Origin of the sequence: Paraburkholderia largidicola (genome assembly GCF_013426895.1) — a bacterium.
GTDB lineage: Bacteria > Pseudomonadota > Gammaproteobacteria > Burkholderiales > Burkholderiaceae > Paraburkholderia > Paraburkholderia largidicola.
Map to the genome: position 1 here is coordinate 229,274 of NZ_AP023177.1, position 55,991 is coordinate 285,264.

53 protein-coding genes and 6 pseudogenes (2 of these 59 running past the window's edge) are annotated in these 55,991 nt (G+C 59.7%); 35 read left to right on the forward strand and 24 right to left on the reverse strand.

Annotated features, from left to right (window positions below; genetic code table 11):
* From PPGU16_RS40250 to PPGU16_RS40270, 5 genes are all read right to left on the reverse strand, one after another.
* Positions 1-708, reverse strand: partial view of a sensor histidine kinase gene (locus tag PPGU16_RS40250; RefSeq protein WP_180727645.1) — the 5' portion only. The gene continues 1,530 nt to the left of window position 1, outside the view; only the first 708 of its 2,238 coding nucleotides appear in the window; it begins with the start codon at positions 706-708; its stop codon lies off the left edge, out of view.
* A 28-nt stretch (positions 709-736) separates the two neighbouring features.
* A complete protein-coding gene (locus PPGU16_RS40255; protein ID WP_180727646.1) occupies positions 737-2,119 on the reverse strand; it encodes a class I SAM-dependent methyltransferase in 1,383 nt (460 codons plus the stop codon).
* On the reverse strand, positions 2,103-2,348 hold the full coding sequence (locus PPGU16_RS40260; RefSeq protein ID WP_180727647.1) for a helix-turn-helix domain-containing protein: 246 nt from the start codon (positions 2,346-2,348) through the stop codon (positions 2,103-2,105). Before PPGU16_RS40260 ends, PPGU16_RS40255 begins: the two co-directional genes overlap by 17 nt.
* A gap of 308 nt (positions 2,349-2,656) precedes the next feature.
* Positions 2,657-2,941: a hypothetical protein gene (locus PPGU16_RS40265; RefSeq protein ID WP_180727243.1), complete on the reverse strand. Its 285-nt coding sequence runs from the start codon at positions 2,939-2,941 to the stop codon at positions 2,657-2,659.
* A 71-nt stretch (positions 2,942-3,012) separates the two neighbouring features.
* Positions 3,013-4,083, reverse strand: a complete 1,071-nt coding sequence (locus tag PPGU16_RS40270) for a DNA-binding protein (protein WP_434064466.1) — start codon at positions 4,081-4,083, stop codon at positions 3,013-3,015.
* Positions 4,084-4,292: 209 nt separating this feature from the next.
* Between PPGU16_RS40270 and PPGU16_RS40275 the strand changes: the two genes are divergently transcribed.
* The 5 genes from PPGU16_RS40275 to PPGU16_RS40295 all read left to right on the forward strand — a co-directional run bounded on the left by PPGU16_RS40275 (position 4,293) and on the right by PPGU16_RS40295 (position 7,186).
* The gene (locus tag PPGU16_RS40275; protein WP_180727648.1) at positions 4,293-5,597 is read left to right on the forward strand and encodes a tyrosine-type recombinase/integrase; all 1,305 of its coding nucleotides are present in this window, start codon (positions 4,293-4,295) and stop codon (positions 5,595-5,597) included.
* A 197-nt stretch (positions 5,598-5,794) separates the two neighbouring features.
* Complete coding sequence (locus tag PPGU16_RS40280) at positions 5,795-6,031, forward strand: type II toxin-antitoxin system ParD family antitoxin (RefSeq protein ID WP_180727649.1); 237 nt, start codon at positions 5,795-5,797, stop codon at positions 6,029-6,031.
* A complete protein-coding gene (locus PPGU16_RS40285; protein ID WP_180727650.1) occupies positions 6,028-6,357 on the forward strand; it encodes a type II toxin-antitoxin system RelE/ParE family toxin in 330 nt (109 codons plus the stop codon). The genes PPGU16_RS40280 and PPGU16_RS40285 overlap by 4 nt, the downstream gene beginning before the upstream one ends.
* 104 nt (positions 6,358-6,461) lie before the next feature.
* Entirely contained in the window at positions 6,462-6,731 is a 270-nt protein-coding gene (locus tag PPGU16_RS40290; RefSeq protein ID WP_180727651.1) for a DUF1488 family protein, read from the forward strand.
* 131 nt (positions 6,732-6,862) lie between these two features.
* A complete protein-coding gene (locus PPGU16_RS40295; RefSeq protein ID WP_180727652.1) occupies positions 6,863-7,186 on the forward strand; it encodes a hypothetical protein in 324 nt (107 codons plus the stop codon).
* Between the two features lie 244 nt (positions 7,187-7,430).
* Here the strand turns inward: PPGU16_RS40295 and PPGU16_RS40300 are convergent, their stop codons facing one another.
* Entirely contained in the window at positions 7,431-7,709 is a 279-nt protein-coding gene (locus tag PPGU16_RS40300) for an HU family DNA-binding protein (protein WP_180727653.1), read from the reverse strand.
* A gap of 294 nt (positions 7,710-8,003) precedes the next feature.
* Here PPGU16_RS40300 and PPGU16_RS40305 point away from each other — a divergent pair, with 294 nt between their 5' ends.
* Entirely contained in the window at positions 8,004-8,447 is a 444-nt protein-coding gene (locus PPGU16_RS40305; protein WP_180727654.1) for an SET domain-containing protein, read from the forward strand.
* A 234-nt stretch (positions 8,448-8,681) separates the two neighbouring features.
* Here PPGU16_RS40305 and PPGU16_RS40310 read toward each other — a convergent pair whose 3' ends face one another.
* Together PPGU16_RS40310 and PPGU16_RS40315 are read right to left on the reverse strand one after the other, a co-directional pair.
* Positions 8,682-10,121 carry an IS1182 family transposase gene (locus PPGU16_RS40310; protein ID WP_180727655.1) on the reverse strand — a complete coding sequence of 480 codons (1,440 nt, stop codon included), beginning with the start codon at positions 10,119-10,121 and terminating at the stop codon, positions 8,682-8,684.
* A 207-nt stretch (positions 10,122-10,328) separates the two neighbouring features.
* Positions 10,329-11,114, reverse strand: coding sequence for an IclR family transcriptional regulator (locus PPGU16_RS40315; RefSeq protein WP_180727726.1), 786 nt, complete (start codon positions 11,112-11,114; stop codon positions 10,329-10,331).
* Between the two features lie 185 nt (positions 11,115-11,299).
* Here PPGU16_RS40315 and PPGU16_RS40320 point away from each other — a divergent pair, with 185 nt between their 5' ends.
* Both PPGU16_RS40320 and PPGU16_RS40325 read left to right on the forward strand, forming a co-directional pair.
* Positions 11,300-12,583, forward strand: a complete 1,284-nt coding sequence (locus tag PPGU16_RS40320) for an MFS transporter (protein WP_180727656.1) — start codon at positions 11,300-11,302, stop codon at positions 12,581-12,583.
* Positions 12,584-12,587: 4 nt separating this feature from the next.
* Complete coding sequence (locus PPGU16_RS40325) at positions 12,588-13,034, forward strand: type II 3-dehydroquinate dehydratase (RefSeq protein ID WP_180727657.1); 447 nt, start codon at positions 12,588-12,590, stop codon at positions 13,032-13,034.
* Between the two features lie 157 nt (positions 13,035-13,191).
* Here the strand turns inward: PPGU16_RS40325 and PPGU16_RS40330 are convergent, their stop codons facing one another.
* Positions 13,192-14,112, reverse strand: coding sequence for a helix-turn-helix transcriptional regulator (locus PPGU16_RS40330; RefSeq protein WP_180727658.1), 921 nt, complete (start codon positions 14,110-14,112; stop codon positions 13,192-13,194).
* Positions 14,113-14,345: 233 nt separating this feature from the next.
* Here PPGU16_RS40330 and PPGU16_RS40335 point away from each other — a divergent pair, with 233 nt between their 5' ends.
* The 10 genes from PPGU16_RS40335 (at position 14,346) to PPGU16_RS40380 (ending at position 24,438) form a co-directional block, all read left to right on the forward strand.
* Positions 14,346-15,500: an ABC transporter substrate-binding protein gene (locus PPGU16_RS40335; protein WP_180727659.1), complete on the forward strand. Its 1,155-nt coding sequence runs from the start codon at positions 14,346-14,348 to the stop codon at positions 15,498-15,500.
* Positions 15,497-17,071 (forward strand): sugar ABC transporter ATP-binding protein, encoded by a 1,575-nt coding sequence (locus PPGU16_RS40340; RefSeq protein WP_180727660.1) that lies wholly within the window; start codon positions 15,497-15,499, stop codon positions 17,069-17,071. Before PPGU16_RS40335 ends, PPGU16_RS40340 begins: the two co-directional genes overlap by 4 nt.
* The gene (locus tag PPGU16_RS40345; protein WP_180727661.1) at positions 17,055-18,008 is read left to right on the forward strand and encodes an ABC transporter permease; all 954 of its coding nucleotides are present in this window, start codon (positions 17,055-17,057) and stop codon (positions 18,006-18,008) included. Before PPGU16_RS40340 ends, PPGU16_RS40345 begins: the two co-directional genes overlap by 17 nt.
* The gene (locus tag PPGU16_RS40350) at positions 18,005-18,976 is read left to right on the forward strand and encodes an ABC transporter permease (RefSeq protein WP_180727662.1); all 972 of its coding nucleotides are present in this window, start codon (positions 18,005-18,007) and stop codon (positions 18,974-18,976) included. The genes PPGU16_RS40345 and PPGU16_RS40350 overlap by 4 nt, the downstream gene beginning before the upstream one ends.
* 56 nt (positions 18,977-19,032) lie before the next feature.
* Positions 19,033-20,103 carry a 2,3-butanediol dehydrogenase gene (locus tag PPGU16_RS40355; RefSeq protein WP_180727663.1) on the forward strand — a complete coding sequence of 357 codons (1,071 nt, stop codon included), beginning with the start codon at positions 19,033-19,035 and terminating at the stop codon, positions 20,101-20,103.
* A 4-nt stretch (positions 20,104-20,107) separates the two neighbouring features.
* On the forward strand, positions 20,108-21,016 hold the full coding sequence (locus tag PPGU16_RS40360) for an NAD(P)-dependent oxidoreductase (protein WP_180727664.1): 909 nt from the start codon (positions 20,108-20,110) through the stop codon (positions 21,014-21,016).
* 30 nt (positions 21,017-21,046) lie between these two features.
* Complete coding sequence (locus tag PPGU16_RS40365; RefSeq protein WP_180727665.1) at positions 21,047-21,331, forward strand: YciI family protein; 285 nt, start codon at positions 21,047-21,049, stop codon at positions 21,329-21,331.
* 21 nt (positions 21,332-21,352) lie between these two features.
* A complete protein-coding gene (locus PPGU16_RS40370; protein WP_180727666.1) occupies positions 21,353-22,216 on the forward strand; it encodes an intradiol ring-cleavage dioxygenase in 864 nt (287 codons plus the stop codon).
* Positions 22,213-23,292 (forward strand): maleylacetate reductase, encoded by a 1,080-nt coding sequence (locus PPGU16_RS40375; RefSeq protein ID WP_180727667.1) that lies wholly within the window; start codon positions 22,213-22,215, stop codon positions 23,290-23,292. Before PPGU16_RS40370 ends, PPGU16_RS40375 begins: the two co-directional genes overlap by 4 nt.
* Positions 23,293-23,367: 75 nt before the next feature.
* Positions 23,368-24,438, forward strand: coding sequence for an SDR family oxidoreductase (locus PPGU16_RS40380; protein ID WP_180727668.1), 1,071 nt, complete (start codon positions 23,368-23,370; stop codon positions 24,436-24,438).
* 1,052 nt (positions 24,439-25,490) lie between these two features.
* Here PPGU16_RS40380 and PPGU16_RS40385 read toward each other — a convergent pair.
* The 3 genes and pseudogenes from PPGU16_RS40385 to PPGU16_RS40395 all read right to left on the reverse strand — a co-directional run bounded on the left by PPGU16_RS40385 (position 25,491) and on the right by PPGU16_RS40395 (position 27,811).
* A pseudogene (locus tag PPGU16_RS40385) lies at positions 25,491-26,155 on the reverse strand (glutathione S-transferase family protein).
* 327 nt (positions 26,156-26,482) lie between these two features.
* A pseudogene (locus tag PPGU16_RS40390) lies at positions 26,483-27,139 on the reverse strand (reverse transcriptase domain-containing protein); the annotation flags it as partial.
* A gap of 57 nt (positions 27,140-27,196) precedes the next feature.
* Entirely contained in the window at positions 27,197-27,811 is a 615-nt protein-coding gene (locus tag PPGU16_RS40395) for a TetR/AcrR family transcriptional regulator (protein WP_180727669.1), read from the reverse strand.
* Positions 27,812-27,935: 124 nt separating this feature from the next.
* On the opposite strand from PPGU16_RS40395, the gene PPGU16_RS40400 reads away from it, so the two are divergent.
* The 3 genes and pseudogenes from PPGU16_RS40400 (at position 27,936) to PPGU16_RS40410 (ending at position 30,261) form a co-directional block, all read left to right on the forward strand.
* Positions 27,936-28,910: an SDR family NAD(P)-dependent oxidoreductase gene (locus PPGU16_RS40400; protein ID WP_180727670.1), complete on the forward strand. Its 975-nt coding sequence runs from the start codon at positions 27,936-27,938 to the stop codon at positions 28,908-28,910.
* Between the two features lie 161 nt (positions 28,911-29,071).
* On the forward strand, positions 29,072-29,818 hold the full coding sequence (locus tag PPGU16_RS40405; protein WP_180727671.1) for an SDR family oxidoreductase: 747 nt from the start codon (positions 29,072-29,074) through the stop codon (positions 29,816-29,818).
* A 52-nt stretch (positions 29,819-29,870) separates the two neighbouring features.
* A pseudogene (locus PPGU16_RS40410) lies at positions 29,871-30,261 on the forward strand (RidA family protein).
* A 266-nt stretch (positions 30,262-30,527) separates the two neighbouring features.
* Here the strand turns inward: PPGU16_RS40410 and PPGU16_RS40415 are convergent.
* Positions 30,528-32,588 carry an FAD-dependent oxidoreductase gene (locus PPGU16_RS40415; RefSeq protein WP_243460825.1) on the reverse strand — a complete coding sequence of 687 codons (2,061 nt, stop codon included), beginning with the start codon at positions 32,586-32,588 and terminating at the stop codon, positions 30,528-30,530.
* A 676-nt stretch (positions 32,589-33,264) separates the two neighbouring features.
* On the opposite strand from PPGU16_RS40415, the gene PPGU16_RS40420 reads away from it, so the two are divergent.
* From PPGU16_RS40420 to PPGU16_RS40430, 3 genes are all read left to right on the forward strand, one after another.
* Positions 33,265-33,576, forward strand: a complete 312-nt coding sequence (locus PPGU16_RS40420; RefSeq protein ID WP_028194768.1) for a BufA1 family periplasmic bufferin-type metallophore — start codon at positions 33,265-33,267, stop codon at positions 33,574-33,576.
* 160 nt (positions 33,577-33,736) lie between these two features.
* Entirely contained in the window at positions 33,737-33,919 is a 183-nt protein-coding gene (locus tag PPGU16_RS43315) for a multinuclear nonheme iron-dependent oxidase (protein WP_350341211.1), read from the forward strand.
* Between the two features lie 202 nt (positions 33,920-34,121).
* Complete coding sequence (locus tag PPGU16_RS40430; protein ID WP_180727672.1) at positions 34,122-34,625, forward strand: DoxX family protein; 504 nt, start codon at positions 34,122-34,124, stop codon at positions 34,623-34,625.
* A gap of 93 nt (positions 34,626-34,718) precedes the next feature.
* Here the strand turns inward: PPGU16_RS40430 and PPGU16_RS40435 are convergent, their stop codons facing one another.
* From PPGU16_RS40435 to PPGU16_RS40450, 4 genes are all read right to left on the reverse strand, one after another.
* Positions 34,719-35,603, reverse strand: coding sequence for a patatin-like phospholipase family protein (locus tag PPGU16_RS40435; RefSeq protein WP_180727673.1), 885 nt, complete (start codon positions 35,601-35,603; stop codon positions 34,719-34,721).
* Between the two features lie 476 nt (positions 35,604-36,079).
* Positions 36,080-36,319 (reverse strand): DUF4148 domain-containing protein, encoded by a 240-nt coding sequence (locus PPGU16_RS40440; RefSeq protein WP_207795237.1) that lies wholly within the window; start codon positions 36,317-36,319, stop codon positions 36,080-36,082.
* A 276-nt stretch (positions 36,320-36,595) separates the two neighbouring features.
* Entirely contained in the window at positions 36,596-37,237 is a 642-nt protein-coding gene (locus PPGU16_RS40445) for a DUF1109 domain-containing protein (RefSeq protein WP_180727675.1), read from the reverse strand.
* Positions 37,234-37,806: a sigma-70 family RNA polymerase sigma factor gene (locus PPGU16_RS40450; protein ID WP_180727676.1), complete on the reverse strand. Its 573-nt coding sequence runs from the start codon at positions 37,804-37,806 to the stop codon at positions 37,234-37,236. Before PPGU16_RS40450 ends, PPGU16_RS40445 begins: the two co-directional genes overlap by 4 nt.
* A 130-nt stretch (positions 37,807-37,936) precedes the next feature.
* Here PPGU16_RS40450 and PPGU16_RS40455 point away from each other — a divergent pair, with 130 nt between their 5' ends.
* Entirely contained in the window at positions 37,937-38,878 is a 942-nt protein-coding gene (locus tag PPGU16_RS40455; RefSeq protein ID WP_180727677.1) for an IS5 family transposase, read from the forward strand.
* Between the two features lie 210 nt (positions 38,879-39,088).
* Here the strand turns inward: PPGU16_RS40455 and PPGU16_RS40460 are convergent, their stop codons facing one another.
* Positions 39,089-39,769, reverse strand: coding sequence for a peroxiredoxin-like family protein (locus tag PPGU16_RS40460; protein WP_180727678.1), 681 nt, complete (start codon positions 39,767-39,769; stop codon positions 39,089-39,091).
* Positions 39,770-40,216: 447 nt separating this feature from the next.
* Between PPGU16_RS40460 and PPGU16_RS40465 the strand changes: the two genes are divergently transcribed.
* The 3 genes from PPGU16_RS40465 (at position 40,217) to PPGU16_RS40475 (ending at position 44,211) form a co-directional block, all read left to right on the forward strand.
* The gene (locus PPGU16_RS40465; RefSeq protein WP_180727679.1) at positions 40,217-40,909 is read left to right on the forward strand and encodes a DUF1223 domain-containing protein; all 693 of its coding nucleotides are present in this window, start codon (positions 40,217-40,219) and stop codon (positions 40,907-40,909) included.
* Positions 40,910-40,986: 77 nt separating this feature from the next.
* Positions 40,987-43,089: a protein-disulfide reductase DsbD family protein gene (locus PPGU16_RS40470; protein WP_180727680.1), complete on the forward strand. Its 2,103-nt coding sequence runs from the start codon at positions 40,987-40,989 to the stop codon at positions 43,087-43,089.
* A gap of 117 nt (positions 43,090-43,206) precedes the next feature.
* Positions 43,207-44,211, forward strand: coding sequence for an HD-GYP domain-containing protein (locus PPGU16_RS40475; protein WP_243460826.1), 1,005 nt, complete (start codon positions 43,207-43,209; stop codon positions 44,209-44,211).
* An 85-nt stretch (positions 44,212-44,296) separates the two neighbouring features.
* On the opposite strand, the gene PPGU16_RS40480 is transcribed toward PPGU16_RS40475, so the two are convergent.
* Complete coding sequence (locus PPGU16_RS40480; RefSeq protein ID WP_180727681.1) at positions 44,297-45,025, reverse strand: cytochrome c biogenesis CcdA family protein; 729 nt, start codon at positions 45,023-45,025, stop codon at positions 44,297-44,299.
* Positions 45,025-45,414 carry a thioredoxin family protein gene (locus tag PPGU16_RS40485; RefSeq protein WP_180727682.1) on the reverse strand — a complete coding sequence of 130 codons (390 nt, stop codon included), beginning with the start codon at positions 45,412-45,414 and terminating at the stop codon, positions 45,025-45,027. The genes PPGU16_RS40480 and PPGU16_RS40485 overlap by 1 nt, the downstream gene beginning before the upstream one ends.
* 287 nt (positions 45,415-45,701) lie before the next feature.
* Here PPGU16_RS40485 and PPGU16_RS40490 point away from each other — a divergent pair, with 287 nt between their 5' ends.
* Positions 45,702-46,475, forward strand: a complete 774-nt coding sequence (locus PPGU16_RS40490; protein ID WP_180727683.1) for a YkgJ family cysteine cluster protein — start codon at positions 45,702-45,704, stop codon at positions 46,473-46,475.
* Between the two features lie 60 nt (positions 46,476-46,535).
* A pseudogene (locus PPGU16_RS40495) lies at positions 46,536-46,785 on the forward strand (ATP-binding protein); the annotation flags it as partial.
* A 458-nt stretch (positions 46,786-47,243) separates the two neighbouring features.
* On the opposite strand, the gene PPGU16_RS40500 reads toward PPGU16_RS40495, so the two are convergent.
* Together PPGU16_RS40500 and PPGU16_RS40505 are read right to left on the reverse strand one after the other, a co-directional pair.
* Positions 47,244-48,332, reverse strand: coding sequence for an alkene reductase (locus PPGU16_RS40500; protein ID WP_180727684.1), 1,089 nt, complete (start codon positions 48,330-48,332; stop codon positions 47,244-47,246).
* Between the two features lie 59 nt (positions 48,333-48,391).
* Positions 48,392-48,949, reverse strand: coding sequence for a carboxymuconolactone decarboxylase family protein (locus PPGU16_RS40505; protein ID WP_180727685.1), 558 nt, complete (start codon positions 48,947-48,949; stop codon positions 48,392-48,394).
* A gap of 112 nt (positions 48,950-49,061) precedes the next feature.
* Here PPGU16_RS40505 and PPGU16_RS40510 point away from each other — a divergent pair, with 112 nt between their 5' ends.
* On the forward strand, positions 49,062-49,700 hold the full coding sequence (locus tag PPGU16_RS40510; protein WP_180727686.1) for a TetR/AcrR family transcriptional regulator: 639 nt from the start codon (positions 49,062-49,064) through the stop codon (positions 49,698-49,700).
* A gap of 261 nt (positions 49,701-49,961) precedes the next feature.
* Here PPGU16_RS40510 and PPGU16_RS43320 read toward each other — a convergent pair.
* A pseudogene (locus PPGU16_RS43320) lies at positions 49,962-50,084 on the reverse strand (transposase domain-containing protein); the annotation flags it as partial.
* 725 nt (positions 50,085-50,809) lie between these two features.
* Between PPGU16_RS43320 and PPGU16_RS40520 the strand changes: the two are divergent.
* On the forward strand, positions 50,810-51,736 hold the full coding sequence (locus PPGU16_RS40520) for a LysR family transcriptional regulator (protein ID WP_345961206.1): 927 nt from the start codon (positions 50,810-50,812) through the stop codon (positions 51,734-51,736).
* A 780-nt stretch (positions 51,737-52,516) separates the two neighbouring features.
* Positions 52,517-53,500: a lactonase family protein gene (locus tag PPGU16_RS40525; RefSeq protein WP_180727688.1), complete on the forward strand. Its 984-nt coding sequence runs from the start codon at positions 52,517-52,519 to the stop codon at positions 53,498-53,500.
* A 265-nt stretch (positions 53,501-53,765) separates the two neighbouring features.
* On the opposite strand, the gene PPGU16_RS40530 is transcribed toward PPGU16_RS40525, so the two are convergent.
* Positions 53,766-54,359, reverse strand: coding sequence for a TetR/AcrR family transcriptional regulator (locus PPGU16_RS40530; protein ID WP_180727689.1), 594 nt, complete (start codon positions 54,357-54,359; stop codon positions 53,766-53,768).
* Positions 54,360-54,536: 177 nt separating this feature from the next.
* Here PPGU16_RS40530 and PPGU16_RS40535 point away from each other — a divergent pair.
* Both PPGU16_RS40535 and PPGU16_RS40540 read left to right on the forward strand, forming a co-directional pair.
* Positions 54,537-55,246: pseudogene (locus PPGU16_RS40535) on the forward strand (glutathione S-transferase N-terminal domain-containing protein).
* A 58-nt stretch (positions 55,247-55,304) separates the two neighbouring features.
* A protein-coding gene (locus PPGU16_RS40540; RefSeq protein ID WP_180727690.1) for an SDR family NAD(P)-dependent oxidoreductase crosses the window boundary here: on the forward strand, positions 55,305-55,991 show its 5' portion. Its footprint extends 120 nt past the window's final position; the window shows 687 of its 807 coding nt (coding positions 1-687); it begins with the start codon at positions 55,305-55,307; its stop codon lies beyond the right edge, outside the window.

Consider the following 55,991-nt stretch of genomic DNA (forward strand, 5'->3'; position numbering starts at 1 on the left):
TGTCGACGAGTCGTCTTCGCCGGGAAGTGCTACTCGAAAACCAGGGTCTCGATCTGCCCTGCTTTTGGCACGTTTGAACCGCCCTCGGTCAAGCCCCGAGATTGGACTGACAATCTTCAAAACCCCAGACCGAAAGCTTGGGCCAGACGCAAACTCCCCGCCCCTCCGAAGACCAGATATACGCAAGGTGGTCCCTTCTTTATCGTCAGGGCCGGCCTTAAACAATCGATAGGGCACTTCGGTGTCTACCAAAGAGTCATTTTCATCGATTTTCTGCCAGTCAAAATCCGCCACGAGCTTAGTCAGGCAGCCCCGCTTAGCGTCTTCAGCCACGGAGATGACTTGCAGCGAAGTCCCCAAGAAACGAACGGCAAACCGACCGATGCCCTTTTGTCCAGTGAGGTCTCGTTGATATTTTCTGGATGTGCGATCAATCGCTTTTTTCGAAGTGGCTATCGTCATCCAACGACTTTCGAACTCCTCCTTCGTCATTCCGTGACCATCATCACACACACAGAGAGCCTTTTGATCAGCCGAAAAGGCCACACGGCATTCCGTTGCATCCGCGTCGTAGGAATTTTTGATCAACTCGACCAGCGCGACCTCCGGCTGCGCCACCAAACGCTCGCCAAGTTCTTGTAATAAACGCGCTTCGGCACGGAACGCCAGCTGTCCCTTGTCCAATTCTTTTTCTTTGGCTGTGGCCACGGCTCTGTCCTGTTATTGGAGTTCCATACTACTCAATCGTTCTCTGAATGAACGCATTCATCTGGTTGACTTCGATCTTCATGAATCCCTTAGAAACCGCGACTATTTCCGATTTCAATGAGGCCGTTCTGATCTCCCTTTCGATTCTGCGCGAAACGGCATCAGATGACGCGTAAATGCCACAAACTGAACCGACGCTGATTGCCGAGACTGAATTCACGAACACCTTCGGCCGATGTCCACGAAATCCCGATGAGTAAAGCAATCGAGGGGCATCTGGCAACGAAAATTTCCACCAGATATCGCGCGCGTTACAAGTAAAGTTATCGCGCTCATCATGCGGCACGGCGTCCAGATAGTATTTCAATTGTCGACTTAGCGGTTCTACTGGACGAATAAGCCAGCAACGCTTTCCGGCGCTTACGTATTCTTGTTGAAACACTTGCTCTGTTAGTACGGCGACCGTTTGAGGAACGTGCCTTGTGGAAGTTATGCAACGTACTACGTCGACGTCTACCTTCAAACCGTAATGCGCGCGCTCCGCTTCGGTTAGCACGAACACCTTCTGCCCACCAGGGCTGAGGCCGCGCTGTGCGTAAGCCGTCTCAAGTCGCCTTTTATATGTCAACGACTGTCTATTGCTTCGTGTCGGACTACGCAGCGACCGAGTGTTTCCGTCTCCGTCAATGCCGAAGTGTCGAATTCGACCGGATTGTTGCTTCTTGTCGATGACCGTCACTGACGCTGTGGTCAGCACGCGTGGAAACGGCTCCCTATCAAACTGATAGACGTCAACTGACCACCCTTGCGAAGCGATGTATCGTCGTAGGCTCTCTGCGGCTGGACGAACAATCCATTCGAAAGGAACAACGAGCACTACTAGTCCGTCGTCGCTTGTGGAGATGAAACTTAGCCACAAAAAGTAGAGGTACGCGTTTGACAATCCATGTGGTCTTATTCCCGTGATCAGCTCAATCCAGTTCGAGATTTGAGTCCGCCATTCATCGCTTAGGTCGTGATGCCGTACATACGGAGGATTACCAATGCTAAGGTCATAACGTTCACTCGTGGCGTCAGAAAACGCACATGCCCGAACAATTTGAGCTTTTGCGGGAAGGTCTGGAATTTGACGACGCCGAACATCAATCTCGTAACCGACATACCTGTCGTAGTTACCGGACGTCGAAAACCTTCCGTCCCCCGCGCCTGCGTCGAGCACAGTTTGGAAGTGCGTTCGGTACTTATGCGCAATTCCCCAAACTACCGAAACGATATCTTGGGGCGTGTCTACCTGACATCGCATGAGGTATTCGGAATTGTCGACTAGTCCATATCCGTCAATGCTGCGATGATCTTGGTTAGTTGATTTATTTTTGGGCTTGCGCCTGTTTGTATTATTTTTCTGCTGCATCGTCTCGGTATTCTCTAACTAGACGAACGATCTCTCGATCAGAAAGCCCATTGAGCAGTCGCAGCAGTGCTTTCATACCAAGCGGGCAATTGGTTCCAGTCTGATATTCGCTGTATGCGCGCGAGCTCACCCCGATCCGGGCCGCCATTTCTTTTTGAGTGATTCTGCGCCCTTGCTCCTGAGCCTCGGCCAACCGATGCGCGGTACGAATGAGATCCGTGAGATTCATCTCCGCCCCCGTAAAAGTGCGGCCAATATACATAAATACGCCAGAATATTCAAGAAGATGCGCGTTCCGTAAGTAAGTTGTTTAAAATTGCCACGCTAGAGTGCCAATTCTTTGAGCATTGCAGCGCTGCTTCTTATCTTGGTGCAGACCGACCTCTTCTCCTTCGCAGTAATCGGCGCGGTGCCACGGCGAAAACTGCCGAATCGGCTATTAGGATTATGCCCTGACCGCCTTCGAGCCGGCATTTCCGAATCACTGATTCGGGAATCTGGCCTGGTAGGAACGCGCTGAAACCCCCGTCCCAATTTCTAAATACTTGGGGCCAGTTCCTCCAAGGCCGCTTGCTCGGCTGCTCCATCGCGGCGGTGCAACTGATCGAGCACACCGTTGGGCAGCACCACGTCGCGGCTGTCGGCGATATCGAGCTGCTGCATGATCGGCTGCGTCGTTTTCCTGATCAGAAGAGTTGATCGCGAAAAACGCTCAGTCCATTTCATCGTGCTGCGAAAGGCGCGGCCGTCCTCATTAACTGACTCGATGATCACGTGCACGACCCGCTCGCCATAGCGCGCCAGCCGCCGACCGGGGGGCATGCCGGCGCCTTGCGCCCGCCGATTCGCCTGGCGTTCTCTTTCCGCACGCGAGGCTTTGATTCCATCACAACCTAGCCCCGCTTCTTCCGGCGCGCCATCGTCTTGCTGGATGACGCGGAGGCTACCGGGACCTTGCGTGCTGGGCCCGGTGCCCGCGCTGGACGCGTCGCAGTCGGGCGAGCCGCAACAGCCTTCGCACGGGCCGGCCGGCCGGCTTTGTCATCCACGTCACGCCGTGCCGCCAGCTGTTGCTGCAGTGTCACGTTCGTCGCCTGCACGGCATCGAGCCGTCCCTGCAGCACGCCCGCCTGATGGCGCGCATCACCGAGCTGTGTCTGCAGCGAGTCGACCGCACGGTGATGCTCCGCCTCGCGCCTGTCGGCCCGTTTCGTGGTCTCGTCGACTTCCTTCTGCAGTTTGGCGACGGCACCGCGCTCGCGGTCGATTTCGAGCAGCGCGCGCTTTTCGGTCGCCCGCAGGCGCTCCTCGGCCCGCTCCGCGGTCTCACGCAGTTTCTCGAGATCGCGTGAGAAGCCTTCCCGCACCTGGGCGAGTTCGCGATCGCGCGCCGCCGCCTCGTTTCGCAAACGTGGTATTTCGGCGTCGAGCGCCTGCCGCGCGGCCTGCCCCTCGGCCTGCGCCTTCTCGAGTTCACGGACCTCGATCTGCGCGGCAAGCAGCGCCGCAGTGCGCTGCTCCAGTGCCGTTTCGGTGCGGCCCAGCTCGCCCCGCGCGGCGGCGACGCGCTGCTCCGCTTCCATACGCTGCGCCTCCACTTCCGCGCGCAGTGCCTCGAGTTCCGCCTGCGCGGACGCGGTCGCGCGTGTCCACAGCGTCGCAACCAGCTCGCCCGCCGCAGCCCCGAGATCGGCCGGCAGGTCCGGGTGCTCGATGCGCACGCGGCTCTTTTCCCGGAGTTCCGCCCAGAACTCGCCGAGCACCGCCGCGGGCGTGCCCATGCTGCCGCGCCTCACCAGCTGGTAAAGCCGGTTCGCGGTCGGCGTCAGGCCGAAGCGGAAGAACAGCAGCGCGCAGACCTCGCGGTACAGCTCGCGCGTTTTCGGGAAGGCGGCCTTCAGCCGCTCGATCTCGGCCGCGAGCCGGGCATCATCGGACGGAATATCGGACAGATCACCGGACATGGAGATGGGAAGACGTTTTGATGCATCAATAATACAACGTAAAACGCATTATATCCAATCACATGACAATAGTAATTTGACATTAACCCCATAATGTCGAAAATATAGAGATAATCATGCAGCAGCCTGTTGCACTATTTATATAGGGGCATATCAATACCCGACTGGCTCCCGCAAACGCTCACCTTTCCCGGAAAAGCTCACCCTCCATGCCCGCGCCACCGTCAGCCGCCCTCGTCCTGGTGCACCCCGCCCCGCTGGAAAGGCTCGTAATTCCGGCTGCACTCGACGGCCATGCCGGGAGCAACCGCGCCACGGGCGGCGTCGCGCAGCTCGCCGCCGCGAACGATCTCGATGCGATCCGCGCGTGGCTTGCACGGTTCACCGACAAACAGACGACGTTCGACAGCTACCGGAAAGAGGCCGAACGGCTGCTGCTGTGGTCGCTCGTGCAACTGGGCAAGCCGCTCTCGTCACTCACCCACGAGGACTGCCTGCGCTACCAGCGCTTCCTGGCCGATCCGCAGCCGGCCGCCACATGGATCGCCAACGCCGGCGCGGGAGGCGGTCGCAAGCATCCGCGTGGCGACGCCCGCTGGCGGCCCTTTCACGGCCCGCTGTCGGCCACCAGCATCCGCCAGGCGATGGTGATCCTCAATGTGCTGTTTTCGTGGCTGGTGCAGGCCGGGTATCTCGCCGGCAACCCGCTCGCGCTCTCGCGCCAGCGCACCCCGAAAGCCGCCCCGCGCATCACCCGCTATCTGGAGCCTGGCCTGTGGCAGGAGGTCAAGAACTTCATCGCGTCGATGCCGCAGGAGACCGCCCGGGATCGCGCGCACTATTACCGCGTGCGATGGCTCTTTACACTGCTCTATCTGGGCGGGCTGCGCATCGCCGAGGTCGGGGGCAACACGATGGGGCAGTTTTTCGTGCGACGCGATCGCGACGGCACGATGCGTTGGTGGCTGACGGTACAGGGTAAGGGCGACAGGGAGCGGCTGGTGCCGGTGACGCGCGAGCTGATGACGGAACTGTCGCGCTACCGGCAGTCCCTCGGCATGACAGCCCTGCCCTCACCCAACGAGGCCACGCCACTCGTCCTGCCAATCGGTAGCACTGCGGGCAGTACCGCGGGTAGCACAGCGGATGGGACTGCCGCAAAGACGGCAGGACGCGCAAACGGTTCGACGCGGGACACAACGTTCGCCCCCGCGAGCCGGCCGCTCACGCGCGCCGCCGTGCACACGATCGTCAAGGATGTCTTCGCCCGCGCGGCTGAACGGTTACGTGAACAGGGGGATGAACAGGCGGCGCGCGCCGACCTGCTGAAACAAGCGTCGGCGCACTGGCTGCGGCACACGGCCGGCTCGCACATGGCCGACCATCACGTCGATCTGCGGCACGTGCGGGACAACTTCGGGCATGCCTCGCTGACGACGACGAGCATCTACCTGCACGTGGACGAAGATCGCCGGCACCAGGAAACCGACGAGAAACACCGGATTGACTGGTGACGCCAGTGCCGGCGGCCCGGGAGACGGATGACGGGGCAACGGGACTGCGTAGCAGCCGCTGCTCCGATGGATGCGTCATTTCGGTTTCGCGTTTGCGCTCTGATCACCGATGCGACGCCGGCGAAAACCGTAGCGCCATCCCCCGCTCATAACGACCCCGCTTTGGCAAAATTTGGCAAAACTGCTATGCTGACCATATGACGACGATGAATATTTCCTTGCCGGACGCGCTGAAAAGCTTCGTCGACGAACAGGTCAGCGAACGGGGCTACGGCACAAGCAGCGAATATGTCCGCGAACTGATCCGCCGCGACCAGCAGCGGCAGCATTTGCGTGCTCTTCTCGTGGAAGGCGCTGCATCGGGCCCAACAGAGCCCGTTGATGCACAGTATTTCGAATCACTGCGCGCTCGCGTGCGTCGCGCGCAGAAATGAAGTCGCAACCTGTCGTCCCGACCCGACAGGCGCAGCAGGATCTGGAAACCGGGATTGACTATTACCTGTTCGAGGAAGGTTCGGAGACCGCTGCGCTGGGGTTTATCGCTGCTGTCGAAGAGGCATTCCAGCGCCTGGGGAAAAATCCCGTGATGGGATCACCACGCTACGCCTACGAACTCGATCTGCCCGGCCTTCGGTCATGGCCACTCAAACGCTACCCACATCTTGTCTTTTATGTGGAGCGCGACGATTACGTCGAGATCTGGCGCGTGATCAATGGCGTGCGGGATATTCCGGTGTGGCTGCTCAACGAAAATGGGTAAATGTCGGCAATGCTGACGCCTGAAACGTTGCAACCTCAATAATCAAGCCGTATCGCCTGTTCAACAATCGTTCACGCATTTTTTCGTATCGCTTGCAGACTGCCATGGATACCCTTGAATTCCAACCTCAGGTGCTTGCCGGTCGCTGCGGTGTATCGTTCAGTCTTGCCCGTCCAAAAGGCACCGTCGAATGTGTCATCACGATCAAGGCACTGCAGGAGTATTTCTGGCTTGAGCCCAACGCCGATGATATTCGGATCCTGCGCGCCTTCCGGCATGGATACAGCCGTATCCGGGCAATCGCCGAGCGCAAGGCGCTTGCTCATCCAGCGACCCATCTGGAGCTGACGGCCGCCGATTTTGCGCGCCCGTGAGGCCGTCGCTATGTCATTTATTTTCGATGACGAAGCACGCGCGGAAATGCTGTGTTACCCGGTGGTCAGTGAACTCGTGGCCATGGCACTAGATAGCGTCAAGCAGCATGGCCGGTTTACCGACAAATGGAATGAACGCCCCCACCTACCAGGTGGGGGCGTTCATTCCATTTGTCGCCGCGCAGGCACGTACCGGCGACTGGCTCAGGACCGATCATCTGGTCGAACTCTCTTTGCTCTGGATGCGCGCCAACGGCGCGCATCCAGAGTGGCGGCACCGTATCAGCATCGTCCGCATGGCGGTCGACCTCGCACCCGACGTCCTTGTGACGTTCGGACTCGGAACTGAGAAAGCAGTGGCATCGCTCTTCACGGACGGCGGGCGGCTCGATTATCGCGTGCCACTCGTCGGCCAGATCCACGACCAATGCGCTGCGAGGCTGCAGCGCGCATAAACCTGTTTCGCAACCCGCTATCCGTTACAGGCACTGCCTGAAAAATTCTCGCCACGAAAAAATACCCACCGCCAAATGAGGTCGGTGGGCATCAACACGCACCAAAAGTCAAGGGTAACCTACAAGTTCCGGATGCGTCGACATTACATATAGTCCAGCAACGGAGCAAGCCATACCATTGAAAACGACCGGGCGATTCGCTTTCTCGCGCGTCAGTCGTTCAAACCGTCACATCCAGCCGATGTCAGGCGGCATTCACTGCGTCCTTGAATCCCTTACCTGCGGTGAACTTGACGGTCTTCGCCGCGGGGATGGTGATTGTCTCGCCGGTAGAAGGGTTGCGCCCCGCGCGCTCGGCGCGCGCACCCGTCGAAAACGAGCCGAATCCGATCAGCTGGACCGTTTCGCCGCGCGTGACCGCCGCCGTCACGGCCTCGAGAATGGCATCAATGGCTTCGCCCGTGCTGGCCTTGCTTTCGCCTGTGGTAGATGCAACAGCATCAATCAGTTCGTGTTTGTTCATCTTTCAGTCTCCCTTGAGCAATAAAATCCCCGATGCAGCGGGACGGACGCCACCCTACCGCACGTGCGTCGGTCCGACAACCCGCGAGTTCGCTGACGAGGCACCGCTTCGCCCCGAAGGGCCCCTTTCCTGTCGGCAGGTCTTCTGGCGGAGCTGATCCGTATGTTTGCTTAGCAGACAGTTAGTTGCGCAATACCAGTATGCAAGGGTTGAGTTCGTAGAGGAAGTAGCGATAAGCTTCGCGACTGATTTTTGAACCGCGATGCTTAGATAGACACCCACCGGACTTCACGCATGCAACAGCGACGCATAACCGCACGACGCTCGTCGGTGCATGGCAAAGGACTCTTCGCGCTGCGGCCGATCGCGGCAGGCGAGCGGCTTATTGAGTACAGGGGTGAACGGACCACCTGGCGGCAGGCGGCCGCGCGGCAGCGCGCGGATGCTGGCCACACCTTCGTGTTCGGACTCTCGGACGGACGGGTAATTGATGGCAGTCGCGGTGGCAACAGTGCCCGCTTCCTGAATCACGCATGCGCACCGAACTGCGAAGCGATTGAGTCGGGTAATCGTGTCTTCATCCACGCGCTCGCCGACATTGCGCCCGGCTGCAAACTGTTTATTGACTATGCGCTGGTCATCGACGGCGAACCCACCGATGAGATCAGGCAACAGTACGCATGCCGCTGTAACTCGCCCGGGTGCCGGCGAACCATGCTCAGCGCGTCAGATGGTTGACGTCGGCCGATGCGAGTGACTGTTACCGGCGTTGCTGGATGCCCCTTCGCGACCCAGGTTGTGTAAAAACGCGGCGCGGGCGCTCTGACGACTTTTCACACGAGCAGTTGCGCCCGTCGACGGCCTTGTTAAGCCCGTCTTACGTTCATCGGTTCTTTGATCACGTTGTGAGAAGAAGAAGTGCCTGGGCGCCTTAATGCGCGCGAGCGCGGCCGGCCTGCTGCAAGTCTGTCCTCAGGCTCGCATCTTTTGCATCATCGACCCAGTGCCAAGGATCGCCATGACGCGCCTGAGGTTATACGCGAGCACATGGAGGCTCATTTCGGTGCTGACATGCTCACGTGTCTTCATCAGGAAGTGCGCCGCGCCCATCCAGAATTTCAGCGTACCGAATGGGTGTTCAACGGTCTGACGGCGTATGCGCATCATGTCCGGCTTCTGGTCGAGCCGTTTCTGCATCGCCTCGACGACGGCCTCATGTTCCCAGCGCTTTATCCGGCGAGCCTGTTTGCCCGATGTGCATTGTTTCCTGATTGCACAGGTAGAACAGGCTGAACTCGAATAGCAATGTAGCGTCATGCCATGCTCGATGTTCGTGAAACGCCAGTTGAGCCGCTGCTGGGCGGGGCAAAGATATTCGTCGTCTTTGGCTATGTAAATAAAATCCTGCTTGCCGAAGTAGCCGTCAGCGTTCTTGCCCGAAGTCAGCGGTTTAGGAACGAAGGTCGTAATACCCGCTTCATGGCATTGCAGGACTTCCTCGCTTTTGAAGTAGCCTCGGTCGGCAACCACAGTCAGTTCCTCGATGCCTGTAGCCGCGCGCGCCTGCCCCGCCATGTTCGTCAACTGGCCGCGGTCGTTGCCTATGTTGGTGACCTCGTGCGTCACGCTCAGATGATGCGTGTCATCAACCGCCGTCTGAACGTTGTAGCCAACCATTCCCGTTCCCCGACCGCTGGTAGCCATTGAGCGCGAGTCCGGATCAGTCAACGATACCTGTCCATCTGGTGACTCTCGCAATCGCTGTTCCATCGCCTTGAGATCCTGCATTTGCTGTTTGAGCTTGCTGATCTTGTCGCTAATGCGACTCGTCTTCGCCTCAGCAACATCGGATTGAGTCCGGTCTGCCGTCTCCAACGCGGAAAGATATCGCGCGATGCTCTCATCAATTTGTTGCAGGCGCGCCTTGACCTTCGCGCTAGTAAAATTCCGATCGCGATTATTGACGGCTTTGAACTTGCTGCCGTCGATGGCCACTATCGATTTTGAGAAGAGGTCAAGATTTCGGCATAGCACGATGAACTGACTGCAGACATTGCGGATTGCCTTGCCATTGTTGCGTCGGAAATCGGCGATGGTTTTGAAGTCGGGCGATAGGCGGCCTGTCAGCCACATAAGCTCGATGTTGCGCTGGGTCTCACGCTTCAGACGCCGGCTCGACTGAATGCGATTCAGATAGCCGTAGATATAAATCTTGAGCAGCACGGATGGATGATACGAGGGCCGTCCCGTTTCTGCGGGAGCAGTTCCGTCAAAGCCGAGATCACGAAGATCAAGCTCATTGACGAAGACATCGACTACGCGTACTGGATTGTCGTCGGACACATAGTCCTCAAGGTACTCAGGCAGCAAAACAGCTTGCTTACGGTCTGCGCCTTCGACGAATCGCTTCATGTACCCGCCCGACCTGGATGCGTTACTTCAGTTTAGGCGATCAGCGTACGTTTTCACACAAGCTGGACCCGAACCGGCCGTTCGTCGGGTCGGCAAACAAGGGGCCGCTAACAGAGACGTTCGGTCATCCACGCCGCAGTATCGGAAACCGCAGTACGATCGAAGTGCGCCTACCTCGCCGGCCGCACGGCGTTGGTTCAGTTTCTATCATCCTTTGCCCAGCGGCGGTCGGCTGGGGAACCCTGCCATGTTGCTCAACTGGGCCAGTTCATTCGCAGCCTCGCGCAGCAGGACCGAGTACTCGTGGATCTTCTCGGCGGTCAACCGCACCCGTGGCCCAGCCAGACTGATCACTCCGACGCAGCGCGAGCCATTGATGACGGGTGCTGCCACCGCTGACATTCGCGGCGCAAACACCTCGTCGATCATCGCGTAACCACGCACACGCGCGGCGTGCAGGAACCCCAACAGCGCTTTGACCGTCGTCGGTGCATTGGGTCCAAACTCATTCGGCTGTCCGAAGCCCTGCTTTAGAACGAGCGCGAGCGCCTGTTCGTCTGTCATCGTCATGAGCCACGCATGTCCGGTCGATGTGCATGAGAGTCGTGCCGCCTGGCCCATGTCGGGATCGTAGCGAAAGCCGACGCGCTGCCCATCCGCCTTGCCCACCCAGATAATCGCTTCCCCGTCGACCAGCGACAGCCGCGCCAACTCGCCGGTCCGCGCGGCAACACGTTCGATGATCGGCTGCGCAATATCGGCGATGCCCGTGAGGCTCAGGAATTCGAGTCCGTTAGACGTCATCCGCATTGTCAGAATGTAGCGGCTGTGATCGACCAGTTGCCTGACGTACCCACCCGCAACGAGTTCAGTGAGCAGGCGATGGCACGAACTGCGCGGCAGGGACAAGGCGTCGGCAATGGCCACGAGGCCCGCGCCTTCGCCTTGCGATGCCAGAAAATCGAGAATACGTAGGCCTTGTTTGAGTGACATTTCTTGTCGGTTCCACAATACGAAATGGAGTTCCGCCGCGGAACGGCTCCTCTCTGCAGCGCGAACAATAGCACTTGTTCGGCACCAACAACGAACGTTTCACCACATAGAAATGAGGAGACAACATGTCATCTTTTGCTGACCCAGACCTCGCCGAAGCGAGGCAGTCCGCGCAGGCCCACCTGATGGCGCGCCGCGCGGTGGCCGGTGCAACCGTCGGTACCGCGCTCGAATGGTTCGACTTCGCGTTGTATGGCGTGGTCGCGGCCACGGTCTTTCCGAAGCTCTTTTTCCCGTCGCTCGACCCGACCGCCTCGCTGCTCGCGTCGCTCGCCAGCTTCTGGGCCGGGCTCGCCGCGCGCCCGCTGGGCGCGATCATATGCGGGATGCTCGGCGACCGTTGGGGTCGCCGCAAACTGATGCTGGTCACTGTCTCGGTGATGGGCGCGTCGTCGTTCCTGATGGGCTTGCTGCCCACCTACCAGCAGGTCGGCGTCCTCGCGCCGACGTTGCTGGTTTCGCTGCGGATCATCCAGGGTTTCGCGCTCGGCGGGGAATCAACGGGCGCCCAACTCATGGCGGTGGAGCATGCATCGGCAGCACGACGCGGCTGGTATTCGGGCTTGCTCGGCATCTGTTCGCCGCTAAGCCAGATTCTCGCCAATTTCACGCTGTTTTCACTGGCGGCGGTGCTTTCGTCGGACGACTTTGATTCCTGGGGATGGCGGATCCCGTTTCTCGCCAGCTTTGTTCTTGTGCTGCTAGGCATCTACATCCGCAGTCGTGTATCCGAGACACCGGCCTTCGAGGCGCTCAACAAAAGCGGCGTGCGGGCACGCGCCGCGAATCCGCTCGGCATCGTGCTGAAGTACCACTGGCGCACTGCACTTCGCCTGACGCTGTTCTTTTGCGGGCCCGCTGCCCTGTTTTATCTGATCGTGGTGTTCTCGCTCAGCTACCTGACCAAACACCTTGGCGTGGCAAAGCAGACCGGCTTCATGCTGTTGATGATCGCCAATGTCTGCGCAATCGTGGGCGCACTGGCGGGCGGCTATCTGAGTGACAGGATTGGACGCAAGCGCGCGCTGATGATCGGCTCGTTTTGCACGCTGGTCTGCTGCCTGATCTATTTTCCGATTCTCAATCAGAACTCGATCGCTATGACCATGGCCGTGATGGGCGCATTCCTCGGCTTCACGCAGTTCCAGAGTGGCATCCAGCCGGTGTGGTTCGCCGAGTCCTTTCCGACCGAGGCACGCTACACGGGGTCCGCGCTGTCCTACTCAGGAGCGAACCTGCTCACCGGCGGCCCGATGCCCATCGTCGCTGTCGCGCTGCTGAATGCCTTTCACGGTTCTCCGTGGGCCATCGTCGCCGTGTGTGGCTCATTGAATCTGCTCTCCTTTCTCATGATTGCGGTATCGCGGGAAACCAAAGGCACCGCCCTCGAACGCTCCTCCACACATTGAAACCATGACTCGCAAACTTTATATCCTCAATGGCTCGAACCTGAACATGCTGGGCGTAAGGGAGCCTCACATCTACGGCAGCACCACGCTTGCGGACATCGAACAGAGCTGCCTGACACTCGCTGATGCGCTCAGGTTCGACTGCGTATTCCGTCAGACCAACAGCGAAAGCGAACTGATCGACTGGATCCAGGAAGCGTTCCTTCAGGATGCCGCGCTGATCATCAATCCGGCCGGCTTTTCGTTCGGTCGAATTCCCGTGCTCGATGCAGTCAAGCTCGTCAGGCGGCCGGTAGTGGAATTGCATATCACCAACATCCACGCGCGCTCGGAAGAATATCGTCACTCGACAATCTCGGTCGCGGCCACGGCGGTAATCTGCGGGGCAGGAGCAAACGGATATCTGCTGGCGATCCGCGCGATCGACGATCTGTGGAGCAAGCAGCCCTGAGCCTGCTACTTCATAGAGGACGAGGGCTCCTTGATGGAGCCCGCTGCGACCGATCCGCGCGTCGGGCATCGACTGGTGTGGGAGTTCTACAGCCGTTCGGGTGACCGCAGCGTGGCGCTAGCGAACGGAAGAAAAGGGGAAAGATTTCTTTCGAAGATCATCCGCCGCGCCCTGTTTTCGAAACCCGCGTCTTTCGGAATGTATCGAGTACCGTAGCGGCTTGAACAGGAATTGCAGCCGCATTGCTGGCTTTCATCAGCGCCTCGATGCGCTGTGCGGTATCCGTCGACGGCGCCGGCGTGTAGACCATGATGCGCATGCCCGGCGCATCCGGCACTTCCAGCGACAGCGCATCGAGTTCGAGCACACCCGCAACAGGATGCTCAATGACCTTGCGCCAGTCGCTGCGCTTGAGTACTTCATGCTCCGCCCACCAGCGGCAGAAGTCAGCATCCGTATCGTTCAGTTCTTCGACGAGATCGCGTAAAAACACTTCGCCCGAAGGCCGAAGAATATAGTCGCCGCGAAACTGCGCCAGCACGCATTTTGCGTAGGCGTCCCAGCCCTGGAAGAGCGCACGCGCGCCGTCTTGCTGAAACGTGAACCACAGCAGATTGCAGCGGCCCGCAGGCATCTTGCGGAAGTCGGCAAACACGCGTACGGCTGCTTCGTTCCACGTCACATAGTTCCAGTTGCCGTCGACGACATACGCCGGCATGTTGCCAAGCTGATCGAGCATGCGCCGAACGGTATCCGTCACGTTCTGCGCAATGGGATACGGGCCAGGCGGGGTGTAGTGATTGGCCAGCTCGAACAGATGCGTGCGCTCATGCGGCGAAAGCTTCAGCGCATTGGCAAGGCTCTCGATCGTCTTGAACGACACATTCACTTCCCTGCCCTGTTCGAGCCACGCATACCAGGTGACGCTGATGCCAGCACGCTCGGCCACTTCTTCGCGGCGCAAGCCCGGTGTCTTGCGGCGGGTGCCACTCGGAAAGTCGATGTCCTCAGGCCGAAGACGTGCGCGGCGCGTCTTCAGAAAATCCGCCAGTTCGTTCAGGCGCTGCTGCTTCTCCATGTCTCGCCTCCTTCTCCTTTCCCTGTTACTGCCATTACTAGTAATAGCAATTGCTAGATGCGCTTCGTCAACCATGCCACATTGGCGCCGTCGGGAAGCACGCGGTGTCCAGCATCGGTAACGCCAGATTATAGAACCCGTTACCCGTGCATGTGACGACCAGCCGCGTCGAAGATCAGTGACGACTACGCGTGCGTCTACCGGCAGCTATCAGAACATTTACGGAGACATTCATGCGTCGTTCGACCCGCTTTCACCGTGCGAGCGTAATCGCCGCAGCGGCTTTCATCCTGACGGCATCCTGTGCCGCGCGTGCGGACTACACCGGCGCGCCGCGCACGTTTCTGTTCAACCCCGCCGTGCAGATTCCGTTCTCCGATACGGCGAAATTCAAGAAGAAACCGCCCTATGTGATCGGCTTTTCGAATGCGGGACTCGGCGACAGCTGGCGCGTCGTGATGCAGCACTCGTTGATGAAGGCCGCAGCGGAGCATCCGGACCAGATCAAGCAATTGCTGATCACCAACGGAAACATGGACGACGCCAAACAGGCTGCCGACATTCAGGACCTGATCTCGCGCGGCGTGGACCTGCTGATCGTCAGCGCGAACACGCAAAAGGCGCTCGATCCCGTCGTCACGCGTGCGATGAAACAGGGCATACCTGTCGTTATGGTCGATCGGCGCATTTCCTCAGACAACTTCGTTTCGTTCGTGACAGGGTCCGACGCAATGATGGGCCGCGTGTGGGCGCAATGGATTGTCGAGAAGCTGCACGGCAAGGGCAACGTCATCATGCTGGCAGGCCAGGCGGGTTCCAGCGTCAGCGCCGACCGTGAAGCGGCCGCCCACGAAGTGTTCTCGCAATACCCAGGCATCAAGGTCCTCGACACGGTCTATTCGGACTGGAGCCCCGTGAAGGCCAAGCAGCAAATGCAGGCGATGATCGCGAAGTACGGGCACAACATCAACGCCGTATGGTGCGCGCACGGCTTGCCTGTGGCGGGCTCGATCGAAGCGTTCCTCGCGGCCGGGTTCAAGCCCGGCGAAATTCCGCCGCACACGACAGCCGACCTCAATGGCCCGTTGCAACTCGCGTTGAAGTACAAGATTCCGATGCTCGAGATCGGCTATCCGCCTTCGATGGGCGGCACGTCGCTCGATGTCGCGCTCAAGGTGCTGCAAGGTCAACCGTTGCCGAAGATCTACGAGATCAGTCCGCAGATCGCGCTGACGCGTGGCGATGAAACGGCATCCGTCCCACATCCCGACCAGTACGTCGATCAGGTGGTCGATGCGAAGGGCCCGCCCGACAAGATCATCGACGGCGGCATGGGTGCGGACTACAACCCGTCCACGTTCAAGATCAAGCTGCCAGGTGAGAAATGAACGCGCACCCATCCAGTCCGTCACGCGATAGCCTCGCCGCGCCGTCCGACGTCATCGAAGTCAGCGGCATCACCAAGCAGTTCCCTGGCGTCAAGAGCCTCGACGCCGTGAGCTTCGGCGTGCGCGGCGGCGAAATTCACGCGCTGGTCGGCGAAAACGGCGCGGGCAAATCGACGCTGATGAAAGTGCTCGCGGGCGCCTACGTACCGGACGAAGGCGCATTGCGCTTCGACGGTCAGCCCATCGCGTGGAAGTCTCCCGCCGATGCAAAGGTACACGGCGTTCACATCATCTATCAGGAACTCGTGCTGTTTCCGCAATCGAGCGTGGCGCAGAACATCTTCGCCGGGATCGAGCCCCGCACGCGGCTGGGCATGATCGACCACCGCGCGATGAACGAACGCGCCGCCACGTTGCTGCACGAACTGGGCGTGCAACTCGATCCGCGCGAGCGTGTCGGCGCGCTCTCTGTCGCCAGCCAGCAGATGGTCGAGATTGCGAAGGCGATGGCGAGCGAGATACGCGTCCTGATACTCGACGAACCGACGGCAGTCATCGCCGGCAAGGAAGTCCAACTATTGTTCGAACGGCTGCGCGTGCTGCGCGAGCGCGGCGTCGCGATTGTCTATATCTCGCACCGGCTGGATGAAATCTTCGAACTGTGCGACCGCGTAACCGTCATGAAGGACGGCCGCAAGATCGGCACACAAGCCGTGTCGGACACGACGCGCGGCGATCTCGTGCGCATGATGATCGGCCGCGAAATGAAGGATATCTATCCGCCAAAGCCCGCGCTGGAACCGGGCGGCACCGTGCTGATGAATGTCGAAGGCCTGCATGTCGGCAATCGCGTGTTCGATGCTTCGCTGTCTGTGCGCGCCGGCGAAATCGTCGGACTTGCCGGCATGGTCGGCTCGGGCCGCACCGAACTCGCGTCGGGCGTGTTCGGTGCCCTGCCCGCGCGCGGCACGATTGAAGTGCGCGGCGCGCGCCACGCGCGCATGACGCCTGCAACGGCGATCCGCCTTGGCCTTGGCTTCGTCACGGAAGACCGCAAATCAGAAGGCTTGCTGATGTACCTGAACGTCGCGCAGAACGTCACCGCGACAACCCTCCGGCGCGTGTCCCGTTTTGGATTGCTGAGAGCAAACGAAGAGCGAAGCGCCGGCGCAGATGCAATCCGCGAATACGGCATCGCGGGCGCGCGGCCTGCGGGCAGCGTTGCGACGTTATCGGGTGGCAACCAGCAGAAGGTGCTCATCAGCCGATGGGTACGCGTGTGTACCAGCGTGCTGATTCTCGACGAACCGACACGCGGCGTTGACATCGGTGCGAAGGCGGAAATCTATCGACTGATGCGCGAACTGACGAATCGCGGACTCGGCATCCTGATGATCAGTTCCGAGTTGCAGGAAGTGATCGGCATGTCCGACCGCGTCCTGGTAATGCGCGAAGGACGCATTGCGGGCGAAGTCAGCGGCGAGCAGATGACCGAGCACGACATCATGGCGCTCGCGACGGGTGGCGCGCAATTCGCGCAGACGGGAGGCACTCATGCGTACGCTCATTAGGCGCCGCGTCTCATCGAACGCAGCGCCATTCATCGTAGCCGTGCTGATCGCGGTGCTATTTGTCACGGGCGCAAACGTCAACGACCGCTTTTCGACGCTATCCAATCTGCTGAACGTTCACCAGCAGGCGACGGGCCTTGCGCTCGTCGCGCTCGGGCAAACGCTCGCCGTTCTGACAGGCGGCATCGACCTGTCCGTTGGTTCGCTGATCAGCGTGACGGCCACGCTCACATCAGGCCTCTCCGATGGGACACAAGGCGGATGGGACATGGCGATTTCGATCGCGATTGCGCTATCGATCGTCGTCGGTTTGGCAAATGGCCTGCTCGTGCTCCGGCTGCGCGTGCATCCGCTGATCGTCACGCTGGGTATGGGTGCCGTGCTGCAAGGCGGCATCCTGTACTACGCGAACGGCCCCGCGGGCAGCGTGCCGGACGGTTTCGACGCGCTGGCCTACGGCCGATACGCCAACGTGCCCGTCACCGCCACCGTCGTGCTGCTGCTCTATGGCTGCGTGTTGTATTTCATGCGCAATACGCGCCTCGGCCGATACGTCTACCTCGTCGGCGATGACGACAACGCGGCGACGCTATCGGGCATTCCGCGCAAGCGCGTCATTCTGTTCGTCTACACGTTCTCGTCACTCTGCGCAGGCCTGACGGGCATCTATCTCGCTGCCCAGTTCGGCTCGGGCCAACCGTATCTCGGTGCGAACTACACGCTTGCGTCGATTACGCCCGTTGTCGTCGGCGGCACGATTCTGAGCGGAGGGCGTGGCGGCGTCATCGGCACGCTGCTCGGCGTGTATCTGCTCAGCATGCTCAACAACCTGATCAACTTCGCCGGCGTGCCGTCGCAGTATCAGCTCATCGTGCAGGGTATCGCGATCATCGCGGCCGTCTGCGTCAACGTCCAGCAGAAACGGAGGCTCGCATGAACTCGGTTGCTCCGCGCAGCGACGCCACACCGGCGCGCATGCTGTCACTCGGTGTCGCGCGACGCTATGGCATCTATCTGTTTCTCGTGGCGCTGATTGCGCTGTCGGGTGCATGGTCGCCTGCTTTCCTGCGCGCCGACAACGTGGTCAACATGCTGGTGCAGTTTGCGCCGCTCGGCATCGTCGTGATTGGCCAGGTGTTCGTGATTCTCGTGGGCGGACTCGATCTCTCGGTTGCCTCCGTGATGGCGACAGCCGCCGTGATCGCCACCGCGTTCGACGACACGAACCATTCGGCTCCTGCCATCTTCGGCGTCACGCTCGTGTTGTGCATCGGCGCGGGGCTGCTCAATGGTCTGCTCGTCACTAAGCGTCAGGTGTCGCCGTTTCTCGCGACATTTGCGACCGCCGTGGTACTCGACGGCCTGCGCTTTGCCTACACGCAGGGTGCGCCCTCGGGCAACGTACCGCCGCTCTTTCACGCGATGGGAACCGGTGCCGTAGCGGGTGTGCCTGTCAACGTGATGATGCTTTCCGTATGCGCGATCGTCTTCGGCACGCTACTGCATCTCTCCACGTTCGGGCGACGCGTGTACATGGTGGGCGGCAACGCCGTCGCCGCGAGACTGGTTGGCGTGAGTCCCGACACCGTGCGCATCGCGTGCTACGTGATCAGCGCGCTGCTGGCCGGACTGGCAGGACTGATCCTGTCGGGCTATGTCGGCATCGTCGATAACTGGGTGGGGCGCGGCTTTGAACTCGATTCGATCGTCGCCGCAGTGATGGGCGGCCTCGCGCTCTCCGGCGGCCGCGGCTCGCTGCTGGGCGGACTCGCGGGTGCAGCGATTCTCGTCATCGTCTTCAACATCGTGCTGCTGATCGGCATGCCCGTGCAGGCGCAGATCATCGTCAAGGGCGTGATCATCATCGGCGCATCCGCGTGCTATGTGAGCCGCCGTCAGCGCTGAATTTACGGATCCACACGAGGCCATTCGAAATGGCCCGACTAACCAAGGAGTCGAATATGAGAGCAGTGCGTTTTCACTGTGCGCACGATATCCGGGTCGAGAACGTACCGGACCCGACGGGCATGGGCGCGAACCAGATGATCGTCAAGCCGCTGTGGTGCGGCATCTGCGGCACCGATCTGCATGAATATCAGGCGGGTCCCATCGTCGTGCCGACCGAGCCGCATGCATTGACGGGCGCGAAAGCGCCTCAGGTTCTAGGCCATGAATTCAGCGCGGAGGTCGTCGAAGTCGGCAAGGACGTGAAGAACGTGCAGCGCGGCGACCGCATCTCGGTAATGCCGCTCGCGTCGTGCGGCCAGTGCTATTACTGCGCGCGCGGCATGCGCCATCTGTGCACGAAGATGGGCTGCGTCGGGCTGAGCTGGGACGGCGGCGGCATGGCCGAGTACACGGTGCTCAACGACTATCACGCGAACCGCCTGCCCGACAACGTCAGCGACAAGCAGGGAGCGCTGATCGAACCGGCCGCTGTCGCACTGTATGCCGTCGACCGGGGCGGCGTCACGGTCGGCTCGACGGTGCTGATTACTGGCGCGGGCCCGATCGGCGTGCTCGCTGCGCTCGCCTGCCATGCAGCGGGCGCCACGAAGATTTACGTCAGCGAACCCAACGCGGCGCGCGCCGCGAAGATGGCCAGCTTCGGCGTCACGACCGACATCTTCGATCCATCCGATGGCGAGCTTCCGCAAAAGATTTGCGATCTCACGGAAGGCGTGGGCGTCGACGTGGCGATCGAATGCGCGGGCAACCAGCATGCGCTGAACGCCTGCGTCGATGCCGTGCGTTCCGCGGGCGCCGTCGTGCAGGCGGGTCTGCATGTCGGCACAGCAAGTGTCGATCCGATGAAATGGTCGCTGAAGGACATTCGGATAGAAGGAACGTGGTGTTATCCCGTCACGATCTGGCCGCGCATCATCGGCATGATCGCGAACGGCAAATTCCCCGTTGAAAAGCTCATCCACGATCTGATCGATGCCGACGATGTCGTCGAAAAAGGCTTCGACGTGCTGAGCGACAAAGGCAGTGACAAGATGAAGATTCTCATCAATCCCCAAGTACGGTGACGACATGCCGCAAACGCAAGAGAAACACAACGCACAACAGATCGGCTGGATCGGCCTCGGCAAGATGGGCACGCCGATCGTGCGCAATCTGCTCGCCGCAGGATTCGACGTGACCGTATATGACGTCGACGCGGCGCGCATCGACGAGGCCGTTCGACTCGGCGCGCGCCGCGCTGAACATGCGGGCAGCGTCGCGCGTTCGGCCCCGCTCGTCTTCTCGATCATTCCCGACGACGCCGTATTGCGTAAGGTCGCGCTCGGCACACACGGCGTGATCGAGAACGCAAACGACGGCGCCGTCTATATCGACATGAGCACGGTTTCGCCTGCCGCCTCAGCCGAAGTCCGCGAAGCGGCACGCAAGCGCGGAATTGGCTATATCTGCGCGCCCGTGTCCGGCAGCACCGTCCTTGCCGGCAAGGCACAGCTGACCGTGTTCGCATCGGGCCCGCAAGACGCGTACGGCCGCGCGTTGCCCGTCTTTCAGGCCATGTCGGCACGCCAGTACTATGTTGGCGAGGATCAGCAGGCACGTTATCTGAAGCTCGCCATCAATCATCTGGTCGGCTCGACTGCTGTGCTGCTCGCCGAAGCGCTGACGCTCGGCACGAAGGGCGGCCTCGACTGGGCAGAGATGCTGGATGTGATCGGTGACAGCGTCGCGGCGTCGCCGCTCGTCAAATACAAACTCGATCCGCTGAAGAAAAGGGACTTCTCCCCTGCCTTTTCGTCGCGGCAAATGCTCAAGGACATGTCGCTCGTCGTCGATGCGGGCGCGGACGCCGGCGTACCAATGATAGCGGCGGCGCTCGTACGCGAGCAGTTTGCGCGCTACGCAGAAGGCGACGGCGCGGATCTGGACTTCTTCTCCATCGTGCGCGCCGTCGAAGCGCAAGCCGGGATTTCCCGCTGAATTCTTATCTCACCACATTCAGGAATCGCGATGCACTACACCGTCTATTGCCTCGACCACGACAACATGGTCGAACGCCGTCTTGCCCATTACGAAGAACACAAGGCTTATCTGGCCACGTCACCCGTCAGGATGGTCATGTCGGGCCCGCTGCTGGCAGGCGATCAGGAAACGATGATCGGCAGTTTCTTTCTTTACGAAGCGGATGAGATCGGCGACGTGATGCGCTTCAACAGCAACGACCCGTTCAACAAGGCGGGAATCTGGCGCACCGTCGATATCCGACCGTTTCTCAAGCGCGTCGACAACCGCTAGTCAGACCAACGGAATCGATTCATGCGAAACCTCGACGAGAACACCATCACGGATGCCGTGCTTGCACGCCACGAACACGCACCCGATGAGCGGCTCAAGACGATCGTCACGAGTCTCGTGCGGCATCTGCACGCCTTCGCCCGTCAAGTCGGCCTGACCGAGCGCGAATGGGAAGCCGGCATCCGCTTTCTCACCGATGTCGGCCATATCACCGACGACCGCCGCCAGGAATTTATTCTGCTGTCAGATACGCTGGGCCTGTCGATGCTCGTGACAGCAATGGCGCATCGCAAGCCCGATGGCTGCACGGAAGCGACGGTCTTCGGTCCCTTCTTCGTCGACAATGCGCCCGAATATCGCAACGGCGACGACGTCGCCAATGGCGCACGCGGCGAACCGTGCTTCGTGTCGGGCGTGGTGCGCGGCCCAGACGGCGAGCCGGTGAGCGGTGCGCGCATCGAAGTCTGGCAGGCGGACGCCGAAGGTTTCTACGACGTTCAGACCGGCGACGCCGACACGCATCGCGCGAGAGGCGTGCTGCACAGCCTGTCCGATGGGCGTTATCACTTTCGCTCGATCGTGGCGGAGCCGTATCCGATTCCGCACGATGGTCCCGTGGGACGCATGCTCCAAGCGCTGGGACGTCATCCGTGGCGCCCTGCGCATCTGCATTTCATGATTACGGCGCCCGGCTACGAACGGCTCGTCACGCATGTCTTCCGCGAAGGCGATCGCTACCTGGACTCGGATGCCGTGTTCGGCGTGCGTTCGTCGCTGATCGCGCCGTGGATTCGCCACGAGAGCGGCACCGCGCCCGACGGCACGGTCATGGCGACGCCATTCAGCACGCTCGCATTCGACTTCGTTCTGAGCCGATCCTCATGATTGCCTTCACCTACACTGGCCGGCCCGGCCGGATCGTCTTCGGCTCGGGAGCGATCGAGCGCCTCGCCGGCGAGCTGGACGAACTGTGCATCCGGCGCGCGCTCGTGCTCTGCACGCCGGAGCAGCGCTTTCTCGCCGACCGCGTGCGCAAGCTCGCGGGCGAGCACTGCGCGGACGTGTTCGATCGGGCCGTCATGCACGTGCCCGTCGAAACTGCGCAGGAAGGTGTCGCGGCGGCGCTCGCGGCGGGCGCGGATGGACTGGTCGCAGCGGGCGGTGGTTCGACACTCGGACTCGCGAAAGCCATCGCGCTCGAAACCTCGTTGCCGATCCTTGCCATTCCGACCACGTACGCCGGCTCCGAAGTCACGCCTATCTATGGCATGACGTCGGCCAGCGAGAAAAAGACGGGCAAGAGCTATCGCGTGCTGCCGCGCACGGTGATCTACGACGCGTGCCTCACCCTGACCCTGCCGGTAGCGCTGTCGGCGACGAGTGGCCTCAACGCGATCGCGCATGCCGCCGAAGGCCTCTATGCGCAGGACGCCAATCCCGTGATGTCGATGTTTGCGGAGGAAGGCATCCGCAGCCTCGCGCGCGCGTTACCGCGCATCATTGAACAGCCCGACGATATCGCGGCGCGCGAAGCCGCCCAGTACGGTGCATGGCTGTGCGGAACCGTGCTGGGCAGCGTCGGCATGGCATTGCATCACAAGCTGTGCCACACGCTCGGCGGTATGTTCAATCTGCCGCACGCGGAAACCCATGCAGTGATGCTGCCTTACTCGATGGCGTTCAATCTGCCTGCCGCGCCAGCGGCGCACGAACGTCTGTGCAGGGCGCTGGACACGCAGGAACCCGCCGCCGCGCTGCACGACCTTGGCCGCTCGCTTCATGCGCCAGCGTCGCTCGAAGCGCTGGGCCTTCGGTCATCCGATATTCGCGCGGCGGCCACGGCGGCAATGCAGGCGCCCTATTACAACCCTCGGCCGCTCTCTTATGAAGCGGTACATCGCTTGCTGGCATGTGCTTTCGACGGCATACGGCCCGATAGCCGGACGTTCGAAAGCGTGTAGACGACTTCTTTATCGAAGCATGCATCCGCAGATTCTTCCTGCAAACCCAGTTACTTTTCGATTCTTTGACTCTACATGGACAAGCGGGCACTCATCATTGGCGCGACGGGCATCGTCGGCGGCAATCTCGCGCAACATCTACTCGCATGCGGAGGCTGGCACGTGACAGGTCTCTCGCGCGGCCGTACGAAGGCGCCCGACGGCATCGAATCCGTCACAGCCGATCTGACTTCCGCGCGATCCGTCGCCGACGCGCTGCAAGGGCAGCATTTCAGTCACGTCTTCTTTACCGCGTGGTCGCGACAGGCAACCGAGCGCGAGAACATCGAAGTGAACGGCGCAATGGTCCGTCACGTGCTGGACGCGCTCGGCCCTTCCGGCAAGCTCGAACATGCCGCGCTCGTCACGGGGCTCAAGCATTACCTCGGGCCCTTCGAAGCGTACGCGCAAGGAAGTGTCCCGCTCACGCCGTTTCGCGAGGAACAGGGCCGGCAGCCCGTCGACAATTTCTATTACGAGCAGGAAGACCGGCTGTTCGAAGCAGCACGTCAATATGGCTTCAGCTGGAGCGTGCATCGGCCGCATACCATCATCGGCTTCGCGCTCGGCAACGCGATGAACATGGGCGTCACGCTCGCCGTGTACGCCACGTTGTGCAAGGAAACGGGGCAACCGTTCGTGTTTCCGGGTTCGCCCGCGCAATGGAACAGTCTCACGGATATGACCGACGCACGCCTGCTCGCGCGGCATCTCGAGTGGGCCTCCACATCGGCCAGCGCGCGCAACGAGGACTTCAACGTCGTCAATGGCGACGTGTTCCGGTGGAAATGGATGTGGTCGCAGTTGGCGCACTATTTCGGCATCGAGCCTGCGCCTTTCGACGGTGAGACGTGTCCGCTCGAACATCGCATGCAGGAGGCGGGCAGGCAATGGTCGGAAATCGCGGCCCGTTATCAATTGAAGGAAGCAGGCATCGACAGGCTCGTGTCGTGGTGGCATACCGACGCCGACCTCGGACGTCCGATGGAAGTTCTGACTGACATGAGCAAAAGCCGTAAAGCCGGGTTCCTCGATTACCAGAGCACACCGGATGCGTTTTTCGCGCTCTTCGATAAATTGAAGCAGGAGCGGATCATTCCTTCTTAGACGTCTGTTCGACCTTACGAAGACAGCGACTTTTCGCAAGCCGGCCAGCCCATCTGTCGCGGCGATAGCTGCGAAAATGATGGCTGTCTCGACGCTGCACGTGCTCAATCGCCTGATCTCACGCCAACGCGATTCGGCGATTATCTCCATGTTCGACTCAGCGCAGCCTGACTGTCGGTGGTTCGGAGCTTTTGGCGATGTTGTAAAGAAAGACGCGAGCGTGGCGTCTCCCGAGGTCGGGAATTGGCGTACTACTATGTCGAATTCGGACGAGTCGTACCATTGCCGTCGCCGATCAAGTAGGTGCTGGCGCGGCAATGCCCGATACCAAGCGAAAGCTCGCAATGGGTTCCTGGAGGACGCAAAAGCGTGTTAATCAAAGCATGATGACAAGGCGGTCGAGGATTCCGAGGTGTCACGCGGCCGCGCTCATAGGAGGGACCGAATATGCGGCCGATGGCCGACGCGCACGGATACCTATGAAGTAGCAAGACTCACATTCCGCAGGTCGCGAACACAATTTGGCGTGACTTTTTTTCTCAGTTCGGCGGGCGAAATGCGCCTCCGAGCCGCCGCGTAGCATGAGCAACTAACGCTGAAAATCCGCTTATGGGCTGTAATGGCATCGAATCTAGCATTGAAAACTAGTAGTCCTATGCTGACATAGTGGAAGAATGTTCTGCCCGTAAGAACTTGCTCCGCCCAAGGCTCGCTTCTCCCTGCACAGCGAGTGCCGGGGACAGTTACTCCTCGTCAACTACTTCATTGATCACATTGGTCTGGAGGCCTTGCTCGATCGCTACGTTCCTTCAGACATGCGCTGTGCGCCCTCGGCGTGCTGCTGCGCGAAGATGAAACCTGTGTGCTTTGTCGCTTTTCAGGTTTTGCGGAGAGCCGAAGCACCGGCCACAGGGCATCTGAAGCGATCTTGGCCACCCCCGGCACATGACGTCCCACCCGATCCGACCATGAAGGTCCGCTGTGTGAGCGGAGCGGTCGCCTAAATGACCAAGTGAACACGATGTCGAACGGCCGCAGATGGCCGTGGGCGGTTATCGCGCTGTTGTTCGGGACATGCTGTCGCGAGCGGCAAATTGCTGCCACCAGACAGCCAGCTTTTCGCATCCTTTCATTAATGATATGGCTTCCGGCGCCTGCATGAAGCAGGCGAAGATCGGTGCGGCGTACAGATCGGCGAGTGTCGCCGTGTCGCCGATCAAAAATCCTCGGTCATCGGACAGTCTAGTCAATTCAGATAAGCACACTGCGGCGGGTGGCAGCGCTGCGGCGATTTTGTGCTCGTTGGGCGACCGGCCTTCGCGGGCCGAAACTACACGCTCGACATATATGTCCCAAACGAGTGTTTGGTAAGCGTATGCGTCCATCAAACCGATGATCTGATTTACCTTGGCGCGGGCTTTCGGTTCCGTCGGCTGCAACTCGCATCCCGGAAAAGCGTCGTCGATGTAACGAACAATCGCGCTGGTTTCGTAAAGATGGAATTCGCCATGCTCAAAGGCCGGGATACGGCCGAACGGGTGGCGAGCCAAATGCTCTTGCGGAACACCTGTCTTTGCGAAAACTCCACCTCGACCAAATCATACGTGACCCGCTTCTCTTCGAGAGCCAGCCTGACGATCCGCACATATACGCTCCATGCCGCTCCGTAGACCCTTACCGCTTCTGTGATTGTCACAGCATCGCTCCAGTCGCACATGGAAGGCGCGGCCTCTCGGCAACCGCAGATGGTCATTGTTGACGATCTTGACCGAAGTGTCGAACGGCTGTTCGTGGCCGAACCCGGGCCGACGCAAACCAAGCAGGATCGCTGACCGCGGCAGATATGCGAAAGGCATACGCCGGTAGAGTCGGAATGTGGCGCGGTAGCTGTAGGCTCGGTTTGTCTGTTGCCGCCCCTTTCGTCTGGCGGTGCCCAAGTAACCTTACCCTAACCCCGTTTCCACATCCCGCTCATCGAACCCGTCGTGCAGATCTCCCGCAACGGGCTCTCGGACAAGACATCACGCCTTCGTACACGGCAGGTTCACAACCATGGACCAGTCAGACGCACGAGACCGAAGTGCCCGTAAAGGTGCTGGGATGGATAAGTCCCGCCCCTGCGACGCCTGAGCTTGTACTTGTTGCGTAACCACCGACGCAACCGCGTAGCGGTGTAGCTGTCGAGCGCGCGATACGCGCGTCTGTCCGAGCCTACCCTGAAGTAGTTCGCCCAGCCGCGTAACGTACGGTTCAACCTGCCCACCAACTCCGTGGTCTCTTGCCACACCGTCTTGAGGGCGGTCATCGCATGAATCTTTTCGACCATGCGCCGGATACTCTTCTTCGACGGACGCATGCCCATACGGGCCTGGCCAGTCGTCGCTGAGTACAGCCGCCCAAACGTATAACCCAGGAAATCGAATTCACCTTCCGGGACCTTGCAGATTCGGCTCTTCTCCTCGTTGACCGTCAGCTTCAGCTTGCTCATGAGCTCACGCAGTTTCAGCAACGCCTCTTCGGCCTTGCCTCCCTTGCACAGGATCACGAGATCATCCGCGTAGGTCACAATACGACTGCCAAGACTGCGCTGAAGTCCGAGCTTCTTCCACGCCAGCACAAACCGGCGCATATAGACATTCGCCAGTAGTGGTGAGATGGGTGAGCCTTGCGGAATCCCACGTCCGCTATCTTTGGCCTCCGTCGCCGCTCATGTCAGTTGTCGTGGTCATTTCTCAAGTAATTTTCGCCCAATAACCCGTCAGACGCGTCGCGACAGGAGCACCAGGTCGGCCGCTTCCTCGGCATCTTTGAGGAGCATCTTGCGCGGCACTCCTAGCTGCGCACGCATGGTTAGCCCGCGCGCTAAATCCGTGACTTGGGTTGCGCGCGCGGCGACGGGAAAGTCAGATGGGATTTCTCCCGCGATGATTGCGTCCCGGAAACGACCCTCCACCAGGGCGGTGCCACCAGCGGCTGCGTTTTGCAGGAATTGCCGGACCTCAGGGTCGTCCACAAGCGGTGCGACGCAAATCAGAAGGCAGCCCCGGGCAGACCCTTTCTCGGTCGCACTTTCGACGGCGTACCTCAGAAAGCCCGTGATCGAGTCGCGAAGACTTAGTGATGAAAGGAGTGCCTTCGCGGCTGATGCGCCTTTCCGTTCCGCGTATGCCTTAAGGACCCGCAAGAATATCGCCCGCTTGTCCCCAAACACGGCATACAGGCTCGGCCGTCCCACCCCCATCCCGGCGACGAGATCGTCAATCGTCACTCCGTCGTAGCCTTTCGACCAGAACACCTGAGTCGCCTTTTCCAGCGCCCCTGTCTCGTCGAAGCTGCGCGGTCGGCCCCTCGGCTTAGCAGCATTTTGAATCATTTGGTTCAAAACTCCTTGACACTCGTCATTGCATCAATATATAACTGAATAGTTCTAAATTAGCAAGTTGTCCCGGCCTAACGACTCAACCTTCCCCCTTCCCCTTTTTTCCACTGAGACGCCCATGGAACATTCGATCGTGCTCGTCACCGGTGCCACCTCCGGGCTCGGTTATGCGGCTGCCCGCATACTTGCCGGAGAAGGCTGGCACGAGATCATCGTCACTGGCCGCAGCCTGGCTCGAGCCCAGGAAACGGCCGCTCAACTCGCAGCGGAAACTAAAAGACAGGTCTTCACGCCGCTGGAGCTGGAGCTTGACACGCCGGCCAGCGTCCAGTCCGCGCTCGCCAAACTCGTCAAGCGAGGTCGGCCGATCGATTTCCTGCTGCTCAATGCCGGGATGGTTCCTGGCAAGGCGCGCGTGATCACCGCAGAGGGCATCGAGGCTTCTCAGGCCCCGCTCATTGGTCACCATCAATTGACTGTCGGGTTGCTCCGCGCCAACCTGCTGAGCCCCAACGCCCGGATTGTCATCACCAGTGCGGAGCCTGCCCGTGGGGGCGTGCCCATGTTCAAGTACACCGACGTGGACGCACTCGCTGCCAAATACCACCAGGGCGACCTGACCGCCGCTATGGAAGCCCTGATTCGCAACGGGCCAAACGTGAAATATGTGCCCAACAATGCGTATGCCGACGCGAAGCTCATCGTCGCCTGGTGGGCTGCAGCGCTGGCGCGGCGGCTACCTTCTGGCATGGCCGTGTACGCTGTCTCGCCCGGTGCGGCGACTGCTACTAACGTTTCGCGACAAGCTAGCTTGGCCGTGAGGTATCTGTTTATCCCGATTGCGAACCTCATTCCCGGCATGAATCAGACGCCGGAGACGGCAGCAGGCCGGTATATCCAGGCCTCGAAGTTCGGAGCCGACGTCTCAGGGCAATTCTTCGCCTCCGCTCAAGGGAAGTTCTCAGGCCCAATTGAGGCGCAGCTACACCCACACCTCCTCGATGGCGCTAATCAGGAAGCCGCGTGGCAGGCCGTCGTCAACGTCTCTGGCGTCAACTGGTCATACGCGGAATCCTTACGCGCGGTGTCCTGAAGGCGCGCCGGTCGCGGCGAAATGTTCGCAGTTGCCGGAATCAGCGGGCGATTGCGTAGTTACATGATCGCCCGCGGGCCATACGGAATTTTGAAATGAATAGTAGTACAAAGTAGCTAAGTATCGGCAAAGTAAACCTAACCATCTGACGGAGAACTCATATGAATCGGTACCAGGATAAAAAGGTGGTGATTATCGGCGGCACGAGCGGCATGGGGCTCGCAACAGCGAAGATGTTCCTCGACGGTGGCGCGCGCGTTCTGGTGACCGGCCGCTCGCAGGAGGGCCTGGAGTCGGCGCAGCAGGAGCTTGGGGACGGCGCGATCGTGGTTTCGAGCGACGCGCGGTCGCTAACCGACATCGACGCCCTCGCCGCTCAGGTCAAGACCGAGTTCGATACCATCGATCTGCTTTTCGTCAACGCCGGGTTCAGCATTCCAACGCCTCTCGAGAGCGTGACCGAAGCCATCTATGACGAGATGTTCAACCTGAACGCCAAGGGCCCCTTTTTCGCGGTCCAGAAGTTCGCGCCGCTGATCAATCGGGGAGGCTCCGTCGTCCTAACGACCTCCGTCGCCAACGTCAAGGGACTGCCGGGCCAAGCCACCTACGGAGCCGCCAAGGCTGCGCTGCGATCAATCGCCCGGACGCTCGCCGTTGAACTGCTTCCTCGCGAAATTCGCGTCAACGCGGTGACGCCCGGCCCCATCGACACGCCGATCCTCAACAAAGTGTTTCCCGATAAAGCCGTGGCCGCCCAGGTTAGGGAGAAGACGATCAGCATGGTTCCGATGAAGCGCTTCGGCACGTCAGAGGAAATTGCGAAGGCGGTCCTCTACCTCGCGTTCGACGCGACCTTCACGACGGGCATGGAACTTCCAGTCGATGGCGGTTGGTCGCAACTCTGAAGGCGTTACGCCGGTACGTAAGCTACCCATCCCATCGCTCAAGGAGGTACACATGGCTCGCGAAATCGTCCGTGTTGAACCATTGTCCAGCTGGCTTGAGCGTTGGAAGGCACCCACCGCCGTGCCACGCGTCACGGCGACCCGCTTTACGTATCGCCGTGACGCCATTCGATTCGCAGACAGGCGAGGTACTGGATGCGCCAACCGAACAGCAAACCGGAGACGTGATGGAGCAACTGAAGCTCTGCGTTGAGACTGGCGAATCGTCGCTCGGCCAGGTGCTTATGTGCAACGTCTACTGCACATCCGTCGAGATGTTCCCGATCGTCACTGAAATCTATGCACAGTTCGTTGGCGTCCAGCCACCGGCACGGATGTTCGTGAACGTCCCCGCATGGCCCGGACGGTTCGATATCGAGATCGATTGCATTGCAGCGGTTTGAGCCGTATTGCGCTCGACCATGGTTCGGTCAAGCCGAGGCGCAGATCGACGCGGCCCTGCGCGATGAAATTAACGAGCGCAGTGGCAACATCATGCGGACCAGGCGCATCCCCAGATGCCGGACAGAGCACCCCGATATTCTTCGAAACCGTCCCGTATGGCCGCAACACCACCGTAGCCGTCGGCTCCGACCATAACGGCAGGCTTGTGAGCAAGTTGCTTCGGAAGCGAAACACAGACGCGCCACCCGTTCGTCCGTGGATTCAGTCACCACCTCGTCGACGGTGGACTCGTCCGGTCAATCCATCGTCTCGTCTCGTGTGTCGCCTGTAATGAGCCGGTGCTGCGCCGGAAGGTCAGATACGCCCAGAGCCAATCGAGAATAACGATGGCCCGGTTCCGTCCGCCGACGAGGAAGGCGATATGAATTGCGCCCCAAAACCACCACGCGGGCTCCCCCCATACGCGAAGTTTGCCGATCTCGGCAACAGCCGCCTGACGTCCGATCGTGGCAAGACTGCCAAAATGCCGGTAGCGAAACGGCGGCGGCGGGCGCCGCCCCGTCAGACTCGCCGTGATCACGCCAGCCACATATCGACCCTGCTGTTTGGCCGCCGGCGCGAGACCAGGAACAACTGCGCCGCGCCATCCCAGACAGGATGCCGTGTCGCCGATTGCATAGATCCGTTGCAGGGCCGGCACGGACAGGTCGGCGCCCACGGCAAGCCGTCCCGACGGATCAGCGGTGCGGTTCAACCATTGAGCCGCAGGCGACGCTGCCACGCCCGCCGCCCATAGAACGGTACGTGCGGCGATGCGCTGCCCTCCAATGTCGACACCCTCGCTGTCGACGCCCAGCACCCGGGTGTCGAGCCGCACCTCGACCCCGAGCGCTTGCAGTGAGCGTTCTGCTGCGCCCGAGAGCGTAGCGGCGAAAGTGGGCAGGATACGCGGGCCCGACTGCAACAGGATCACGCGAGCGCGGGCCGGATCGATCTTGCGGTATTCCTCGGCCATCCCGTGCCGGGCCAGTTCGGCGATGGCACCCGCCAGTTCGATGCCGGTGGGACCGCCGCCGACGATCACGAAAGTCAGCCACGCGGCCCGCTCGGTCTCGCTCGCCGCGCTTTCGGCTTCCTCGAACGCCCGCAACAGGCGACTGCGCACGTCGGCCGCATCTTCGATACTCTTCAGGCCCGGTGCAAAAGGCGCCCAACTGTCCTTGCCAAAATAGCTGTGGCGAGCGCCCGTCGCCAGCACCAGATAGTCGAATTTCACGGCTAACGTACCAACGTGTACCTCGCGCGCGACCGCATCCACCCCCGTCACCTGCCCCAGCATGACCTGAACGTTGCGCTGCCGCCGGAACAGGCTGCGGATCGGCGTGGCGATCTCAGCGGGCGACAGCGCGGCCGTAGCCACCTGGTAAAGTAGCGGCTGAAACAGATGGTGGTTGCGCTGGTCGATCAGCGTGATCCGACAGCGCACATTGCGCAGTCCCTGCGCGGCTGCGACGCCGCCAAAGCCGCCCCCGACTACGACGACATGCGGCAAATCCTCTGGGGCGGAATCGTCTTCCTGCAACCTGGTGTCCGTCCACCGGTCAAGCAGCCAATCGACGGAAAATGCGCCACCGCCTGCGACTACAAGCACAAAAAGAAGAAGCAGGACTGCCAGCCGGTCGTCGGTCGACATGGCGATACCGGCCACTGGCACCATCACCGCGATGACCAGCGCGACAAAGCGCGTCGCGCAGCCAAGCGTCAACGCCAACGCGAGCGCCACCGCACACCAGGCTGGGTGAACAAGAGAGGTCGCCGCGGCACCCAACATCGATTTCTGCAACCACGAACCCATTGGCAATACGAAGTTAACGAGTGAAGCGGCAAGCCCGGCACGAATGACAAACTGAAGAAGCGGACCCAGATAGCGTTCGAACCAGACATAAAGCCCACGCGTGAGCCTTATCGGGCGAAATGGAATCCATGACACACCGCGCCCCAGAAGATTGTCGAGCGACATGGCCCCCGCCCCGCTTACGATGAGCCACGAAAGGAGCGCGAGTTTGGCTCCCTGTGCGCCCACCGCCAGCGCACCGTGACTGTCGGCGATTGTCTCGATGAGCTGCACCAGCGCAACAGGACGAGTCAGCAGCCCCATGGTAAGCAGCAACGGCACCGCACTGTGCAGCGCTGCATCGAGCCCGGACGGGACATGTAGGCCGCCGGAAAACAGACCATCATGAGGGCCTTCTGCCATCGTCATGATCTGATGCACGAAGACGACCTGTCCAAACCAGATCCGGGCAAACAACAGCACCCAGGGCATACATAGCACGCGCAGGGCGAGGCCGAAACCGCAGGCACGTCTAAGGGTCTTTCGTAACATAGAGATAGAACGCCCAAGTATCCATGAACGGCCCGGCGTTCTACCGCGGACAGAGAACAGACTGCCGGACGGATGCACGGGGTAAGCTGAAGGCCCAGGACGGCAAGTCGCTAGCGCCTGCCCGACTCTGGATTACTGCCAGATGTCAACGGCTCTGCGGGACCATGCCCATATCCGACTGATAGTTCGTCCCCGGCGGCTGGACGGTTACGGCGATCCACGAATTTTGTTTCGCCACTCAGCTGCCATCCCGCGAGAAATATCGAATGTCCCGAGTCAGAATTTTCGTTTAGCGATACAAATTAACCATGCCAAACTCAAGCCGCCGACTCTGTCCCAAACCCAGGCGGCACGCATGCAGCTCCCTCGCCTCTGACGACCGGAACTTCTTCATCTTGCCGCTCTCGACAAAAAACAGCGGTGTCCTGTAACCGTCTGGCAACCGGGCAGCGAATTACTGCAAGCGGTTTGGCCGCAGCGGTTCTGGCAGATGTCGACGCTTCACAGGCCGAAAGCAAAAAAATAGCGATTTCCCTGTAACCAGACATCTACAGCCCGCGAACTAGATCACGTATCCATCACGGGTACCTTCCATCCCAATCACTGGAGAAATTCAATGTCCACAAAGATCACGGTCAGCTCCACCCTCCTCGCCGGCGTTGTCGCGAGCCTGCTTGCATCAGTCGCCCATGCAGCACCACTTACGCCCGCCGAAGGAGCCGCTGCTGTCGCAGCACACAAGGAAAAGTGCTACGGCGTTGCGCTGAAAGGGCAAAACGACTGCGCCGCCGGTCCCGGTACCACGTGCCAAGGCACATCCGCGATGGATTTCCAAGGTAACTCGTGGAAGTTCGTTCAGGGCGGCACCTGCACGAGTATCGAAGTGCCGGGTGGCGGCCACGGCTCGCTCACTCCGTTGAAGTCCTGATTCGGCGAACGACACGATGGACGGGGGCGGCCATGGGCAATTCCACAGTGACACCGGCAGTTGGCCAGACAGACCACCCCTCCACGCGGCGCCTGTCGCAGACGGGCTTGCCTGAACCTGTTTCAGGCATCAGCACCTGCCTGCGAGGTTCGCGGACTTACTGAGCAACGGATTCTTCGATGTTCCTGCGGGTAACCCTATGAGCGTCGGCGCTCCGTCACATCGGACGCTTGCGGCCATCCGTGAGCACTACCCGCTCTACATTCATGGCGTCGGTACATCGATTGGCAGCAAGGGAGCGTTTCTCCGCTTCGCTCAAGCGACCGGGAAGCTCGACCCGTAACGCGACCGGCGCAGGAAGTGATGGTGTCGCGGCTGCCGGCCAATGATTGAACCTTCCTCATTGGCTTTCCCGACGGCGCATCGGCAGGCGAAGCAGTCACGGCCGCGTGTTTTGAAGCCCCGTCGTTCGATCTCCTGGCCAACCTGGCAGGGATGATCCCAGCCGGCGTATTTGTCGCCGTCCAACTTGGAGATTCACAGAGATGTCGAACCTACAGAGTGTAAAACTGCCGATTCCGGGCGTAGTCGTGTCCGCGATTGGCACGGCGAGGCGGCTGATCCAGCAACTCGCACAACCGTGGCTCGTTCAACTCGTCCTGCGGCTTGCCTTGGCTGTGCCGTTCTGGAAGTCGGGCATTCTCAAATGGCACGGCTTCCTTCAACTGAGCGATACGGCGATCGACCTGTTCACGGACGAGTTCAAGTTGCACCTCCCAGGCGGTCCGTATCCGTTTCCCGCGCCAGCTGTTTTTGCGTTTCTGTCGGGTCTCGGCGAGGTGACGTTCCCGGTGCTGCTCGTGCTTGGCCTCGGAACCCGGTTCGCCGCGGCCGGCCTGATATTGATGACGTGCATTGTCGAGTTGACCATACCGGACGGCTGGCCCATCCACCTGACCTGGTTGGCGATGGCACTGGGAATTGCAGCCTGGGGGCCTGGCCTGATATCGATTGACTATCTGCTTGGCGACAGGTCGCCCAGGTCGTGATTGCGTGTTTTCATGGCGATGCACGACTACGTGAGAGGGCGACAGAATCATGGCAACGATGCCACTGTCGTCTAGCGCCTCCGCTCGCTCTAGTCACGCATGCTTGTGTTCGCGTAGCTCACCCGGGATTACTCCGCGCTCAAGACCGCCTTCGTTCAACCATGCACGCGTCTTTGCGGCCGCACGCTCAATCAGGCGGTCGCACTGCGTGTAGTCGTAAGGCGACACATCGAGCGGACACAAGGGCGGCACTACAAAGATCTCTGCGCGGGATGAATAGGATTCCAGATCGCGCACAAGCTGACGCGCAATGAGAAGTGTCAGCGCGTGCGTGGCCTGCGCGATTGCGTTACCGGGCGGCTTGCGCATTGCGCAGGCAAACCCGGCCGGAAGCACAATGACGCGTGTCGCACCAAGCGAGATGGCCACGGAGATCGGCGTATTGTTGGCCACGCCGCCATCGACCAGATCCACCCCGTCAATGCGCACAGGCGGGAACACACCGGGAATCGCAGCGCTCGCGAGAACGGCATCCACCAGCGGGCCAGACGAAAGGATAATTTCTTTGCCGCTTTGCATCTCCGTCGCGACGATGTGAAGTGGTATGGCCGCATGCTCCACCCGGGAAAACGACAAATTCTTTTCCAGCAGCGTGCGCAGCGCCGTAGCTTCGACAAGGTGGGAGCGCCGACTCAGCACCATCTCGAGCAACCCGAACATGGTGAGCGGCATGATGTCCCGCCGCCTGATCCGACACCACAGTAGTTCGAGCATAGCGACGCAATCGCCGTCGGGCCGGCCAGCAAAATACGCCGCATTGATCGCACCGGCGGATGCGCCAATCACGCACCCCGGATGCACACCATGATCGAGCAACTCGCGCAGCATGCCAACTTCGATCGCGCCGAGGCTGCCGCCGCCTGCGAACACAAAGGCGGTCAAGCCCGGTGGAGCGGACAAATTCGGATAAGTGGACATGTCTGCCTCTGCTGCCGTGTAATACCGGGTCCGTTCTCCATGACTCATCGAGCGAACTCGCACCAATGACAGGTGGTCCGATCACAACGACGTCGCCCGGATGGAGCCGGCCGCCTCACATCCGGTTGCCGAACCGCTGCTTGCGGGAATGTCGAAATCGCACCCAAGGCAGAATCGGGAACGACACACGGGACAGTATCGGTGCACTTTGGAAAGACCCAGCAACCGGTTTTGCATTCGCATCATTTCGCGCTCGCGCTTCGCCGCCGTCTGCATCGTTGTCATTGGACCCTCAGTTTCCTTTCCCCATGGCCAATCATTAGGATAACCATCTATGTTGCCTACTTCCTTTCGTCCGGAACCTGCTTTGCGCATACCACAAGACGAGCCTCACTTCATGATCTTCCGTAGCCTTGTCACCACCGCGAACGGATTGAACCTCGACGATCAGTTTCCTTGCTATTGTCTGCCCTCGTTTAGCGCCGGATGAAATTCGGTGTGCCGCCAGGCCCATAAGGATCGGGATTGCCGAAACGCGGGATGGTGCCGTTCATGCGAGCGTGAGCCAGTTCCTCACGCACCTGCTCGCGAGTCTTCGGACCTTGATTCGATTCTGCCGCCATTGAGTCTCCGTCAGCGCCTTGCACAGGCTGCGCACTCGCCAGCGCCGACATGCCGAGCATTGCCACGGCCATGATAATCACCAACTTGTTCATTTTCACAATACTCTCCCAAAGGGGCATTGATCGTGGTATTGATCGACCTGCCCAAACGCCAACCAATCCTGGCGCTCGGTCGTCCGGAGTTGCCGGCGTCGATCGCTCAAGCACGGGCTTATGCCTGCGCTTCATAAGGTATTTCGCCTATTTGCCCGGATTGGTTACAGAACAGACAGAAAATAAGGTGGGATTTCAGTTACACGGCGTCGGGCCTTCAGCACGCACCTCGGCGCAGCGCTGGCTGAACACAGTTTGACCTTCCAATGGTCCAACTCACCAGTTCAGCAGCCGGGGCCCCAGCGCCACGCCGGCAAGCGTGGGAATCAGCATGCCGAGGAGATACCAGACGGCCCAGAATGGCACACCCATCTCGGGGCAGTGGAAGCAGTAAGCAATCGCGGCAGTCGCTCCTGCCAGCAGGCCGCCTGCGGCGCCGGCCAGTCTGAGACCCATGGGTGCCAGACCGCGCATCGCCCAGAACACCGTGATGAACACCGGCACTGAAAGCAACGCGATATTACGTGGACATACGCGCCACGTATTGCCCATGACGAGCGGCAAGCGCGCATAGGGAGGGGTCAACCACAACAGGACGAGCGTCGCAATCCACACGGCGAGCACGGGCGCAGCAAGCGCGGTCCACGCGCGACCTACCGCAACTCCTGGGCGGGATAGTCGCGCCGTCGCCAGCAACGCAGCGAGTGCGAGGCACAGAGGAAGAGCCAGCTTGATCCAGAACAGTGGCGTCTTCATCGCCACGCCGATATCGGGGCGAACGCCATAAACGATTGCCATGAGCACCGTGGAACCGACACCGCCGCATAACATCGCCCAGCTGAATCGCTTTGCCGACACGTTATGATCGATAGCGGGCACCCCCGTGGCCAGCAGTGAAACCAGATCTTCTGTCTTCATGATGCGCCTTGAAACTTTAGAGCCAATGCTTTCAAACCGCGGTGCACGCCAACCTTGACGGCCGACTCCGACAGGCCGGTGAGCTTTGCGGTTTCAGTCACCGACAACCCTTCCAGCTTGACGTGCAGAATCGGCAGACGCTGGCGGTCAGGCAACTGTTCGAGCAGTTTGCTTAGATCACGCCGGGCCTCTGCCGGTTCGACAGCGCAGGTGGCGAAGATCTCGAGCTCGTCGACCAGCGGCATGTGCAAGGCTTCCCGGCGCGATCGTGCGCGAAAAAAGTCCGCCAGTTTGTAGCGGGCGATCGCGTGCACCCAAGCCGTCAGCGGCTGGTCCGGACGGTATGTATGGCGTCCATTATGCACTGCCAGCAAAATCTCCTGGACCAGGTCCTCGACATCGTCCTGTAGATAGAAGAGACGCTTTCTCAGGAAGCCGCGCAGATGCCCGGTCAGGTCGCTGAGAAACGCCTGATAAGCCGCCCCGTTCCCATCCAGGCCCCGCACGAATAGAGCCTTCAGTCGCTCTTCGACGGGACTCGCCGGTCCATTTTCGGTAGTTCGGGTCATTGCAGGTTCTGGTTACAGTTGGCACCAAATAAACGGCGTGAAAAACATGTACGGGAATCTCTGCAAAAGGTCCTGGCATTGCCGTGAGGGTTGACTATCCTGGAAGCAGGATAGTTAAGGGAGTGGCGTGATGACACAGCTTGGTCTTGGTCTGGATCTGTCAACGAAGCGTACCCGCAAACGCGAGTTTCTCGACGAGATGACTCGCGTGGTGCCGTGGCAGAAACTGATTGCTCTGATCGAGCCACACTATCCCAAAGGCAAGACTGGGCGCCCGCCGTTTCCCATCCAGACGATGCTGCGCATTCACTTCCTGCAGCAGTGGTTCAGTCTCTCGGACCCGGCGATGGAGGAGGCGCTACACGACATCCCGCTGTATCGGGAGTTCGCGCTGCTGGACACGGGCATAACGCGGCTGCCAGACGAGAGCACGATCCTGCGGTTCCGCCACCTGCTTGAGGCCAATGAACTGTCGACCAGAATACTGGCGACGGTCAACGAGATCCTGCAGGCGAAAGGCCTGATGCTCAAGGCGGGCTCAGCGGTCGATGCGACGTTGATTCCGGCACCCAATTCGACGAAGAAACCCGGCACGCGAGACCCGGAGATGCGTCAGACGCAAAAAGGCGGCAGCTGGTACTTCGGAATGAAGGCACATATCGGAGTCGATGTGGAGTCGGGGCTGGTGCATACCGTGAAGTGCACGCCGGCGAACGTTCATGACATCACGGTGGCACATGAACTGTTGCATGGCAAAGAGAAGGTTGCGTTTGCCGATGCGGGCTATGTGGGCATCGAGAAGCGAGGCGAAACGGGTGCGGTCCAGTGGTACGTCGCGATGAGACCGAGCAAGCGAAACAAGCTGGACAAGAGAAAGCGGCTGGACAGGATATACAACAAAATCGAGCGGCTCAAGGCGGGCGTGAGAGCGAAGGTGGAGCACCCGTTTCGCGTACTGAAATGCCAGTTTGGATATCTGAAGGCGAGATATCGGGGACTGGCAAAGAACACGGCGCACATCGAAACGCAGTTCGCCCTGGCCAATCTGTGGATGGCGCGCAAGATGCTGTGAAGCGGCGCAACAACGGAAGAAAATGCGCCGCATGAGCACAGCGCCGGCCAGCAAAGATGCGACTGGTAGTGATTCAGCAACGTGAGGATGACGACGCGATCTTCACTCCAGGTGTTCGGTTAGAAGTCCAACGAAAAAAACGGGTTATTCAGACCTTCCTACGCGGATAGCAGAGAAATGTTTCCCTCCTGGAGCCATGGTGCAAAAATCTCATGTCCGGCCTCCGGCGGCAGGTCCATCAAGAACCGGAAGCAGCTCGGCGGGATCGGGACGTTTCGTGAAGTCCGGACTCACCTCGGCGTAAGCGATGATGCCGTCCTGGTCGATGACGAACCTCGCCGGCATCGGCAGCGTCCACGAGGGGTCGTCGTTGAATGACGACAGGTCGGTCCCGAACGTGGTTAGATACAGCTCGACAAGATAGTCCGGCAACGGGACACGCAGTCCATAGGCTGCCGAAAGTTCACCGCGTGGGTCTCCGAGTATCGGGAAACTGAGGCGGTTCTCAAGGATCGTCCTGCGGCTATTGACCCCGTTCTGCGGCGAAATTGCCATCAGGCTCGCTCCACGGGCGACGATATCCGGCAGCGCCGCCTGCAGCGCCCGAAGCTCGAGATTGCAGTACGGGCTCCACACGCCGCGATAGAACGTCAGTACCAGCGGGCCATCGGCAATCAGCTTGCGCGAACCGATCGGCCAGTGGCCTGGGTCCTTCATGACAAAACACGGCGCAACGTCGCCGACCTTTTTTGCTCGCTGAGCAAGGCCAGATTCGATCAGTTCGTCGGTCGCCCGCTGGAGCGTATCGACGACCGAACGGTGCACATTGCAAGGAGGTAGCCCGGACTCGAATGTCGCCTTGAAGGCATCGAGACGTTTCTGCAATGACATGACAGGGTTCTCCGGTTCGACGTGCGCCCACCGCTCGACCTAAGTGGGTACGTCGAACGGCGAAACGGACACTTGCCTTCCCAACTATGGTCGGGACTCGGCCCGAAAGATGACACAAGATACAACCTGAATTTTTCCGCATCCCTCGTTTTTCCAATGACGCTGGATACATCAGGATAGCGCCAACCGGGACAGATCCACACCTCCGCCATTGCTACCCTTGAGCGACCTGACGGAACGTTTGTTTCAGGAAGGTGTAACCCGATCGAGGTCCGCGTCGAACTACCGTTGGACAGCGTCGGAAAGCGCTGCGAGACAGGTGTGATGCGCCCCGATCACGCTTAATTTCAATGACACAGCTGGAGATATGGATAAGGCTATTCGGGCTGTCATATCGCCTGCTCCACCGCGACCAATGCATCAATGATTCTCACCAGGAGTCAACTCATGCTATCCCGTCTGCTTGCTTCCGTTTCACTGCTTGTCGCCCTCCCCGTCGCCGCGGCAACGCCCCGACCGGTGGTTGTCGAACTTTTCACGTCCGAAGGCTGTTCATCCTGTCCGCCGGCTGACGCCTATCTGTCGGAGTTAAGTCAGCAGCGGAGCGACATTCTCCCTTTGGCTTTTCACGTCACCTACTGGAACAGCCTCGGATGGAAAGACCCTTTTTCCCTCGATATCGCCACTCAACGTCAAGCTGAATACGGGCGACGCTTCGGCGACGGCTCCTACACGCCCGAAATGGTCGTCGACGGAACAACGGGCTTCGTGGGTTCAGACCGCTCGTCCGCCGAGGCCGCGATTCAGAAAGCGAAGACCGCGGATTCAACGTCCGCGCCGCTGTCCGCGGTGCGCAAGGGCAGCGCCATTACGGTTTCGGTCGGAGCCGGCTCCGGAAGCGCGCAGGTGATTCTGGTGGGTTACGACGCGCAGCACATGACCGCCGTCGGGCGTGGCGAAAACGGCGGGCGAACGTTGAAGGAGTCCAACATCGTTCGCTCGTTCGAGCCGATTGGTCAATGGACCGGCAAACCGGCTATGTTCACCCCCCGGGTCCCTGCGGGTGAGAAGACCGCAGTTTTGCTCGAGGCACCGGACGGACACATTGTCGGCGCTGCCCGCGTGACAGATGAGCCGTAGCATGTGCTCCCTCCGTCTCGATGGGACGCCTTGTGAAAACCCGACCTACTTACAATCTTCTCGGTGAGGAACAAGCGATGCCCCGATTCACTCGCATTGGCGCCTTCTTTGTCCTCGTCGCAACGCTTCTTCTTGCTTCATCGTTCGAGGCTCGTGCGGCGTCCTCGAATTGGGCCGGCGATCAGCGCGCCAGTGTGCGCATCATCACGGCAACCAACGGCGTACCAGGGAACACGCTGCAGATAGGCGTCGAGTTCCGCTATCCGGACGGCTGGCATGGTTACTGGCGCACACCCGGCGATGCCGGCATCGCGCCGATTTTCGACTGGTCGCGGTCCCGGAATGTCGCATCGGCATCCGTGTCCTGGCCGGCGCCGTCCCGCCTCGTTATCTCGGGTCTGCAAAACAGTGTCTATACGGGCGATTGGATTCTGCCGGTGAGCCTTACGCTGGATCATCCGCACGAGGCGACCCGCATTGCGCTGACGCTCGACTACGCGAGTTGCGCGAATGTTTGCGTGCCCGAACATGCGGAGGTGGCGCTCACCTTGCCACTGGGCACGGACGCACCATCAAGCGAAGCCGCAGCTATCGCCGCAGCGGTGCAAAGGGTGCCGCAGACGCCCGCAGAGGCCGGAATCGACGTGGTGCATAGCACGCTGGAGCAAACCTCCGCCGGTCGGCGCCTGAAGGTCGATCTGCGTAGCGAGGGCAGCCCGTTTCGGTCGCCCGACCTGTTCGTCGAAGGAGCCGAGGCCGGTCTGCCCGCAGCGCCACAGGTACACCTATCAAATCGCGGCCACCGGGCAGCACTGAAAGTCGAACTGCCGTCTGCCGCTGCAGCGAAAGAGCCGTTGCGCCTGACCGTGGTGGACGGATCCAGAGCGGCCGAATTCACGGCCGCATCAGTCGTCCCCGCGGGAGTCGACGACCACGGCATCGTCGTCATTCTGTGCTTGGCGCTGCTTGGCGGCCTGATTCTGAACTTCATGCCATGTGTGTTGCCCGTTCTTTCAATCAAGGTTTTCTCGGTAGCGAAAGCCGCAGGCACCGAACGCAAAACGGCCACGCGGGTGGCGCTCGCGACGGCCCTTGGAATCGTCACTTCGTTCGGATTGCTTGCCGCGGTGTTGTCCATCCTTAAACTCGCGGGGGCGTCGCTCGGATGGGGCATACAGTTCCAGCAACCGTGGTTCCTCGCAGGCATGGCCGTCGTCACAACGTTGTTTGCGGCAAGCTTCTTTGACTGGCTCCCGATCAGCCTTCCGCCAATCCTTTCCGGAGGTGCGAGCAGTGCAACCAGTCGGGGGCCGCTTGTCGAGGCGTTCGTCGGCGGCATGCTTTCTACGCTTCTTGCCACACCGTGCTCGGCTCCGCTCGTCGGCACCGTGGTCGGCTTTGCGTTGGCACGCAGTCCGTTCGAGATTACGGCGGTGCTTCTCGCACTTGGGGTAGGAATGGCGCTCCCATTCCTGACATTGGCGCTCGCGCCGTCGCTTGCGACGCGGCTTCCGCGCCCGGGCCAGTGGATGATCCAGTTGCGCAAGATTATGGGACTACTGCTGCTGACGACTTCAATCTGGCTGATCGCATCGTTATGGAATATTGCGGGTATGGCCGTCGCGTCACTCGTCAGTATTGTGCTGATCGTCATGCTCGCAGTGCGTGCCGCCGTGACCCGATGGGGAGGCCTGCTGACCACCCGATGGTCAGGCGCAGCGACCGCGCTCCTTGCTTGCTGCGCCATTGCAATTTCCTCGCTTACCTCGCCCGGCGCAGGAGACCGAAGCGCTCCGCTGACCGAATGGCAGGCGTTCGATCCGAACGCAATCAACACGCTGATCGCCAGCGGCAAGACTGTGCTCGTCGACGTAACGGCGAGCTGGTGTCTCACCTGCAAGGTCAATGAGCTATCCGTTCTGGACACGGCTGCTGTGCGCACCCGGCTCAGACAGGACAATATCGTGCGCATGCGAGCCGACTGGAGCCGGTATAACCCCGGAGTGCTCGCCTACATTCAGGCTTTCGGTCGTTTCGGCATTCCGCTCGACGTCGTATATGGGCCTCGCATCCCACAAGGGCAATTGCTGCCCGAGATCTTGCAAACTTCGACGCTCTTCCATGCGCTCGACAACGCCACGCCCGCCAAAACAGCGAAGAGCAATTCATCCGCCGGTTGACATGACACGATTTCTTTAGATGAGCGCAAGTCAGTACCCGGTTGGGAACCGCATCGCCGTCGCAAATAAATACTCTCTCTCGTGTAACCCGAAGCACTTTCTGGACGAATTCAAGGGGTGAAGTCGTACCGGCATAACAAGTCGACCGCACCGAACAAACTGGACAGTCCGTCTTTTTGCAGCGGCTTACCGTTTGCCAGAAATGGCCCCGAGAAATACTTCATTGCGACCATGACTCCAAAAACGATGTTCAGCCTCGCCTCACGTCTCTTCGGCCAGACGGGACCGGTACACAGTGCGGATCAACCGGTCCTTGATAGTCTGCTCGCCCTCGCGTGGGTGGTAGAGGCCCGCGACCCATATACCGGCGGCCATTTGTGGCGAGTCTCCCGTTATGCGAGTCTACTGGCACGACGGATTGGTCTTTCGGATCGCGAGGTGGCGCACGTCTCGGTGGGTGGCTTCCTGCACGATCTGGGCAAAATCGCTGTTCCAGATTCTGTCCTGCTCAAAACCGAGCGTTTGACCGACGCGGAGTATGCCGTCATCAAAACGCACCCTGAGGTAGGCAAACGACTGCTTGCGAAGCATCCTTTCGGCGAACGCGTTGCGGACGCCGTTTACGCCCATCACGAGCGACCCGACGGTAAAGGTTATCCGTTAGGCCTAGCTGGCAAAGAGATCACCCCCATGGCTGCAATCATCGGCATCTGCGACACCTTTGACGCCATGACCAGCACACGCCCGTACCGTAAGGCAATGCCGATCGACGATGCCTTTGCTGTCATACGCGACAATCTCGGCACGCAGTTCAATCGCGAATATGGGGAAATGTTTCTGAAGCTGGGTGGTAGCGTCAACCTGTACCACATCGCAGGCCATAGCGATGAAGGGATACCACTTCAGCAGTGCCAGACATGCGGTCCAACCGTTGTCGTCAGAGCGGATACTCCAGAGGATAGCGAAGTATATTGTCCAGCATGCACATCAGGCTACCGATTCAAAGGTCTGTTTTCCGCCATGCTACCGACGGGAAACAAGGCGAGTGCCGCCAACCTCGCTCCCTCACCAGACCTGGCACTCATTGCGCGCGTTACCGGTCAGCTACACACGCTGTCATGACACCGCATGTCTCGCGAGCCATGCGAACGCAGCGTTGCTGAGTCGCGGCAGCCGTACCCTGCGCCGTAGTGCCGCCGCCCTGTTCTCATAAGGATGTTGTCAGAGTAGTGAGCCAGGCTGGACTGACGGACAGGAGAAGGGTCTCCAACTGGCGGTCGGCGCCGGTGATGACGATCGTCCCCATGACAACGAAAAGTGCACCGAGCGTCCAGCGGGCCGTCTTGCCCCACGCGGCAAGCGTGCCTCGCACCTTCATCAGCGAAACTCTCGAGATCGTTCCGAGCAGGACGAGTGGCATTGCCGCACCCAAGCCGAACAGTGCCATCACGATGGCGATATGTCCGAGGTCCTGACCTTGTGCCGCCAGCGACGTTGCCGCACCCAGCGTCGGCCCGACACAGGGGGTCCAGACGAACCCCAGCAACAGCCCGATCATCGTCTGCCCGAGCAATCCGTTGCCTTTCACATCGTCGAGCACCTGCTGGCCCGTCGCACCGACGACGGAACTGAGCCGGGAGAAAACCCTTTGAAGGGTGCCCGATAACATGACAAGACCGAAAAACACCATCAGGCTCGCAGCCCAACGTCGAAGAATCTCGGGGTCCAGTCCAACTGATGCTCCAAGGGTAGCGAGAAAGATACCGACGCCCGCAAACGAAATGGCCAAACCAGTTGCCAGCGCAATGACGCCGAATCGATGTTTAGCCAGCGCTGACGTCGCGAGTATCGGGAGTAGCGGCAGGACACAAGGGGACAACACCGATGCCGACCCGGCGACAAGACTCAACCCATACGTTGCAGCGGTGAATTGCATCACAGGGCCTGTTCAAACACGGCCCGGATGGTGGCCTCCTGGGTCTGCCCCGTCGAACGCGCGACTTCGTGGCCGTCCTTGAAGACAACGAAGGTCGACTGCTGGGTTACCTTGAGTTCTCTTTTCAGTTTCGCTTCCGCATCATAGTCTGCTATGAAAATCGTCACCTGCTTCAGCTTGGGGTCAGCTGACAGACGGTCGACGATCGGTTTTTGAACCCGGCATGTCGGACACCAGCTTGCATGCAGATAGACAACCGCGGGCCGGCCCGATGAGACGGTCTGATCGAAGCTTGCCTGAGTGAATGGCACTTCACCCGCGAACGTAGCGGCTGACGCCGCCAGCAACGCTGCGCCTACGATGTGCTTAACGAATCGTATCCGGTTCATGATTGGACCCTTTTGGCGGTTGGGAAAGACGGGAAACAGTCAATGCTCCACCCCTAGTTCGGATATTTGGCAATATCGGTTACAGCGCCGCTCAAATCTGCTGCGCGCCTGTTCGCAGTTCCCGATGGGGCATGCATGCGTCCGGTGAAGCGGCGGTCCATTTCGCATTCTCGATGTAACCGAAGCGGGCTTCAGATCGAACTAAGGGATTAGCGATTGCGGCCGAAGTTGGGCCGCCTTTCATTACCCTTTGTGTTTCGGTGTTTTTTCTGGAACCCGAGATCGACATGGCCATCGATTTAAGTTTCGCATGCACGATGTGCGGCGATTGTTGTCACAATCTTCGTCTGCCCCTGAGCGTCAAAGAAGCCATACGCTGGTTGGAACGTGGTGGAGACATTCAGGTCCTTTGCGAAGCGATGCCGTGGCCCGTCGAACCATCGACGGACGATGGACAGGTGCAACACAGGCGAATGCGGTCGTTTGCCGCCGAAAGCGGTGAGCTTCCTATCCGTGTGATGGTGACAGTCGCTGCCGCCTTCGATGGCGCCTGCCCGCACCTGCAACCCGATATGCGATGTGGCGCATACGACGCAAGGCCCAACGTCTGCAGAATCTATCCGGCCGAAGTCAACCCTTTCATCGAACTTATGCCGGCACACAAGGCTTGCCCGCCTGAGGCGTGGGCCGCCGACAGGCCCTCATTCCTCAAAGGCGGTCGAATCGTGGATTCCATCACGGCGGATCTGATCCAGAACTCCCGTGAGGCAGCCGTTCGTGATGTTCCTGTGAAGGAGCGTCTCTGTGGAAATGCTGGTTTTCGTACCGCATCCTTGGCCAATGAGGGGTTTGTGACATACACGCTCCCTCCTCGTGCAATGCTTGATGAGTTACGCAGAGCGCTGAATCCTGCCGCGCCTGCTACGCAAGCGGTGCCGTGGCGCATCCTGTCGAATCGACGCACTACCATTGACACCCTCAATTCGGTCGGCGCTCATTCTGAAATGCACACGGCTCTATTGCCGACCGAGGGGTACATCCCGCTTTTTGAGGCGAACTAGCGTCCGTCCCGGTGGACTCCGAAGGGCAGCAAGCGGGTCCTTAACTGATCAGCGCCAGGGTACGAGCGACGTTCGCTTCTGCTCACAGCAAATCAACCCTTCAGGGGATGCAACAAGGTCTTCCCCGCCCCCGCCATGACGATCGCCGCCGTCGAGCGGTTGGTCCATCACTCATCTACCTTCGAGCTCAATGTCGAAAGCTACCAACGGCGCACCACACCGTAACGCAAGCAGCAAGGACCAGGACGTCCCGCGCACTTCGCCAAGCCACAACCTCGGCGTGCCGTCGCTTCACGAGAACGAACGATGACGGGACCCCGAAGTCACGGTCGACACTATCGAAGACACGGAGAACATCTTCCCCATTCGAAACGTCAGCAGCATAAGACCGGATACCTTGGCCACCTCGAGAATTGATCATGGAGATTAGTTCCGCTTCACCGCGGGCATCCGCGCCGACCTGCATGTTCCCGGTTACGAAGCGTTGTACCTGAGCCCATCCCAGCTTTGCTTCAACCCCGAAGACGACCGCTGTCTCGCGCGCTGCCATGCGTGCTCCTCGTCTAGGCGAAATCGGCTGATCCACCTATGGATGTCGAAAATGATTCCGTGTAAGCCGTCCATCACGGCGGTTGCCGTGAGTGCCCTGATCGCCATTGTGGCCCTTGTAAATCCCAACGCTTCATGCGCTGTAGCGGCGACCGCGGGACCGACATGCAGATCGGTCGGCACCGTCGCAGTCACGGGTGACCGCCTCCATATTGAGGATCACGGGGCCCTTGCTCCGCTCATGACCCACTCCGGATAGTCGATATAGCCGCGTTCGTCGCCACCGTAAAAGCTTCCGGTATCGGGCTCGTTCAACGGTCCGCGACGACTTAACCGCTTGGGAAGATCGGGGTTCGCGAGGAAGAGCCGGCCATAGGCCACGGCATCGGCAGATCCGTCAGAGACCGCGCGCTCGCCCCGCTCAGCATCGTATCCTCCGTTGGCGACATAGGTCCCCTTCCATGTCGAGCGCAAGCGTCGGAAGAAGTCTGCCTTGAGATCGACCGGGATGGCGTCTTCCACGACGTGCAGATATCCGGGCCGATGCCTGTTGAGCACGTCCACAACGCACGCGAACGTTTCCTCTGGATTTGCATCACCCATGTCGTTGAAGGTGCCGAGTGGAGAAATACGCACCCCAACGCGACCCGGATCCCAGACGTTCAAGACGGCCTCGACGACTTCATCGAGAAAGCGCACCCGGTTCGCAGCACTGCCGCCATAGTTGTCGGTGCGGAGGTTCGAATTCGACCGGAGGAATTGGTCAATCAGGTAGCCATTGGCCGCGTGGATCTCCACGCCGTCGAAGCCGGCAGCTTTGGCATTGGACGCGGCGCGCCCGTAATCCTTGATCGTGTCCCGTATCTCCTTCAGGCTAAGTGATCGGGGCTCCGAGACATCGACAAATCCTGTCTCAACGACTGTCTGCGCGCGAGCCGTAATCGCGGAAGGCGCCACCGGCGAAGCGTTTCCCGGCAACAGGCTGCGGTGAGAGATTCGGCCCACATGCCACAGCTGAAGGAAGATTCGGCCGCCCGACTGGTGCACCGCATCGACGACCGACTTCCAGCCAGCGATCTGTTCGTTCGAATGAATGCCAGGGGTGTTGATGTAGCCCTTTCCCATAGGCGAGATTTGCGTAGCCTCCGAGACAATGAGCCCGGCCGATGCACGCTGGCTGTAATACCTGGATGCCCACTGGCCGGGTACCCCGTTTGGCATAGCGCGATTTCGGGTCAATGGCGCCATGAAGACACGATTGCCGAGTTTCATGTCGCCCATAACTATGGGGTCGTAAAGGTCTGTCATCCAGCGATCCTTTAATGAGCCGTACCTGTGTTGATCCGCGTGCAACATGGAACGTTGAATCACGCCTCCGCTTTAAATGCGGAATCAATCTCTACCGGGGAAAGGTGGTGGGTATAGTTGCTCATGGTCTTGAGGGCGACCCCGATAATCACTTCGCCAATCTGATCGTTACGGTATCCGGCGTTCAGGAACGACTCGATGGTTGCTGTGGCAACGCGACCCCGAGCAAGCACAAGTTCGCGCGTGAGATTGACCAAAGCGTTGAGCTTCGCGTCGGCGAGAGGCTGCTGCGATCGCACCGCAGCAACGACGGCAGCGGGCACCTTGAGCATGCCCTTCGCGACAGTGCTGTGGGCAGCGGTGCAGTAGCCGCACTCGTTGACGACACTCGCGGTCAGCAGCACCAGCTGTCGTTCTGCGGGACTCAACGTGCCTTTGCTATAAGTCGCATCAAGGCCCAGATATCCCTCAAGCAGCACCGGAGAATTCGAGAAGACGGCGAACAGATTTGGGACGAATCCAAAACCCTTCTTTACCTTTTCTATAAACGGGCGAGACCCGGTGGGGATCTGGTCGTCCCGAAGCTTGGGAAAAACTGGGGTGGTCGAGATGCTCATGACTTGGCCTTTGAACAAGTAAGGTGCAGGGTTGAACTGAAATGGACTAACAAGTCCACTTTGCCAGGATAAAACTGGACTGTCCAGTCCATTCGTGCTAGAAAGCTGCTTCATGAAGAAGACATCAGCCAGCGCGCAAAAGACGTACACATCCCGGGGTGCCGTGACCCGGCAGCGAATCGTGGATGCGACGACGAGCCTCACCTACGCGAAGGGCGTAGAAACTACGAGCCTCGACGATGTGTGTGCGACGGCTGGCGTGAGCAAATCCCAGCTCTATCACTATTTCGCAGATAAGGACGCGCTTGTTCGCGAAGTCGTTTCCGCGCAGGTGGCCCGCGTGATGGCGGCGCAAGGGACCGCACTTACGCAACTCGACTCCCTCGCGGCATTGCGTCGCTGGTGCGATTGCATCCTGGCGCTGAATCGAGAAGCGGGCATCAATGGCGGGTGCCCGATCGGATCTCTGGCAAATGAACTGGCCAATCAATCCGAGCAAGCTCGTGCACTGCTTGTCGCCGGCTTCAATACATGGGAGGACCGCCTGGCCGCAGGCTTTGCGACTATGCAAGCGAATGGCGAGCTGGAGAGCACGGCCGTTCCCAGGGAGCTGGCGATCGGCGTGTTGTGCGCCGTTCAAGGAGGTCTGCTTCTCGCCAAGACTTCGCGCAGTCAAAAACCGCTCGAGATTGCTCTCAATATGGCGTTCGATCATGTGGCCAACTACAAGGCCGTGAGGCGACGCTGTTAGCCGAGGGCGAATGACGATATCACTGGCCTCATCCGTCACTTAAGTGAACTCGCTGTTCGCGCGGGTCAATTGTTCGCAGACTTGAAGGCGAGTCAGTCTAGCCGATTGATGGGCCGCGCTGCCGTCCGACTCCCCAGGAAATGCTGCCGCCGTGCACTGTCGCGGCGAGCTGTTGAACCAACCGCTGTTCGATCATAAGCGGCTCACCTGGGCCGTTGGTACAAGCGCGCGCGCCTGGGGCATGATGACCCCAGGTGGCGGCTAGATAGCTTGATGCGATGGGCCGGGGGGTGCGTGCAACTTGTCAGCCACACGCCATGGTAAGAGCTCGTCGATGCCAGAGATTTTGTGGTCAGCGATTCGCGCCAACACATAGTTGAGGTACCTGTGAGTCCCTGCAGGCTGATTTTCGATGGCGTGTTGGCAGGCTGTTCGCCAATCTTCGTCAACGTGCCGCTTGTGCCGATCAAATACGCGACGATCTTGTCGTCGCAGGCGTAGTCCTGGTAGAAATACTTCCCGTCAGGGCTCGCCCACGAGTCACTCGCGAAGCTCGTCGCTACTTCGCTCACCGAGTGGATCCGGTTACACGGCGAGCGAATTATTTTTCGCCAGGAGGCTGCGCCGACATCGCGCTTATGGGCAGTTCCGAGCCTGTCGCCCGATCTGGACGTTTGCGGCGAGACAAAATTTTTCAACTACTGTAACCAGTCGCGACGATGCGGCGAATTGGCATATAGGCGCGCGATAAATGGTCGAGCGTTCGAGCATGTCATTCCCGCCCGGAATCAATCGAAGATACTGAGCAACGGCCCGGTATTAGTACCGCCCTCAATCGGTCAGCATGATGAGAGCCGATTGCCGGTCACGCCGGCTCAGGCATCGTGCCTCGTCAGAGAGGCCGTACCTGATTGGTGAATCAAGGTTAAGTCAGGTTGCAGTTAGCTTACGAGGTAAAGCATGCTGGTTACCTCGTATCCATATGAGGTTTGTGGCACGGGAGATAAGCTCGTTTCAGAACATCGTCTCTGCCTCATCAGTGGCACGTATCGGTCCGCAAACAGTATCGGGTCTATTTAAAACTGACGCTCATGCGCACGTATCGGAACTTGAATCGACTAGCCTATTATGCCGCCGTGGTCGATGCAGGCTCGTTCACGGCTGCAGCTGAACGGCTTGGAATTACTAAAGCGGTGGTAAGCCAGCAAGTCGCGAAACTTGAACAGGAAGTCGGAACAACGCTCCTTGTCCGCACCTCAAGAACGGTACATCCAACGGAAGCGGGATTCGCTTTCCATGCTCGCTGCGCCACGATCCTAAAGGAGTCGGAAGACGCATTTAACGAGCTTGCCGACTCCTCAGCAGCACCGACTGGCGCGCTACGGGTCACGGCGCCGACCGATTATGGAACCTTGGTTGTTGTCTTCGCACTCACCGAGTTCACGCGGCGTTATCCAGCTTGTGAGGCAACGTTGATACTCACAGACAAACACCTGGATATCGTCTCAGATCAGATAGATGTTGCAGTCCGTCTTGGTCGGCTGCCCGATTCCGGCCTTCGGTCCAGGAAAATCGCATCGACTCGGCAACTGCTTGTTTGTGGATCAACGCTTGCGAGCGTAGTGTCGATAATCAAAGAGCCAGAAGAAGTCCAAAATTTTCCATTCGTGGCCCATGCGGCAATACGCGATCCGTTGCGTTTGAGCTTTTCGCGTGGAGAAAACGAGCAACGATTCGTTCAGGCAACTTCGACCCTAGCTATTGACTCAACGCCCGCGGTTCACGCAGCGGTTTTAGCCGGCGCCGGACTTTCGGTGCTGCCAGATTTCGTTGTCGCCGCTGATCTTGCTGCCGGACGGCTCGTGCATGTCTTGCCAGGTTGGTCGTTGCCCTGGGGTGGAGTCCACGCTGTATTTCCGGCAGCACGCTTCCGGTCCGCAAAAGTACGAGCCTTTATCCATCTGTTAACCAAGGCTGAGGACATTCGTCAGTTGCGCGCTTCCGCTCCGGAACCCCAGCCTCTCAGGACGGCCTAGGCGGAGTCCTTACCACGCGTTCGAATAAGCGACTGCCGGATTCGATCCATACGCGGAACACTGCCGTCAGTAAAACATACGGTGCGTTACCTTTGGTGCTCTATCGAACACCAGCCAACTTTCACAACTAGACAGAGTGGTTCTCGCACTTCGCGCCTTTAGGGAGTGAAAACTGCGACCACAGATTGTAGCTACCCACCAGCTTTCGCCTCGGAACTCACCGAAGAAGCGGTGTTATCCACGCCTGTTGATGGGTTGACAGCAACTTCCTGGAAAATCATCCCGATTCAAATATCGCGCCCGAATCTTCTGTGCATCTGCCGAAGCATCGAAGAGTGATCTCGACAGCTAACCATAAAGTCGACGTAGGCGTCGAATACGGATGTGGCTCGCCATCGTTAGTCAATGACATACGGTGCGTCGCTTTTAATGCTCTATCGTCAGGCAAAGGAAGCGCGTAATCTCGGCGCTGCGAAGAACGTTTCGGACTCAAGCGCCTACGTAAGCTATTTACTCAATGCGATTCGCGGACGGCCGAAGGCTCCTTGTCGTTGATCCCGTAACAGGTAATCGCGTTGTACGACCAACTGCCCCGCGCCCCCCATGCTTTTGCCGTCCATAAGGATGTCCATTAAAAGAGGAGAGTTAGTTATGCGATATGCTAGCTTAATACGGTCACAGGCTGTCTGCGGACTTGCCGCCGCGATTGGTTTCGCTCTCACAGTCAATCTGGCTCAAGCTGCCGAGCCTGACGGTAGCTCAACCGGTGCCGTCTATGTCATGTCCAATCAGGCTACTGGGAATTCAGTCCTTGCTTACAGTAGAGATGCCAATGGAACACTAACCTACGTTGGCACCTATGCGACTGGAGGCAAGGGCGCTGGAACAGGCGCCGACCCACTGGGCTCGCAAGGTTCACTAACACTTGGATCAGGCTTTTTGTTCGCCGTCAACGCGGGCAGCAATGATGTGTCGATGTTCGCGATCGACGGCACGAAACTCACATTACTCGACCGAAAACCGTCAGGCGGCCAGATGCCAGTGAGCATTACTGCCAAGGGCTTCGTCGCATACGTGGTAAATGCAGGCGGCACGCCGGATATCAGTGGTTTTGTTATCGATCCAATCGGCAAGCGCCTGATTCCGCTCCCGGGTTCCCAGCGACCACTCGCTGGCGGAAGTGCCGCGCAGCCGGCGCAGGTACGGTTTGCTCCGGACGACGACGAACTGTTGGTTACTGAAAAAGGCACACAGCTAATCGATAGTTGGCGAATCAATCCGCTTGGCTATGCGTCTGGGGTAACTCGGACCGCATCGAGCGGAGTGACGCCATTTGGCTTCTCAGTTACCAACCGTGGCTTTGCAATAGTTTCTGAGGCTGGCTCCGGCGCTGTGTCGTCATATGAAACGCACGAGGCGGGCCCTCTTGAATCATTGAGCCGCTCAATAACGCTTGGCCAAACAGCACCGTGCTGGCTCGTGACGACAGGAGACGGTCGATACGCTTACACGGCCAACGCAGGAAGCGGGACAATCAGTAGCCTAGCGATCGCGTCGGACGGCCGGGTACGAGTGCTCAATCCGGCGGCGGGCGTCGTCCCTGCACCGCTAGATCTCGCACTGAGTCGCAACGGCCGTTTTCTCTACGTTCGTGAAGGAGCCGGTGCAGTGAGTGGGTTTCGCGTCGCTCCGGACGGTAGTCTGAGTTCGGTTGGAACGGTAACGGGTGTGCCGGCCGGAGCACAGGGCATTGCCGCCCAGTAGAGGTGGGAGAATCCTCGCGGCTTTACACCGCGAGGTAGCAGGTACAATCTTCGAAGCTAGATTGCCGTGTTGCCGCGACGTTTCTTTTGCCATGCGATAACTACTCCGCGCATGTCAGAATAATCGACTGTCGGATAACTAGTTCTGGCGCAAGCAGCTTGTTGTTGAACACCGCCAGAGAGACGGTGTCGCATGGTCGTCAGTGCGGAGCCACTGCTCAGGCTACTCATCTTTTCGGTCGATGATCCGCCTCGGTGCCCGAAGGTCAATTGATATTGGGTTCAAGAAGCGCCAGCACCGGTCGCACAACTCCCTCCAGAAGCGCACGCTCCGGTCTTACCCGGGCAAGTACCCGTATGCCAAGGTGTGCTCCCAGCAGCAACCGGGCAAGATCGTCAGCGGGCTGTGCAGTCGATATTTCGCCAGCCCGCTGACCGGCGCGCACGCAACGCAAGAAGAACGCTTCGACCTCCATTAGGACATTTGTGATCATCCCCTGAAAATCGGCGTCGTGTGGTGCAACCTCAAGCGCCGAATTTACCAGCAGGCATCCCTTACGGTCCCTGTCGCGGACCGACCGCTCGACAATCTCCCGGAAGAATGCCTTGATGGCTTCCAACGGCGGCAGGCTTCGCTCGAATCTCGATACCCGGTCTCCAAAGCTTCTTTCAATGTAATGTGCCAGCGCTCGTTCAAACAGCGACCGTTTGTCCCCGAACGCGTTGAACAGACTTGCTCCCGTAATTCCCATCCCCTGCGCGAGATCCCGGACGGAAGTAGCTGTATAGCCATAGATCCAGAACTGGAGGGCGGCTGCATCAAGGACCGCATTTTCATCAAACTCCCGTGGTCGGGCCATGTCAACTCCTGCGATCGCGTAGCGTCTTGCCGATCGGCATTGCATCGTCACACGCGTTGCGATATTCTAAATCAATCGATCTAAAATTGCCTTGCGGCGGTAGCAGACCGCCCCGGGGGTCCTACGAAAGCCATCACGCAGGCATCAGGCCGTCTGAACGCAGCGCACCATAACATCATGATCGATTTCTATTTTCACCCTACGCCCAACCCTCCAAAGGTTGCCCTGATGCTTGAAGAAACTGGCCTTGAGCATGAACTGCGGCCCGTTAACACCAAGAAGGGCGAACAGCATCTCGACGCTTTCCTGAAAGTCAACCCGAACGGCAATGTTCCAGCAATCGTCGACAGGGCCAGGCCAGCCGGTAGGGAAACGAGGATGTTGGATTCCAGTGCCATTCTGCTTTATCTGGCTGAGGAGACTGGACAATATCTCGACGCCGCAACTGATTGTCCCGAACTGCTCTCCTGGCTCTTTTTAGTCAGTTCAGGTGTCGGACCTTCCTCGGGTCAGTCGGTACATTTGCAGCACGCGGCACCGAAGAAGCTGCCGTATGCGATCGGCCGGTTCCGCCGTGAAGCAGAGCGGCACAATCGCGTACTCGACGAGCAGCTCGCAGGCCGCGAGTGTCTCGTCGGAGAAAGCTATACGATCGCCGACATGTCCGCATGGGGTTGGATAGCACGCGCCGCTTTCGTCCGACCCGGCATTGATGATCCGTTGGCGCCATTCGCCAATCTCGGCGCTGGTTCACTGAAATCGACGCCCGCTTGGCTGCGGTTGGGACCGGACAGACGTTCAAGCAGGAGATGGATGAGGCGGCGCGGCACGCCCTCTTCCCGTCCAACCGCCCGGTCACAGGACGCACGGGATTGCAGAGAGTTTAATACCTTGCGATAGACGTTCTGAAGCGCCAGAGCTCGAGTCAAACGAGGAACATGAGGAATGGAAATCAGGAACAGGCGGGTGTTGATTACGGGTGGCTCCAGTGGGATCGGTCTGGCGCTCGCTCACATTCTGGGCTTGAAAGGCGCGCGCGTGGCGATCGGCGGTCGCCGAACTGACAAACTCGATGATGCCATTGCGAGCTTGCGGGTGTCAGGCATTACAGCGAAAGCCATCGTGGCGGACGTTGCAACGGAATCAGGCCGTACCGCGACGATCGAAGAAGTGCTCAAAACGCTCGGCGGCGTTGACGTACTGGTCAACAATGCTGGCGGGGTAAGGGCCGGCAGGCTCGAGAACACTACTGAGTCTGAAATCCAGGCGATGATCGAAGTCGATCTTGTTGCTCCCATTTTTCTTACGAGGGCGCTCCTGCCAAGCCTGCGTGAAAGCGGCGAAAGCGCCGTCGTGAACGTCGCCTCGGGAATCGCGTTGATCGGCATGCCGTTCTATACGACCTACGCGGCAGTCAAGGCAGGACTCGCGCATTTTGGTGAGGCGTTGCGACGCGAACTTTCAGGAGAGGGAATCCACGTCCTGACGGTGTACCCCGGGGCGACGGAGACACCTATGATGCGGAGTTCGCGAGCCGGGGCTGAACTGGGCTTCGTACGTGAGCCGGCAATAGCCGTTGCCGATGCGATCTGCTCGGGGCTTGAACAAAACGCCTTCGAGGTCATCCGGGGC

Coding starts and splice junctions, on each gene's coding strand:
- PPGU16_RS40255 (WP_180727646.1), bottom strand. CDS start 2,119: ATGCAGCAGAAAAATAATACAAACAGGCGCAAGCCCAAAAATAAATCA.
- PPGU16_RS40260 (WP_180727647.1), bottom strand. CDS start 2,348: ATGAATCTCACGGATCTCATTCGTACCGCGCATCGGTTGGCCGAGGCT.
- PPGU16_RS40265 (WP_180727243.1), bottom strand. CDS start 2,941: ATGCCCCCCGGTCGGCGGCTGGCGCGCTATGGCGAGCGGGTCGTGCAC.
- PPGU16_RS40270 (WP_434064466.1), bottom strand. CDS start 4,083: ATGTCCGGTGATCTGTCCGATATTCCGTCCGATGATGCCCGGCTCGCG.
- PPGU16_RS40275 (WP_180727648.1), top strand. CDS start 4,293: ATGCCCGCGCCACCGTCAGCCGCCCTCGTCCTGGTGCACCCCGCCCCG.
- PPGU16_RS40280 (WP_180727649.1), top strand. CDS start 5,795: ATGACGACGATGAATATTTCCTTGCCGGACGCGCTGAAAAGCTTCGTC.
- PPGU16_RS40285 (WP_180727650.1), top strand. CDS start 6,028: ATGAAGTCGCAACCTGTCGTCCCGACCCGACAGGCGCAGCAGGATCTG.
- PPGU16_RS40290 (WP_180727651.1), top strand. CDS start 6,462: ATGGATACCCTTGAATTCCAACCTCAGGTGCTTGCCGGTCGCTGCGGT.
- PPGU16_RS40295 (WP_180727652.1), top strand. CDS start 6,863: ATGAACGCCCCCACCTACCAGGTGGGGGCGTTCATTCCATTTGTCGCC.
- PPGU16_RS40300 (WP_180727653.1), bottom strand. CDS start 7,709: ATGAACAAACACGAACTGATTGATGCTGTTGCATCTACCACAGGCGAA.
- PPGU16_RS40305 (WP_180727654.1), top strand. CDS start 8,004: ATGCAACAGCGACGCATAACCGCACGACGCTCGTCGGTGCATGGCAAA.
- PPGU16_RS40310 (WP_180727655.1), bottom strand. CDS start 10,121: ATGAAGCGATTCGTCGAAGGCGCAGACCGTAAGCAAGCTGTTTTGCTG.
- PPGU16_RS40315 (WP_180727726.1), bottom strand. CDS start 11,114: ATGTCACTCAAACAAGGCCTACGTATTCTCGATTTTCTGGCATCGCAA.
- PPGU16_RS40320 (WP_180727656.1), top strand. CDS start 11,300: ATGGCGCGCCGCGCGGTGGCCGGTGCAACCGTCGGTACCGCGCTCGAA.
- PPGU16_RS40325 (WP_180727657.1), top strand. CDS start 12,588: ATGACTCGCAAACTTTATATCCTCAATGGCTCGAACCTGAACATGCTG.
- PPGU16_RS40330 (WP_180727658.1), bottom strand. CDS start 14,112: ATGGAGAAGCAGCAGCGCCTGAACGAACTGGCGGATTTTCTGAAGACG.
- PPGU16_RS40335 (WP_180727659.1), top strand. CDS start 14,346: ATGCGTCGTTCGACCCGCTTTCACCGTGCGAGCGTAATCGCCGCAGCG.
- PPGU16_RS40340 (WP_180727660.1), top strand. CDS start 15,497: ATGAACGCGCACCCATCCAGTCCGTCACGCGATAGCCTCGCCGCGCCG.
- PPGU16_RS40345 (WP_180727661.1), top strand. CDS start 17,055: ATGCGTACGCTCATTAGGCGCCGCGTCTCATCGAACGCAGCGCCATTC.
- PPGU16_RS40350 (WP_180727662.1), top strand. CDS start 18,005: ATGAACTCGGTTGCTCCGCGCAGCGACGCCACACCGGCGCGCATGCTG.
- PPGU16_RS40355 (WP_180727663.1), top strand. CDS start 19,033: ATGAGAGCAGTGCGTTTTCACTGTGCGCACGATATCCGGGTCGAGAAC.
- PPGU16_RS40360 (WP_180727664.1), top strand. CDS start 20,108: ATGCCGCAAACGCAAGAGAAACACAACGCACAACAGATCGGCTGGATC.
- PPGU16_RS40365 (WP_180727665.1), top strand. CDS start 21,047: ATGCACTACACCGTCTATTGCCTCGACCACGACAACATGGTCGAACGC.
- PPGU16_RS40370 (WP_180727666.1), top strand. CDS start 21,353: ATGCGAAACCTCGACGAGAACACCATCACGGATGCCGTGCTTGCACGC.
- PPGU16_RS40375 (WP_180727667.1), top strand. CDS start 22,213: ATGATTGCCTTCACCTACACTGGCCGGCCCGGCCGGATCGTCTTCGGC.
- PPGU16_RS40380 (WP_180727668.1), top strand. CDS start 23,368: ATGGACAAGCGGGCACTCATCATTGGCGCGACGGGCATCGTCGGCGGC.
- PPGU16_RS40395 (WP_180727669.1), bottom strand. CDS start 27,811: ATGATTCAAAATGCTGCTAAGCCGAGGGGCCGACCGCGCAGCTTCGAC.
- PPGU16_RS40400 (WP_180727670.1), top strand. CDS start 27,936: ATGGAACATTCGATCGTGCTCGTCACCGGTGCCACCTCCGGGCTCGGT.
- PPGU16_RS40405 (WP_180727671.1), top strand. CDS start 29,072: ATGAATCGGTACCAGGATAAAAAGGTGGTGATTATCGGCGGCACGAGC.
- PPGU16_RS40415 (WP_243460825.1), bottom strand. CDS start 32,588: ATGCCCTGGGTGCTGTTGTTTGCCCGGATCTGGTTTGGACAGGTCGTC.
- PPGU16_RS40420 (WP_028194768.1), top strand. CDS start 33,265: ATGTCCACAAAGATCACGGTCAGCTCCACCCTCCTCGCCGGCGTTGTC.
- PPGU16_RS40430 (WP_180727672.1), top strand. CDS start 34,122: ATGTCGAACCTACAGAGTGTAAAACTGCCGATTCCGGGCGTAGTCGTG.
- PPGU16_RS40435 (WP_180727673.1), bottom strand. CDS start 35,603: ATGTCCACTTATCCGAATTTGTCCGCTCCACCGGGCTTGACCGCCTTT.
- PPGU16_RS40440 (WP_207795237.1), bottom strand. CDS start 36,319: ATGAACAAGTTGGTGATTATCATGGCCGTGGCAATGCTCGGCATGTCG.
- PPGU16_RS40445 (WP_180727675.1), bottom strand. CDS start 37,237: ATGAAGACAGAAGATCTGGTTTCACTGCTGGCCACGGGGGTGCCCGCT.
- PPGU16_RS40450 (WP_180727676.1), bottom strand. CDS start 37,806: ATGACCCGAACTACCGAAAATGGACCGGCGAGTCCCGTCGAAGAGCGA.
- PPGU16_RS40455 (WP_180727677.1), top strand. CDS start 37,937: ATGACACAGCTTGGTCTTGGTCTGGATCTGTCAACGAAGCGTACCCGC.
- PPGU16_RS40460 (WP_180727678.1), bottom strand. CDS start 39,769: ATGTCATTGCAGAAACGTCTCGATGCCTTCAAGGCGACATTCGAGTCC.
- PPGU16_RS40465 (WP_180727679.1), top strand. CDS start 40,217: ATGCTATCCCGTCTGCTTGCTTCCGTTTCACTGCTTGTCGCCCTCCCC.
- PPGU16_RS40470 (WP_180727680.1), top strand. CDS start 40,987: ATGCCCCGATTCACTCGCATTGGCGCCTTCTTTGTCCTCGTCGCAACG.
- PPGU16_RS40480 (WP_180727681.1), bottom strand. CDS start 45,025: ATGCAATTCACCGCTGCAACGTATGGGTTGAGTCTTGTCGCCGGGTCG.
- PPGU16_RS40485 (WP_180727682.1), bottom strand. CDS start 45,414: ATGAACCGGATACGATTCGTTAAGCACATCGTAGGCGCAGCGTTGCTG.
- PPGU16_RS40490 (WP_180727683.1), top strand. CDS start 45,702: ATGGCCATCGATTTAAGTTTCGCATGCACGATGTGCGGCGATTGTTGT.
- PPGU16_RS40500 (WP_180727684.1), bottom strand. CDS start 48,332: ATGACAGACCTTTACGACCCCATAGTTATGGGCGACATGAAACTCGGC.
- PPGU16_RS40505 (WP_180727685.1), bottom strand. CDS start 48,949: ATGAGCATCTCGACCACCCCAGTTTTTCCCAAGCTTCGGGACGACCAG.
- PPGU16_RS40510 (WP_180727686.1), top strand. CDS start 49,062: ATGAAGAAGACATCAGCCAGCGCGCAAAAGACGTACACATCCCGGGGT.
- PPGU16_RS40525 (WP_180727688.1), top strand. CDS start 52,517: ATGTCCAATCAGGCTACTGGGAATTCAGTCCTTGCTTACAGTAGAGAT.
- PPGU16_RS40530 (WP_180727689.1), bottom strand. CDS start 54,359: ATGGCCCGACCACGGGAGTTTGATGAAAATGCGGTCCTTGATGCAGCC.